This window comes from Actomonas spartinae (assembly GCF_051209155.1).
In the GTDB taxonomy this organism is placed as follows: domain Bacteria; phylum Verrucomicrobiota; class Verrucomicrobiia; order Opitutales; family Opitutaceae; genus Actomonas.
Genome location: NZ_JBPJGB010000001.1, coordinates 1,321,077 through 1,378,747, shown reverse-complemented (window position 1 = coordinate 1,378,747; position 57,671 = coordinate 1,321,077). Strand labels below are relative to the sequence as shown.

The window sequence follows — 57,671 nt, the reverse complement described above, 5'->3', positions numbered from 1 at the left end:
CTCCCGCCAGCGCCGCCAACAACGTGAACACCTCGCCGCCATGGACCCTGCCCTGAACTCCGAACCACCGGTGGACTGGAGCCGGATCCGCCCGGAGATCGATGCCGCCCTCGACGCCCTGCCCGACCGCGACCGCGACGCGGTCATTTTGCGCTACTTCGAACAGGCCGACTACGGGGCGATCGGAGAACGCCTGCAGCTCTCCGCCAACGCCGCCCGCATGCGGGTCGATCGCGCTCTCGAAAAGTTGAGCATCCAACTGGGCCGGCGCGGCATCCGCTCCACCGCCGCCGCGCTCGGCACCGCCTTGGGAACGCACGCAGTGAGCGCCGCCCCGCCCGGACTCGCCGCCACGGTGACCGGAGCCGCCCTCGCCGGCACCTCCACGCTTACGCTCACCTCCACCTCTTTGCTCGCCATGCTCAAAGCCCCGCTCGTCGCCACCGCCGTGGTCATCGCCACCGGCACCCTGCTGGTCTCCCACGAGACCGCCGTCGGCGCTGCCACGGAACTTCCTTCCAACTCGTTGCAGGCGCCGCCGCCCTCCTCCGCGGCCACCTCAATCGCCCCGACCGTCGACCGGCCCTCGGACGCCGATTACCGCGCCATGGAGCAGGAAATCACCGCCCTGCAAACTCGTCTCGCAGAACTTGATCGCGCCGCCGTGGCCCAGCTTAAACAACCTCCCCTGCGCGGACGCATTCACTCAGTGCAGGAGCTCGATGTCGTGCCAAAACCGATTCAACAAAACGCGCCCAAATACCCGGTGGCCCTCCGCAATCAGGGCACCGAAGGTAAGGCGGTGATCTCCATGGTCATCGATGCCCAGGGCGCGGTGCGCGATCTGACGACGGTCAGCTCGACCGACGAGGACTTCGCCCGGGCCGCCCTCAACGCGGTCTCATCGTGGCAATTTGAGCCGGGCCGGATCGGCGACGTGCCGGTGAACAGCCGCCTGGAGGTCCCGATCCTCTTCAACATCCGACGCGAACCCTCCCCGCCCCCTCCGCTCCATGACTGGTTTTAAGCTGCGCCTTGCCGCCTGGTGCGCGCCGCTGGTGATTTCCGGCGGGTTCGCCCTGCACCTTCAACACCTGCGCCACTCCGATCCCGGCGTGAAACCGGCGCTCGACGAAAAGCCTGCGGCCGAAGCAACGACCGTCAACCGGCCGGCAGCGCCCCACAACGATTCCACCGCCACCGTGCCGGCAGAAACGCGAGCGTTCGAGCGGCTGCGCGAGGAGCTGAGCGGGCTCCGCGCCCGGGTGGTCCAGCGCGAGCAACAACTTCGCGCGGCCGCTCAGGCCGCCCCCAACCCGACCACGCAGCCACCGCCGCCCCTGACCGACGCTTTTCTCACGCCCGAGCAGTGGCGCGATGCCGGTAACAAATCCCCGGCCGCCTTGATGGAAAGCCTGCTGTGGGCCGGCGCCGGCGGCGACCTGGCCCGCGTCGCCGAAATGTTGTTGTTCACTCCCGAAGCCCACGCCGCCGCCGAGGCCCTGTGGCAAAGCCTGCCCCCAGACCTGCGCCCCGCCGAAACCGACGCCTCCGCACTGATCACCCTGCTGGCCACCGACGCCGTGCCGCTCAAACCGGTGACCCTCGCCGGCGACTTCCCCCTCGAATCGGGCGACCACAACATGATCCTGCAGGTGGATCCCGATCCTGCCGCGCCGGGGCCCCGCAGCACGGATCGCCTGCGATTCGTGAAGCTGATGGTCCGCCAAGCCAACGACAACGAGTCTTGGCAAATCGTCGTTACCCCCGAGGCAGTGGCCAGCATGGCCGCAAAGCTGCGACCTCCGATCGAATCGCCATAGGACGCCGTAGGGTGACGGCCCGCCGGGCGCGAAAGCTGCGGGAGACTTGCACGGATAGGGGCAGAGGCTCATTTTCCCCCCACCCCAAAGGTTACCCCGTGAACTCGCCTGCCCCTCGCCTCCCCCCACTCGGCATTGCTGTGGCGCTGCTCTGCGGTGCCATCCTCCCCGCCGGCCACGCCGCGAAACCCGTGCGCACCATCCAGTCCGTCAGCTCCGCGCCCCGCGACCACCACCTTTTTGTCGGCGTCGAAGCCTACCTGACCCACGACCGGGAGATGCTCGAGGTCCGCCGGTTCGAAGGTCAGCAAACCGTGCTGCAAAACGACGCCGGCGAGCAGTTCGTCACTTCGCGCGACAACGGCTACCAGTTCAAAATGCACCCCAAGGTGAGTCCCATCGTGATCGAGATCGATGACCTCAAGGGCCAGGAGGCCTTCTCACCATGGACCGATCCCACCGGCCAGTGGATGTCGCGCCAAGTCGCCTTCTCCGGTCATTTCGACGACTCGATGACCAACGCCGCCCGCCAACTCTCCGCCGGCATGTCCGAGGCCCACAACATGGAGAACGCCGAGCGTGGATCCGGCGGCCCGTCTCCAAATACCAACTACACGAGCGCCTCCGTGATGTCCCAAGCCGTGGGCGAATTTCAACGCACGCAGTCGGCGCTCGGCAGCTTCAACGACACCCCCGAAATCGTCGACCGCATGAACCCGGTCGAAAAGGAACTCGAGGGCACCAGCTTCGACGCGATCAACCTCACCTTCAGGATTGCCGCCCCGGAACCCATCGCCAACGCGCACGCGCTGGCCCGGGTCCGCATCCGTAACAAAGCCGAGGGTTATCAGGACATCAGCTTCCAGCGCGAGCTCGGCGCCATCGGGCGCAACCCGCGCTCCGTCATGCTGACCCTCGACGGCCTCCCCAAGGGATTTGAATACGTCGAGGCCGACATCCACATCTTCAACCAAGGGGTGGAGCTCGCCACCACCCGGTCCGAACGGCACATGCCGCTGACCGCCGGGGAAGCCCGCGAATACCTGCTGCTCGACCACCTCGCCCAACACCGTGGCGAATCGACCGCCGCTCAACCCGTCTGGTCGCTCGCTCCCGGCGCGCTGCGTTCGGCCGACGATGGCGGCGCCTACAACTTCACCGCCCTCGTCGACATCGACGAACGCGGCATCGCCCAGGCCGTCAAACCGCTCGACGGCCAGATCTTGCCGGAGTCCACCCGGACCCTCTTCCGCGAAATGACTTACCTGCCCGCCTTGCAGGATGGGGAGCCAATCGCCTCGACCGTGCAGGTCAATCTGGCCGACTACTTCCGCTGAGCGCTCAGCCCCGCGCCTGTTGCACGATGGCCATCGCGGCTGCCGCCTGCGCGGTGATCGCGGCCCAGTCGCTGGCATCGATTTGCGCCGCGGTGGCAAGCCAGGAGCCCCCCACCGCCGCGACCGACTTCACGGCCAGATAGTCACCCAACTGGCCTTCCTTGATGCCACCGGTCGGCATGAACTTCACGCCGAGATGCGCGTAGGGCGCAGCCATGGCAGCGAGGTGCTTCACGCCGCCAGCGCTTTCCGCCGGGAAAAATTTCAGCATGCGGCAGCCCATCGACAGCGCCGTCTCGATGTCGGTCGGCGTCATCACGCCGGGCGCGAACGGCAGCCCCACTTCGGCCGCCGCCGCCAAGGTCGTGCGCGACGTGCCCGGCGCGACCGCAAATGCGGCGCCGGCCGCCTTCACCTCACGCACCTGCTCGGTAGTCAACACCGTGCCACCGCCCACCAGCATGTCGGGCACCTCCGTCGCAATGGCCTTGATGGCATCGAGTCCCGCGGCGGTCCGCAGCGTGAGCTCGATCACCCCGACGCCACCGGCAAGCAGCGCCTTGGCGAGCGGCACGGCCTTGGCCGGATCATGGATCACCACCACCGGCACAACACCGGCAGCGGACAAACGGGAACGGGTCTCTTCAGCGAACATGACAGGAAAAAGTTAACCACAGATGAACACAGATAAACACGGATGAGCTGGATGTATCTGTGTCCATCCGTGTTCATCCGTGGTCAAAAAAATCAGCGCACCACGCGGGCGCCGCCGCCGGAGATCTGCTTCTCGACTTCCTTGCGCGTGGCCATGGAGGTGTCGCCCGGCGTGGTCGAGGCGAGCGCGCCATGGGCGGCGCCGTATTCGACCGCCTTTTGCGCGTCGTTGAATTCGAGGAAGCCAAACTGCACGCCGGACGCGAAGGAGTCGCCGCCGCCCACGCGGTCAAGGATCTCGAGCTCGGGATATTTGCGGCTCTCGTAGAAGGCGCCGTCGTGCCAGAGGATCGCACTCCAGTCGTTCTTCGTCGCGGTGATGACGCGGCGCAGGGTCGTGGCAGCGGCTTTAAAGTTTGGATACGCCTTCACCGCGGTCTCGATCATGCGTTTGAAGGCATCGGTTTCGATCTCGCTGATGTTCTCATCGACGCCCTCGACCTCGAAGCCGAGCGAGGCGGTGAAGTCCTCCTCGTTGCCGATCATCACATCGACGTATTTGGCGATCTCCTTGTTCACCTCCTGCGCCTTGGCCTGGCCGCCGATGCTCTTCCACAGCGACGGGCGGTAGTTGAGATCGTAGGACACGATCGTGCCGTATTTTTGGGCGACCTGCACGGCCTCGAGCACCACCTCGGGCGTCGTCTCGGAGAGGGCCGCGTAGATGCCGCCAGTGTGGAACCAGCGCGCGCCGAGCTCGCCGAAGATGTGCTCCCAATCGATGTCCCCCGCCTTCAGTTGCGACGCGGCGGTGTTGCCGCGATCGGGCACACCCACCGCACCGCGAATGCCGAAACCGCGCTCGGTGAAGTTGAGCCCGTTGCGCACGCTGCGGCCGATGCCGTCATCGGCGCGCCACTGGATGAAATCGGTCGCGACGCCGCCCTGCATGATGAAGTCCTCAACCAGGTGGCCGACCTCGTTGTCGACGAAGGCGGTGACCACGGCGGTCTTGTAGCCGAAGCACTTCCGCAGGCCGCGCGAGGTGTTGTATTCGCCGCCGCCCTCCCAGGCCTTGAAGGAGCGCGCCGTGCGGATGCGGCCCTCACCCGGATCGAGGCGAAGCATCACCTCGCCGAGCGAGACTTGGTCAAACTGACATTCGGAAGCAGGACGGAGTTGGAGGGACATGATGAAAGAGGTTGGGATTTTTCTTAACCACGAATGGACACGAAGACCTCCGCTAACGCTTCGGTTTTAATCCAAAGTTCAGGCGAAACGGTCGTGGAGCCATTCGTATCCATTCGTGGTTAAAAATATGGTTGGAAGTTTTGTGGTTTAGACTTCGACGGACTTGAGGGAAGCCAGTGACCAGGCGGACGCTCCGATTTCGGCGGCGAGTTCGTTGAACGCGTTCACTTCGGCGGCACTGAAGAGCAGGCCGCCGGCGGCGGCGCAGCGCTTGGCGGCGTCGGCTTCGAGTTGGCCCGGCAGCATGCAGCTCTCGTTGCCGTGACCAAGCAGGTCGTCGAGCACAGCCTTCACGTTCTGCGCCTGGGTGCGACCCGCCGCGAAATCGCCGCCGGCCATCGCGTCGGGATGCCACACCTGAAAGAAGAAACAGCAGGTGCCTTTCTCGCCCTCGCCGACCTTTTCCCAGCGGTTGCGCAGGGTCGGCAGGGAACCGCCAATGTAGGCGCCGATGAGTTCGTTGATGAGCGCGAGCCCGTAACCCTTGTGCGCGCCGAAGGGCACGAGGGCCTTCACCTTGGCGGGATCGGTGGTGAGCTGACCGTTCTCGTCGACGGCCGCGTTCGGCGGCAGCTGCTTGCCCTCCCGGGCGAGCTGTTGCACCCGGCCCATGGCGACGACGGAGGTGGCCCAGTCGATCACGATCGGGTAACCGATTGCGTCGGTGGTGGGCAGGCCCCAGGAGTGCGGGTTGGTGCCGAGCGTCGGAAACTTGCCGCCGAAGGGCACGACCTCGGACAGCGCGGCGGTGCAGTTGGTGTAGGCAACGTAACCACGCTGGGCGGCTTCCATCACGTAACCGCCGCCCCACAGGTAGTGGAAGGCGTTGTCGACCGAAACCATGCCGACGCCGTATTCGTCGGCGAGGCGAATGGCCTCCTCCAGCGCGGCGTAACCGGTGGCCTGACCAAGCTTGCGGTTGGCGTTCCAAATCTTGGCGGCGGCGAAACGGGAAGGTTTCTCCTCGATCTCGACATCGGCCACGCAGCCCTTGGAGCCAGTGCCGAACAGGTGGTCGAGATGCAGCGCCTTCAGCGCGTTGTGGGTGCGGATGCCGTGACGCGACGCGGAGGCGCACAGCTTGGCGCCGGCGGCCGCCTCCTCGGGGTTGAACCCGCGATGGCGATAGGCCGCTTCGACGAGCGCGTTATGGTCAGCTTCAGCGACAACGTAAAAGGTCTCGGACATAAGGGATAAGTGATCGGCGTTCAGCTCTCAGCCATCAGCGCAAATGGGAAGTCGCGGAGGCTTTCGTGTATTTCGTGTGTTTCGTGGTAAAAAACCAGCGTCGGAGTGGTTCCGTGTCGTCGGTGTGTTCCGTGGGCCAGCCATCAGTCCAACTTGCCGTTGATGTAGGGCACGTCGGGGTTGACCTGGGCGAGGGGCTTTTCGCCCTTGGCCACGTTGATGAGATTCTGCACGGCCTTGGTCGCCTGACGCTGCACGCTCTCGTGGGTGCGCGAACCAATGTGCGGCGTGCAGACCACGTTGGGCAACTGCAGCAACGGGTGATCCGCGCGCGGCGGCTCTTCGTCGAGCACGTCCGTGCCGTAACCACCGACGCGACCGTCCTGCAGCGCGGCCACCAGGTCGTCGGTGTGCACGATCTCGCCGCGGGCGCAGTTGAGCAGCAGCACGCCCTTTTTCATCTTGGCGATGGACTCGGCGCAGATCATGTCGCGCGTCTCCGGCGTGAGGTTGGTGTGCAGCGAAATGTAGTCCGCGGCCGCATAGATGTCGTCCACCGAGTCGGCGCGAGAAACGTCGTGCGACGACGCAAAGGCTTCATCCCAATACACGTCGTAGGCGATGACCTTCATCCCGAAGGCGCGGGCGCGAATCGCGACTTCCTTGCCGATGCGACCGAGGCCGATGATGCCGATGGTCTTTTCCAGCAGCTCGTGACCGGTCTTGCGCTGCCAACCGCCACTGCGGGTGGAGTCGCAGTGGAAGAGCAGGTTCTTCTCCAGGGAGAGCAGCAGCAGGAAGGTGTGCTCGGCAACCGTCGTGTGATTCACGCCCGGCGTGAAGAGCAGCGGGATGCCCTTCTCGGTGCAGGCGGCGACATCGATCTTGTCGACACCGATGCCGTATTTGGAAATCACTTTAAGGCGCGGCTGGGCCTTCTCGAGCACCGCCCGGGTGATCAGGTCGTCGCCGCAGATGTAGGCGTCGATGTCGCCCACGAGCGCGAGCGTGTCGGCCTCATTGAGCGGACCGCGAGCGGTGACGATTTCCCAACCGGTCTGGGCCAACAGCTCGTGATGGGCGCCGGGGGTGTCTTGAAAGGACGTGGTGGTGATGAGAACGCGGGGCATGGCGGAAAAGTGGTTTCCCGCAGAACCATGACGATGACCAACCGGATCAGCCACGACCACCGCGGGAGGGTCAGCATAGCGCAGTAGCGTCCCAAAACGTCACGCGCTAATCCGCATGTCGGTTGTCATTTTCCGCAAGGCGGTGGCCTGTAGCCACGAGCGTAAGCGAGTCGTCAAACCCGCCACTCGCGCACGCTCGCAGCCCCACTCCACGCCTTCCACCGCCGTCCTCATTTCAGTTTCGCATGCGCCGGTCGATGGCGAGTTTCTGGTTGGCGCAAACGGCTCAGCCGGAACTGAGGCGCATGGCGGCTGCCGCGCCCGCCCCACCGCCACTTAGCGCGCGATCGGCGATGGAATCCGCCAATCGTCCACGCCGCCCAAAATCGCCCCCGCCGTCCACACCGGCTCGGCGTTGTCCAAGGTCTGCGCCCACGCCACCCGCGCGGCGTTGTTGGCGCCCGGACCGCGACTGGCGAGTTCGACGTAGCGGGACGTTTCCTCGCGCTCGGGCTGGTTCCAATTGTGCCAGCCTTCGGCGCGGACCACCGCGCTCATTTCCGTGCGCACGAAGGTCGTCGCGGCGTGCGCTCGCCACGGGCGCCCCAGGTAGGTTTCCACGCCTTCGGCGCCGGTGATCACACAATCGAGGAAGGTGAGGCCGTGCCCTTGATCCCACGGCGTGGAGGCGGCGGTGATGTAACCGTTCCCGACACAGTGAATGTGCGTCCGATCGAACACGGCATTGGCGGCGCCGAAGATGAAATCGACATGCCCCTCCACGTAACAGTCGGCGAAGTAGTGGCGGCCGCGATTGACCAGGATCGTGTCCTGCCAGCCGAGGAAACGGCAGTTGCGAAACACCACGCGGTCGGCATCGACCCGCAGCGCCAAGGCCTGCCCCACCGGACCGGCGTCGTTGGCGATGGTGAGGTTTTCCACGATGAAGCCCGGACCATCGATGTGCAGGGTCGGCGTGCGGAAGGTGCCGATCTTCCTGCCGTCGGGCCCTGTCATGTTGGCGTGGATACCTTCGACCAAAGTCGTGGTGACCGGGTTCTCGCCGATGAGTGCGATGTTGCCGCGCTCCTGCTGCACGTAGACGCGCTCGCGGTAGACGCCGGGTTTCACGAGGATGATCCAGCGCGGCGCATCACCGGGTTCGGCGCGCGCCTGGCGTGCCCCATAGATCGCAGCCTCGATCGCCGTGAAGTCTCCGCTGCCGTCGGTGGCGACCACGGCATCGGCAAACCCGGCCGCGATGGGCAGATCGAGATTTTTCATCTCCTCAATGGCCAACTTCGCCACCGCCCGCGCGCCGACGGGCGAATAGTGCGTGTCGTCGCTCACGCCGTCGGGGCGCGTGGGGAGCTCCCCCGCGGCATACCACAGGTGCAGCGCCTTGCTGCCCTCCACGCCGCGACTGCGCTCCAGTTCCGTGGTGCGTTGCTCCATTTCGAGCAACGGCACGTCGAGCTCCGCCGCCACCGCGCGCACCACCGCCGGGTAGTCCCCGTGGGTCGGCGCGAGTTCGGTGCCCGCCTCGTTCCACTTTCGCCGCGCGACCGAGGTCGCGAGAATCGGGTGCGCGCCGCGTTCGCGCACGTCGCCGACGAAGCGCATGAGGTTGTCACGATAAGCCCCATGGGGATCGGCGTAGCGTTCGGGGGATTTGATCTTCTCGTCGTTGTGGCCGAACTGGATGATCACCCAATCGTCCCGCCGCAGATCGGCGACGAGTTTGGCCCAATGGCCTTCGTCGATGAACGACTTGGTGCTGCGTCCATTCAGGGCCCGGTTGTCAACGTGCCACCCGGGCAGCAGGAACTCGCGCAAGGCCTGCCCCCACCCGCGTTCGGGGTCGGTGAGCCGTGGTTTGTCCGCCGCCGTGGAATCACCGGCGATGAAGAGGACCGGTTGCTCGGAGCGGCGAGCCAGGCGGCGACGCCACGCCGGATATTCCTTTTGGATCAGGTCCATCGCCCAATCGCCGTAGTAGGCGTAGCCCGCGCGGCGTTCCGATTCGACCTCACTCAAGTCGTAGTGGATGACCGCGTCGCGACCGGCGAAAATCGGACGATTGGTGCCGATCTCGTAGAAGCGCGCCCAGGCGTCCTTCTTCGCATCGGCAACGAGGCGTTGATCGCCGTCCGCCCGCTCGACCCGTCGACCGGGAATGGCGGTTGCCTCGAACCATTTGATGGCGGCTTCGATTGCCCGCACGGTGCGCGCCGAAGGGTTGGGCAACTGCATCAGGAAACGCACGACGCCCACGCTCTCGGCGCCCGAAAGTGAGATGGGTTCGAATTTTCGGGCCGGTGCGGGGGCCAAGGTCTCAGCATCGTGCTGGGCGCACCACACGGTGAGTTCACCATCGACGACGACTTGGGTGGCGAGGATACAGGCCACGCCCTTGTAAAGCGCTTCTTCGATGTCGTCGGCCATCTCCGCATCGACAAGTCCCGCCCACTCCGCCTGACCCGCCCGGGCGTCGCGCAGCACCTCCAAGACGCTGATCATCGCGTTGTCGTTGTAGGTGATATGCGTGTAGTAGCCCGGCCGCAGCGGATAGAACTGCGGCCAACCACCGCTGGGGTAGCGCGCTTCCAGCAAGTAGCGCAGCCCGCGACGCACCGCGGCGACGACTTCCTCGTCAACGGCCCCCTGCGCCACGCGCGCGAGGAAACGGAGCTGGGTGGTGGTGGCGCCGTTGTCGATGGTGGGACGATGTTCGGCTCTACGGGTCGCAAAATAGTCCGGCGGCGGAGGGACCGTCATGTCGGTGTTCTTCGCCCAACCGCCGGTCGCGTCCTGATAAGCCATGATCGTGCGCGCCACCTCGCGCGCTTCATCGCTGCCATACCAGGCCTCGTCCTGCTTGAGGATGTTGCGCCACTCGGGCGCGCCCTGCAGCGAGCAGGCGGCTACCAGCAGGATGGCCCAGGCCATCGGACACAGCTTGGTCATAGAGGTATGGGATCGGGGTTGAGGAAAGCGCGGCTTACATGAGCCCCAACCAACGCGGCAACGCGGTCGAAAGCGCGGGCCAATAGGTCGTGAGCAACAGCGCCAGCAACATGGCAAAGAAGAACGGAATCATCGGCGGCACCACCCGCGCGATCGACGAACGACCCACACTGCAACTGACGAACAAACACGCGCCGACCGGCGGCGTGCAGAGTCCGATGCAGAGGTTGGCGATCAGCACGATGCCGAACTGCACCGGATCCATGCCGAGCGCGGTCACCACCGGGAGGAAGATCGGCGTGAAGATGAGCACCGCCGGGGTCATGTCCATGAAGGTGCCGACGATCAGCAGCAGCACGTTAATGAGGAGCAGGATCACGATCGGGTTGTTCGACAGCCCGATCATCGCGTCGCTCACCATCTGCGGCACGCGCTCGGAGGCCAACACCCAGCTCATCGCCTGACTCGTGCCCACCAGCAACATCACCACCGCGGTGGTCTTGGCCGCCCGCAGCAGGATGTCGGGCAAACGCGAAAGCGGAATTTCGCGATACACCACCACCCCCAGCACAAAAGCGTAGGCCACCGCGATGGCCGAGGCTTCGGTGGCGGAAAACACCCCCCCAAGGATGCCGCCCATCACGATGATGACGAGCAGGAGACTGGGCAACGCCCCCCACAAAGCGCGGCCAAAGGGCGGAATCTCAACCGCTTCGCCGGAGGTCTTGAGCGCACCACTGCGCAGCGTGAGCACGAGGCTCACCGCCATGATGAACAATCCGCAGACCACCCCCGGCATCACGCCGGCGAGGAAGAGCGCGGCGACCGATACGTTGCCCGCCACCACCGCGTAAACGATCATGATGTTGCTCGGCGGAATCAGCAGACCGGTCGTGGCCGACGTCGCGGTCAGCGCGACGGCAAACTCGCGTTTGTAGCCCTTGGCCTCCATCTCGGGGATGAGGGAGCCGCCGATCGACGACACCGCCGCCGCGGCCGAACCCGACACCGCACCAAACATCATGCAGGTGAGCGTATTCACATAGGCGAGGCCGCCCGGCAGGCGTCCCACGAGGGCGAAGGCAAAGTTCGTCAAGCGCCGCGCCATGCCGCCCTCGCCCATCAAGCCGCCCGCCAGCACAAAGAATGGAATCGCCAACAAGGGAAAACTCGCGATGCCCGACGACACGCGCTGGGCCATGATGTAGCCGTTGGAGTCGCCGCCGATGCTCACGAGCGTGCCGGCCGCCGCGAGGCCGATGCACACCGCCACCGGCGTATTGAGCACGAGCAAGCCCACGAAGAGGACCAGTAGAATCAGCACCTCGACGCTCATAGGATCTCCTTTCCAACCTCATCGGCCGAAGCCGTGGTGCGACCCGTGAGCAGGTGCTCAATGGAAAAGGCGATGATGAAGAGGCCACTGAGCGGCACGACCAGATTGAGGTAACCCACCTTCCAATTCATCGCCGGCGTCACCTGGCCGGAGCGCAGCGTCTCGACCACCAGCATGGTGCCACCGTAGACCAGCACGAAGCCGGCGAAGACGATGATGGCGACCTCGGCGATGATCGCGGCGAAGCGGCGCGCCGCCGGATCGAGCTTGCCCACGAAGTAGTCGACCCCCAGGTGGCCGCGCTCGCGAAACATCAGGGCCGCGCCGAGCAGGGATACCCAGACGAGCGCGTAGATCGCGAACTCCTCCGTCCACCGGCTTTGCGTGCCGAGCACGTAGCGCGAGAGCACGCCCCACAGCACGTCGAGCGTGAGCAGCGCAAAGAGCAGAACGGTGAGCCATTGCAGGCCGTTGACCAAGGCGGCCCAGAGCCGGTTGCTCGGGGTCGGTTCATTACCAAGACGGTAGCTCATCGACGGGCCTCCGTGAGGAATGCTGTAGCCGGGGTCGTTGACCCCGGAAGAATGGCGGAGTGGCACACGAACCGGGGTCGCCGACCCCGGCTACAGCACGGACCAACCTTCAACTCCGTCTTCATTTCACCTCCCGGATGCGCGCGGCGAGCTGACCGATGGGCGTGTCCTTGAATTGTTCATACAACGGCGCGGTGGCCTCGACGAACGGGGTCTTGTCCGGCGTGTAAACGGTGACGCCGGCCGCCTTCACCTGCTCCAGGGCCTCCTGCGTTTTCTCCGCCCAGAGTTGACGCTGGAAGGTCACGGATTCGGCGGCCGCCTGCTCGATCCAAGCCTGCTGCTGCGGGCTGAGCGTTTCCCAGACCGTCTGGCTGAAGATCACCATGTCCGGGATGCGGGTGTGTTCATCGAGGGCGTAATGCTTGGCCACCTCGTAGTGGCGGCTGGAAAGAAAACTCGGTGGGTTGTTCTCCGCGCCGTCCACCATGCGTTGCTGCAAGGCGGTGTAGAGCTCGCCCCACGGAATCGGTGTCGGCGCGCCTTTGAGGGTGGAGATCAGGTCCATCGCCATGCGGCTCTGCAGGGTGCGAATCTTTTCGCCGGCCACATCACCCGGTTCGAGGATCGGACCGTCGATGGTGTAGAAGCTGCGGCTGCCGGAATCGTAATAACACAGCCCGTGAATGCCAACCGGCGCACCGGCTTCGAGCAGCTCCTTGCCGATGGGACCGTTGAGCACCTGCCAGTAGTGCTCGTCGTCGCGGAATAGATACGGCAGGCCGAATACCGCCATCTCCGGCACGAAACCCTCCATCGCCGCGGCCGAGGTTTTGACCATCGCGAGCGCGCCGCGCTGGAGTTGCTCGACCGTTTCCGGTTCCGAACCCAGTTGGCCGTTGGGGAAAATCTGTATCTCCATCTCGCCCCCGGAAATCTCCGCCAAGCGCTCGGCCATGAACTCCATGCCGGCGTGCACCGGGTGCGACTGGTCGAGCGCGTGTCCCAACTTGAGCACCGTGCGGGCGCCACCACGTTGGGACGAAGCGCGCTGCAGGAAGACAAAACAAGTGGCCGTCAACAACGCTCCGAGAACGAGGCCGACCGCGAGAAAGGAGGTTTCCTTACGCATGAATGGGTGCAGGGGTTGAGGAAGGGGCAAACGACGACACGGAGGCGGTCTCGTTTGTGCCCTGCGAACACCGGAGCGCCCGCAGGGGAAGGCAGAAAAGGGAGCACAAAAGCCTAGCGCAAGGCCGGCTCCGGCCGGCAGGCGCTAATCCGCATGGTGATTGTCAAAATACGCAAGGCGCGCTCCCGCCCATCAATGGCCGGCCTGATGCAACGAGGTCGGCGGCGGGGGCACCGAGTTGCGCCCCTTGGCGCCACTGGCAGGAATGATTTCCACGTTGTCGAAACTCACCTTGCGGGCGTGCGACAGGACCTCGGCCGAAGTCACGCCGGAGAAGGTGCTGTTCTTGATGCGGATGTTTTCAATCACCGCGCCGTCGAAGCCCTGCACGAACATGACGCGCGGGCTGCCGGTCGAGGTCACGTTATCGATCTCGACGTTGCGCACGATCGGCGTGTGGTCGCCGCGCGGCCCTTCCTCGTAGAGCAGATCGATCGTGAGCACGGCCTCGGCCACCGTGCCGATGGTGACGTTGCGCATGAAGACGTTCTCCAGGATGCCTCCGCGCACGGCGTTGTTCTTGAAGCGCAGGGCGCGGTCGAGGTTGGGGCTGTCCATGGTGCAGTTTTCGACGAACACGTTGCGGATGTGGCCGGAACACTCGCTGCCGAGCACCACCCCGCCGTGGCCGTCCTTCATGGTGCAGTTGCGCACGATGATGTTTTCCGACGCCACGTTCACGCGGCGACCGTCGTTGTTGCGACCGGACTTGATGGCGATGCAGTCGTCGCCGGTGTCGAAGAGGCAGTCCTCGATGAGGATGTCCTGCGAGGACTCGGGATCGCAGCCGTCGTTGTTCGGGCCGTGCGAACGGATCGTGAGACCGCGCACCGTGATGTTGCGGGAGAGCACCGGGTGCACCTCCCACATCGGCGAACGGATGACGGTGACGCCTTCGATGAGGATGTTCTCGCAGCGGTAAGGTTGAATAAAGTTGGGCCGCAGGTGTGTGCCCGGACCAAAAACGCGTTCGGCCACCGGCACCCCGGCCTCGGCCATGGCGAAGAGTTGGTTGCGGTCGGGCACCTGCTTGGTCGGCTGACCGGCGGCTTTGTGGTTCCAACTCCACCAGTTGTCCCAGTCGGCCTGACCATCGAGCGTGCCACCGCCGGTGATCGCGATGTTCCGCTGCTCCCACGCATAGATGAGCGGCGAGTAGTTCATGCACTCCATGCCCTCCCAGCGCGTGTATACCATCGGGTAGTCCGCCGGGTCGGTGGAGAATTTCAGCACCGCGCCATCGCTCACATGCAGGTTGACGTTGCTCTTGAGATGAATCGCGCCGGTCAGCCACTCGCCCGGCGGCACCACCACCCGACCGCCGCCGGCTTCGTGTGCCGCCGCGATGGCAGCGGCGATGGCCTCGGTGGCCTTGACCGTCGCACCTTCCCGCGCACCGAAATCGGTGATGGCGAAATCGCGATCCGGAAAAGTCGGCGCCTTGATCCGCGCGAGCACACGTTCGTAGTCCGCCCAGCCGGTCACGCGCAGCGGGGTCGCGTGCGCCGGGGTCGAGAGCAGTTGCTGGACCTGAATGCCCGCGCCGATGAACGGGCCGGTGCCCTTGGGGTCGTTGGCGATGATGGGCTCACTGACGTAATACTCAAACGAACCGTCGCGTGGCCGCCCCGCACTGTTGGTGTAGCCGAGCCCCGCCACGGCACAGCAACGTGTGAGCTCGGTGAGCCCCGCGTCGTTCACGCGCACGAATTGCTCGATGAGCCCGGCGTAGGCCTTGCGGATCACCGGCTCGTAGCGGTCACGCGGCAGGTAGCCCTTGTTCACCGCCTTGGCCAAGGCGTAGACAAACTGCGACGTGGCCGTCGCCTCGAGGTAGTTGCCCTCGCGGCCCGGTTGGTCGAGCACCTGCCACCAGACGCCTGTATCCGGATCTTGGTGACGCTCGAGCCCGGCCGCGACGCGGCGGAGGATCTCGACGATCGATTCCACGTCGTGGTGGATGCCGGGGATAAAATCGAGGCAGTCGACCAGCGCCATGGCATACCAACCCTCGGCCCGGGCCCAGTGATTGGGCGACAGGCCGGTGGCCGGATCGGCCCAGCTTTGGGCGCGGGCTTCGTCCCAGCCGTGGCGATGCAGCTCGACCGCGGGCACCCATGCATGCCGGTCCATCAGCATGAGTTGTTTGGCAACGTCGTCGAAGGCGGCGGGTTCGTCGAACATCTTGCCGTAGGCGGCGTAGAACGGGGCCGCCATGTAGAGTCCGTCCAACCACATTTGGTGCGGGTAACGCTGCTTGTGCCAGAAGCCGCCCTCGCTGGTGCGGGGGTGATCGCGGAGTTGTTGGCGCACGGTGTCGGATGCGATCTTGAAGCGCTCCTCGCCGGTGCGTTCGTAGAGCCGCAGCGTCACCTTGCCGGGCGTCACCATATCGATGTTGTAGTCCGCCATCTTGTAGGTGCGGATCGAGCCGTCGGCGGCCACGAAGCTGCCCACAATGCCTTCGGCGTAATCGCGCAGATCGTCGTCACCAATGGTCTCGGCGAGATCGATCATGAAGAGCGAAAGCAGTCCGGAGGTGTAATCCCAACGCGCCCGCGGCGCGCCTTCGAAATACAGGGTCTCCCCGTAGCGCGCGCGTTCCGACCTAGCCAGGCGGGTGGACCACTCCAGCGGCGTGGCGCCGTTGAAGGTGGGGATCTCCGCGGCCGTCAGCGGCGTGAGTGACAACAGCAAGAACGTGAGAGCGGAACGAAGACGCATCATTCGGCGGGGTCGAGGTTAAGCGTGAGGGGGTGGCGCAGGCGCTGGGCGGCGGCCTGCAGGTAGGCATGCCAGGACTTGGAGTCGGGAAAATCACCGGACAGTGACCAACCGCCGCCGGCGTAGGCGGTCACGACGGAGCCATCCTGCACCGTGCTGAGCAGGTAGTTGTTGGCCTCGTCCTCCGCCGTGCCATCAGCACGGCCCGGAGCCAGCAGCACCGCAGTGCCAAGCGCGCCGTGATCGTCGGGATAAACCGACCAGTTGCTGAGCAATCCCAAGTCGGGGTCGGCGGTCACCGCGGGTTGCAGGTCGTCGCGGCGAGTCAGCCCCACCGCGACCAGCGCCTCGGTCCCCCCGGTGAGGGAGAAACGGCTCTCGATGCGATCCAGGTTGTGGCCGGCATCGACCGTGAAACGCTTGGTCTCAGTGAGCGTGGCACCGTTGCCGAGATCGATGGGGGCGTAGTCGAGTTCGAAGACGGCGCGGATCGGGCCGTTGGCCAGCACGCGCGCGGCCTGCCAGTTGCCGGCCGAAATCGCCATGGTGCCGGTCCACATAGCGGTGCCCCCCACCCCGCTGTGCGTGCCGACCGAATACATGTCGAGCCCCTCGCCGCTGTCGACGTGGTAGGCGTCGTGACCCTTCAAATACCAGCGATCGACGATGAGGTAGCGCACGCGCTTGGCCCAGTAATCAAGGCCGGCGCTGCGCAGCTGGCTCTTGCCGGCTTCGGCGCTGTTGAGCCGCGGTCCGTAGGCGCGGTGCGCCATGCGATCGTTTTCCCACGCGAAATCATCGAGCCGCTCCGGCACATGGCGGGCAAACACGCGCGAAGGAAACGGCGGCACCACGGCCTCGGTGGTTTCGACGATGAAAGTCGCGCGGTGTTCGCCCGCCGCGAAGTCATGCTGCCAGATCAGCTCGTCATACTGCGCCGGGCGCACGTTGGGCGTGAAGTTGGTGATCTGAAACGGCACGAGCGCGCCGGTGTCGGCGCGCCGCACCTGCACATGGTCGAAGCGCACGTCGGGCAGGCGTTCACGCACCGCCGCGAAGGGCAACACGATGGTTTCGCTCGGGCGGGCGGCCGCGAGGTCGTGGGAAACGGTGACCAGAAAACGGTCGGCACGCAGCGGCAAAACGACCGCGGCGGCAAACAGACAGAATACGACGAGGGGGCGACGGAGCATGGCAAGGGAGCCACTCGCTCACGCTCGCGGCCACGGCAGCGGGTCACCGCGAGCGTGAGCGTGAGCGAGTGGACGGGGTTGGGAGGTTCAGCGGGCAAGCCAGCCGCCGTCGACGGCCAGCACGGTGCCGTGGACGTAGGCTGCTGCCGGGGAGGCAAGAAAAACGGCGGCACCGACGAGATCGGACGGATCGCCCCAGCGACCGGCGGGGATACGATCGAGAATAGCCGCGTTGCGCGAGGTGTCGGCCCGCAGCGGAGCCGTGTTGTCGGTCGCGATGTAACCGGGCGCGATGGCGTTCACGTTGATGCCCTGCGGCGCGAGTTCGTTGGCCAACGCGCGGGTCAGCCCGAGCACCGCACTCTTCGAGGCCGTGTAGGCGACCACGCGGATACCGCCCTGAAAGGACAACATCGACGCGATGTTGATGATGCGACCGCCACGATTGCCCGCGAGGCAGGCCCGGGCAAAGGCCTGGCTGAGCTCGAAGACGGCATCGAGATTGACCGCCATGACGTCGTCCCAGTCCGCCTTCGCATAATCCGGAAAATCCGCCCGACGAATGATGCCGGCATTGTTGATGAGGATCGTGGGGGCACCCAGCTCCTGTTCGACGCGGGCAAGCGCCGCGGCGCCCTGCCCCGCCTCGCTCAGGTCGACCGGCACCACCAGCGCGCGACGGCCGGCGGCGGTGACAGCGGCTGCGGCTGCGCGGCAATCGCCGCGGGCGAGCAGCGCGACATCGGCGCCGGCTTCGGCAAGGCCTTGCGCCAAGGTCGCGCCGATGCCCTGCGAAGCTCCCGTCACGACGGCGATTTGCGCCGACAGGCTGAACGCGGGCAGAACACTCATGAGTGGAGGGCGGTTCAGGCGAGGTCGCTCATCGCGACCGCATCCATATCGGAAAACTCCTGATTCTCGCCGCCCATGCCCCAAACAAAGGCATAGGCGCCGGTGCCGGCACCCGAGTGGATCGACCACGAGGGCGAAATCACCGCGTCACCGTCGCGCATCACCAGATGACGGGTGGCGCGGGGTGGTCCCATGAAGTGCATGACCACGGAGTCCGGCGCGAGGCGGCAGTAGCAATACACCTCGGAGCGACGCAGATGGGTGTGCGGCGGCATGGTGTTCCACACGCTGCCGGGGGAGATCACGGTGAGACCCATGACCAGCTGGCAAGTGGTGACCACCCCGGGCGCGAAATATTTGTAGATGGTGCGTTCGTTGGCGGTCGCGGAACTGCCGAGGGTGTTGCCGGCCAAGTCGGCGGAACGCACAACCTGCGAGGGATGCGCCGCGTGCGCCGGGTAGCTGAGCAGATAAAACTGCGCCGGGCTCGCGGCATCGACCGAAGCAAAGATCGGCGTCGCTGCCCCGCGGCCCAGGTAGAGGCCATCCTGGGGCGCCAGGTCGTGGACCGTGTCACCGACCGTGACCGTGCCGGCCGCGCCCAGATTGATGATACCCAGTTCGCGCCGTTCGCAGAAACTGCCGGCGGCCAGATTTGGCGGCGTGCGCAGCGTGATGGCGTCGGCGGTGGGCACCACGCCACCGATCACCGTTCGATCCACGTCCCAATAATGGAGGCGCTGTTCACCCGGCCGGAAAAGGCGCGGCAACAAAAAGCGCTCCCTCAACTCGGCGGAGGTCAACCGATCAAAATCGGCTGGGTGGGAGTCGTGGAAGTGTTGCATGAAACGTGAAGAAAGTGGGACTCCGCGGCCCGGCCATCAAGGGTGATGGCCGGACCGGAAGTTTGATGGTTAGATGTTCAACCGGATTGCGGGGCGACGATCAGAACTTGCCCTTGATACCGATCGCATACTGCACGCCGAATTCTTCGGCCTGGTAATCGTGGGCGTAACCGGGCAGCTCGTTGCCGTAACGCTGCAGGAGCTGCTGCTCGTTGAGGACGTTGCGGGCGTTGAGGAACGCGGTGATGCGATCGTTGATCTTGTAGTCGAAGTTCACGTCGAGGTAGAGGCGCGCATCGTAATACTCCGCGCCATTCGTGCCGAGGCCCGAGCGGAAGGAGCGGAACTGTTCGCCGCGGTAGTTCCACTTGAACTTCGCGTTGAAACGCTTGCCGCCGTAGGAGACGCCCCAGTTGCCGGTCTTCTCGATGAAGCCCGAGAAGTCGGCGGTGTTGCTACCATCGAGATCGAGGAAGGTGCCGTTGGCAAAGACCGAGAAGTTCTTCCAGAAGCTCGGCAGCATGGTGAGCTGCTGCGAATAGTTGAACTCCCAACCCGTGATCTTGGCGTCGCCGGAGTTGAGCGAGGTGACGAGGTCCCAGCCGAGGTATTGATCGTCGAGGTTGTAATCGATCAGATCCTGCTGGTCGGCGAACCGGGCGGTGCCACCGAAGAAGTCGGTGATGTCCTTGTGGAACACCCCCAGCGAGAGGACGCCCGCCGGCTCGAAGTAATACTCCAGCGAGAGGTCGAAGTTGTCGCCGCTGTAGGGCTTGAGGCCGGTGTTGCGCACCGTGATCTCACCACCGGGTTCGCCCGCGATCGGGTTGTCGTAGGGATCAATGACGGTGCCCGGCAGGATCTGCGCAAAGTCGGGGCGACCGATCGTCTTGGCGTAAGCCAGGCGCAGGACGAGGTTGTCATTGAGGTTATAGACGAGGTGGGCACTCGGGTAGAAGCCGTCGTAGTCGCGGGAAACCGAGGCGGCGCGGCGCTGGTATTGCAGACGACGCTGGGTGGCCACGTCGTTGGTGAGCGGATTGCCGTTGGCGTCGAGGTGCCCGTCCGGGTTGTAGAGGAAGCCGATGCCATCGATCTCGGTCTTCTCGTAACGCACGCCGGTGAGGAATTTCATCCGACCGTCCATGAGCGTCCAATCGCCCTCGAGGTAAGCCGCCGAAACCTTCTCCGTGAGGTTGTAGTCGTTCTGCGCGCGATTCTGCCAGTTGTTGACGTTGGCCTGGAAGTAATCGGGGTGCGCGAGGAAGTGCTGGTAGACCTTGTAGGGGTCGATGTATTGCGGCGCAGGCAGGCCCCAGTGCGGGTCCTGGTTCACGTAAATTTCGTCCATGAACGGAGCCGCCCAGTCATCGTTGGTCTCGGCCCGGCCGTCCGGGCCCACATAGTTGTAGTCGTCCTGGCGACGAATGATGTCGCGCTCCTGCTCTCGCACATTGACGCCGGCCTTGAGGTCGAACGGCACGGCGAGTTCCAGGTGCTTGGTCACATCGACATTGAAGCCGGTGAACTCATCCCAGGAGTCGAATTGCTGGGAACGCACGGACCGCAGCTTGTAGTTGTTCAGGTCCGTCCAATCGACGGTGGCCCCGCTGCCGTTCACGATGGTCATCGTCGGCGCATTGATGCCGTTCACGTTGTCATGGCGCACGGTGAGCGAGCGCACCCGGGTGTTCACGCCGGAGAAGTGACCGTTGTCGATGTCGCGATACTTGTTGGTCGCGTAGGAGTAGTAGGCCCCGGCGTTCACCTCGAGATCATCGCCATAGAACTTCCAGTTCAGGTTGGCGTGATTGGTGGTGCCGAACTTGTTGCGGAACGACATGCCGCCGGTGACTTCGCCCGCGCCGGAACGGCCCTGGGTGTAGTCGGCGCCGAAACTGCCGGTCGGGACATTGGAGCCGGCGTTGATGTTGTAGTTACGATTGCCGAAGAAGGAATCGTAGTCGTTCCACTGATACCCGAAGCTCAGCACACTGCGATCGGTGACCTTCCAGTCGAGGTTGAGGCCGATCGAGTCGCGGCGGGTTTCCTTGGGTCCATCCTGCACGGTGTAGGTGCGCATGTAGGGCGTCTCCACGCTGGCGCCGCCGCCGCTGGTTTGCCAGGTGGCGCGGGAACGGTGCTGCTCATTGAACTGATCGGAATGCAGCCCGTTGAGAATGAAGCCGAAGGAGGCGCTGAGCGGATTCGAGTAGCTGAAGTCGAAGCCCGGGCGAACCTTGTAGGTGCGCTCCACCGACGGTCCCGGCGTGCGGCTGAGGGTCAGGTCCTCGTCGCTGATGCTGGTGTAGACGCGGTATTCGAACTCCGCCTTGTCGCGCTCAAAGGCGTTCTTCGACACGAGGTTGACCGAGCCACCGAGGGAGTCGGCCGGCATGGATGGTGTCGGCACCTTCACGACCTCGAGGCGGGCCACGTTGTTCATCGACACCTGCTCGAGCTCAAAGGAACGGCTGGCGCCCGACGAAGCCGCGCTGGCCATGCGGTTGCCATCGACGTTCACCGAGGTGAAGGCCGAGCCGAAACCGCGCACCGAGACCGAACGCACGTCGGCCGCCACGTAATCGACCGAAACACCGGGCAGGTATTTCAGGAACTCACCGGGATTACCCTCGGTCACGTCGCCAAAAGCATCGGCTGAAACCACGTTCTTGAGGTTGGTGGAGAAACGCTGCTCGTTGATGGCGACGGCATCGTTCGCCTGCTCGGTCGCTTGCACAATAAACTCCGAGAGCAGGACGGTGTCGACATCCGTATCGCCGGTGAGCGCGGAGTCGATGAGGGCGACGTTTTGCGCAACGGTCTGACCCGCCGCAGCGGAGACCGTGACGGTTTTGGTGTCGAGGCCGGTGTAGAACACCTCGAGGGTCACTTCACCGGCAGGCAGGCCGGTGAGACGAAATTCGCCGTAGGAGTTGGTGAACACCGTCTTGCCCGTGCCGACCGCGGTCACCCGGGCATTGTTGAGATAACTTCCGGTGACCGCATTGCTGATGCGGCCGGTGATGGCGGCCGCGCCGTCTTGGGCCTGCAATGCAGGCAAAGTCACGAGGAGGGCAAAAAGCGCCATGAAAATGACGCGCGAATAGGCGAAACGAGCGAACAACGCGGTTCGCACTCGCGGGAACGAGTTTTCCGACATGGTAGGTTGGTGGCAGGGGTTGGGGTCTGGGGGCTACCTCGGCTGTCGTAGGACAGGGGCAACACACTTTCACATTTGAAAGTTAGGGTCACCATTGAACCCACAATCCAATCCGTCAACGCATGTTTATTCGTTTTTGAATCCCTACTTCACATTTGAACTTTTTGCGCCATCGCGCCGTCCTTTCAGTCCTCCCAAAATTCAATCATCAAATCTAGGTTCAAACTTGAACTCGATCGGCTTATCTGGCCGTCTTTGTTCAATAGTGGACGAAAAGTATATTATCCCTAATCTCAGGAATGCTTGCCGAGTTCTTAAACTTATAGGCCAAGAGAACCGGGGTTACAAAATCACCGAGCTGGCGAAACCACTGGGTATCCCCTCAACCACCGCGTTGCGGATCACGACGACGCTCGAGTCGCAGGGTTTCCTGAGAAAAGAGGCCGGACTCTACTTCCTCGGCCCGGTGCTGATCCATCTTGGGAGCCGCACCTTGGCCGACACTGAGCTGCGCGATCTGGCCCTGCCGGTCCTGGAGAAACTCAGCAAAACCACCGACGAAACCGCGCACCTCGCCCTCCCCTGCGACGATCGCTCGCTCATCGCCGCAGTCTGCGACAGCCCCCACCCGCTGCGGGCCGCCTCCAGCCCCGGCACCCTCACCGACCTCTACGCCTCCGCCACCGGGAAGGTTTTCCTCGGTTTCCTCCACCGTTCGCGCATCGGCGAGATCATGGAACGCTTTCCCCCGAAGGCTCGCACCTCCAAATCGCTTACGACCCTCGCCGAGCTCGAAGCCGCCGCCGACGAAACCCGGGAGCGCGGTTTCGGCCTTGATGACGAGGAGTTCAATCACGGCGTGCGTTGCCTGGCCGCGCCGGTGGTCAACGCCAAGGGCGATCTGGTCGCGGCCATGGGCATCACCGCGGCAACCTTGCGCTTCACCTCCGAGCGCATTCCCGAAATGGCCCAAAAAGTCATCGCCGCCGCGAACGAGCTATCCCGTCTGATCGGCCACCACTGATTCACGCCGGGCCCAGCCCACACCCGGCACCGTCAGTCATTGGGGCCCATCAAGCGCGCGAAGATCAACTTCCCGCCCGCCGAGGGCAGGATGCTGGTGATGCCGGCCGTGACGCGCGAGCCGACCATCGATCGCGCCTCCTCGACCACCACCATCGAGCCATCCTCGATGTAACCAACCCCTTGGTGCTCCTCCCGGCCGGTCTTCACCAGATCAATCTCGATTGTCTCGCCCACCAGCAACTCGCGGCGGATGGACTTGGCCAAGGCGTTGAGGTTGAGCCACGGCACGCCGTGAAACTCGGCCATTTTCGCGAGATTGTAGTCGGTGGTGAGCAGCTTGGCCTTCATCGATTGCGCCAGGAACACCAACTTGGCCTCCACCTCCTCGGCTTTCGCCTCACTTTCGTGGATGCGCAGGTCGAGTGTCTTGATGCGGCGCAAACCCGCCAGCACTTCGAGACCGCGCCGACCGCGGGCCTGTTTGCCCATCTCGGTCGAATCGGCCACCCGCTGCAGCTCTTCGAGCACAAAGCGAGGGATGATGAGCGCGCCGCTCAGAAAACCGGTTTCGCAAATGCGGGCGATGCGCCCATCCACCAGGGCGCTGGTGTCCACCACCACCACCGGAGAATCCACCTCGTGCGGCACAAAACGCACGTAGGGGATCACGAGATTGAACTCATCCTTCCCCCGCAGCGCGATCACCGTGCACACGTAGGTGACGACGAGAAACAGGGTCAGTCGCGACAGATAGATGATCTGCTCGTCGCCGCGCACGAACAGCGGCGACGTGCCCAGCAGGTAGGAAATGACCGATCCCACCGCCAGACCGAAGGTCAGCGCCGACAATCCCCGCAGCGAAAAGCCTTTCAGCATCAGGTCGACCAACACCACCAACACGCCGATCAACATGCCGACGAACATGCCGATGATGCGGTATTCGTCCCACTCCCGCACGGAATAGCACACGAGCCAACCCGCCGCCGCGCAGAGCGCGATGAAAACAATGCGGATGGGCAGGAGCGTGCGGTTCATTTTCGCCTAGGAAAGCAACTCGGAGCGGAATATCCAACAAATGCGTAAGTTTGACCTTTGTCGGGACATGCCCACCGGTGGACCGGCAAACACACTGTCCCCACTTTCTCATGACAACCCAATACTGGCTCGTTAAACAGGAACCCGAAAAGTATGCTTGGCAGGATCTGCTCAAGGACCGCACCACCGATTGGGACGGCGTAAGAAACTACCAGGCCCGCAACAACCTGCAGGCCATGCGCCAGGGCGACCAGGTCCTGTTCTACGCCAGCGTCAGCCTCAAGGAAGTGCAGGGCATCGCCACCGTGTCCAAGACCGCCTACCCCGACCCGACGACCGACGACGAGCGCTGGGTCGCCGTGCAGCTCAAGGCCGGCCAGACGCTGCCCAAACCGGTCACCCTTGAGCAGATCAAAGCCGACGCCCGCCTCGCCGACATCGCCCTCATCAAACAAAGCCGGCTCTCCGTCATGCCCCTCCGCAAGGCGGAGTTCGATCGCATCCTCAAACTGGGCGGCGTGAAATAAGCGCTCAGGGCGCCACGCCGGTCTCCACCACGACCCGAAATCCAAGATGCCGCGCCCGGTCCGAGCGCGGCATTTCCGTGACCGGCAGCGCCGCCAACACTTCGAGGTCATCCAAATAACTGCCGCCGGCCACCGGCGCCGGTTCCCGCCCCACGTCACCAGCCGGCGCATCGAGCCATTCGGCGACATTGCCGATCAGGTCGAAGAACCCCGCGCGGTTGGGCGCGCCCGCCGCCATCGCCCGACTCTCCGAAGGAGCGTCCCCCCGCAGCGTCACCGCTTCCTCCGCCGCGGCTCGCGCCTCGGCGAGTCCACCCACTGCGATGACAAACTCCGCCTGCCGCGGCAGGCGCACCGGCCGCCCCAGCATCCACCCCAACCGCTCGCAAAACTGCCGCGCCTCGAACCAACTCACCGAATCCACCGGAAACGCCCGGCCGACCCGTCGACTGGGGTTCGTCTTCATCACCTGCAGATAAAGCGATTGGGGCACCTCGGTCTGCAGCAAGCGAAACTCCCCCACCCCTGGCAGCGGTCGCAAACGCTCGAACACCGCGTCCTGCACCTCCGCCAGCCGATCGCGTTGCGACGCCAAAAAACTGAACTTCAGGCCCAGGGCCGGATCCAGTTGCTCACTCTTCGGCAGGTGCTGCTGCAGATCCTCAATCTGTGCCATCGCCGCATCGATCGCCGCCACCGCCGACTCCACCTCCCGCAGACCCAGATGCCGCCCAATCTCGCGGTCGAGTTCCCGTAAACGCCGCAGGCGCGGCAGACTCGCCGCGGTCTGCCGTTTCGCCTCCAACTCCTCGACCCGCGCCGATGACAAAAAACGACTGCGCGGAAACTCCGCGTTCACCCGCTCCTGAATCTGCCGCGCCTCGGCAAAGGCCGCCACCGCGGCTTTGTCGTCGTCGGCCGCCAAGGCCGCATCCCCTTCCGCCTCTCGTTCATCGACGGTCATCGCCACCGCCGCCGCGTCGAGCGAAGCCAGCTCCCGCTCGATCTCGCCCAGGCGCAGCGTGTTCGCGTATTTCGTTTTTGAATACTCAGCGTTGAGGGTGGTCTGCCCCGCCTTGGCCACCGCGTAGGCGGAAAGTGCCCGCGCCCAATTTTCCGCCGCCACCGCCTCCCGGCCGGCCGTCAGCGCGCTCTCCACCTCCGCCGCGAGCGGCGCCGCTTCAAGTTCCGCCAGCGCCACTTCCAACCGCGTTTCCAAAACAAAGTTCTTCGCCGCCGGTCCGGCCGCCGACCGGTTGACCTCGCGCTGCGCTTCCAACGCCGCCTGCCAGTGCCGCGCGGCCTCGCTCGTTTCGCCCTCCGCCAGCGCGCGCTCCCCCGCCGCCTGCTCCGCCCGGATCCGGTCGCGCAGCCGCCGGGCCCGTGCATCGGCCAGTTGCCGCTCGATCCCCGCCAACTGACGCGCATCAGCCCCACCATTTGCGCCCCCGGCCGCGAGAATCGATTCCTGCAAGTCACGCGCCTGCTCCAGGCGCGCAATCTCGTCCTCCGCCCCGCCGGCCCCCACTTCGGCCAGGATGGCCTCCACCTCGATTCGACGGGCGGCGATTTCTTGATCATCCGTCGCGCCCCGTCCGACCGCCCCCGCCCCCTGCGGGCCCAACGAGCTCAACCACCACCACAAGCCACCGACCACCCCCAGCCCGATCGCGATGAGCACGAACCGGCCACTGCTCTCCCACACCCGGTAGCGGGTTCGTTTTCGATTCACGTAAGGCATGGTCCGCGCGACACAAGCACCCCCCCGTGAAAAATCAACGACCCAAGGGCGGACTCGACAAAGCCCGTCCCGGTCCGTTTCACAACCTGTGGTGGTCAACAACCTCGTCATCCTTGCTCCTGGTCTGCTCGGCGGCTCCGTCGCCCAGGCTGCCCGTGCCCGCGACGCCGCCCGGCACATCACCATCTGGGCGCGCCGCCCCGAGGTGAGACTGGCCCTCGCCGAACAACCGTGGTGCGACGCCGTGGCCGATTCCCCCGAGGCCGCCGTCGCCGCCGCCGACCTGGTCGTCATCGCCGCGCCGGTCACCCGCATCAACGACCTCGTCGACCGCATCGCGCCCCACCTGCCCGCCACCGCCACCGTCACCGACGTGGGCAGCGTGAAGGCGGAGATCTGCCGCCACGGCCACACCGCCCTGGCGACCGGCGGTGCGACCTTCATCGGCTCCCACCCCATGGCCGGCAGCGCCCTCACCGGTTGGGAGCACGGCGACCCGGAACTCTTCCACGACCGCACCTGTTTCGTCACCCCGCACGGCGAGCCCGACGACGCCCGCCTGACCGCCCTGGTCAAATTCTGGCGCGACCTCGGCAGCCGTGTCGTGACCCTCGCCCCCGACCAGCACGACGAAATCGTCGCCCACATCAGCCACCTCCCTCAGGTCATTGCCACCAGCCTCGGTAACGTCCTCCACGGCAAACCGGCCAACTGGTCGCAGTTCGCCGGCAACGGCCTGCGCGACACCACCCGCATCGCCGCCTCGGACGCCACCATGTGGATCGATATCCTCCAGCAGAACCGCGACGAAATCCTCCGCGCCCTCAACGCCTGCGAAGACGAACTCCATCACTTCAAGTCCGCTCTCGCCAACCGCGATTGGACCACCCTCCGCGCCCGCCTCGAACGCGGCAAAACCTGGCGCGACTCCCTCACCTGATCGAACCCACTTGTCACTTACTAAGTGACAAACTCCATCCCCGCCTTGGCGTCCGCGGTGAGTGGCGGTTTACCCGACCCATCTTTCTCGTTCTCTTTCTTGTTCTGGTTCTCTTCCCTGTTCCGCTTGAGCACGCTGCCCGACCTGCTTCCCATCACCCCCTTCACCGCGCCGGCGCGCGGCGAGGTGATCCTGCCCGGCTCCAAGAGCCTCACCAACCGCGCCTTGTTGCTGGCCGCCCTCGGCAACACGCCCGTCACCCTTTCCGGCGCGCTGTTCAGCGAGGACACCCGCCTCATGGCCGCCGCCTTGCGCGCCCTCGGCTGCACCGTCGAGGCCGATGAAGACGCCCTCACGCTGCGCGTCTCCAATCAGGATCGTCTCTTTCAATCCGACGCCCCGGTCGAACTCTTCGTCGGTCTCGCCGGCACCGCCGCCCGTTTTCTCACCGCGCTCTGCGCCGCCGCGCCGCGCGGCGTCTACCGGATGGATGGCGTCGAACAGATGCGGAAACGACCAATGGCCGGCCTCATCGACGCCCTGCGCACGCTTGGCGCCGACGTGCGCTGCCCCGGCGAGGAAGGTTTCTTTCCGCTCGAGATCCACGCCCGCGGACTCACCGGCGGCAGCCTCGAGCTCGATGCCTCCGCCAGCAGCCAATTGCTGTCCGCGCTGCTGATGGTCGCACCGAGCGCCACCGGCCCCATCGACATCCAATTGGTCGGCCAGGTGCGTTGGACCTTTGTGGAAATGACGCGGCGGCTCATGGCCGAGTTTGGCGTCGAACTGCCCGCCGCCATCGACGGTCGCTTTCGCGTCACACCCGCCGCCTACACGCTGCCCGAACACCACGTCATCGAGCCCGACGCCACCGCCGCATCCTACTGGCAGACCCTGCCCCTGGTCGTCGGCGGTGAACTCGCCTTTCCCGGCCTGCGCCCGCCCGGGGCCGGCCTGCAGGGCGACGCGGCCTACGCCGAGGTCTTGCAACGCGTCGTCGCCCGCCCCCCCGGCGACCTGCTCGACGAGGACTTCCGCGAAATCTCCGACACCTTTCTCACCCTCGCCGCCCTCGCCCCGTTGCTCAAAGGTCCGACCCGCATCACTGGCATCGCCCACACCCGCCACCAGGAAACCGATCGCGTCGCGGGCATGGCCACCGAGCTCCGTCGTCTCGGGCAGGATGTCGTGGAGGAGGAGGACAGCCTGCTCATCACGCCACGTCCCCTCCTCGCCGGCCAAACGATCCAAACCTACGGCGACCATCGTTTCGCCATGAGCTTCGGCATTCTCGGCTGCCATGACCTGCGCGGCGACGGCACGCCCTGGCTCTCGATCGAGCAGCCCGACGTGTGCGCAAAAACCTTTCCGCACTTTTTTGGGTTGCTGGAGTCGGTCCGCGAAAAATCCTCTGCGAGGTGACCGACTCCTCGTTCATCATCGTCGCCATCGATGGCGGCGCCGCCTCCGGCAAATCCTCGACGTCCCGCGCGCTCAGCGAGCGCTTCAACCTCCTGCACGTCGACACCGGATCCTTCTACCGCACCATGACGGCGGAGCTGCTGCGCACCGGCCTGACCGCGGGTGACGAGGCGGGCATCGCCATCGCCGCCCAGGCCCTGCCGCTCGAAACCGCCGTGGACGGCCGTCGCGCCAACATGAAGATCAACGGCCGCATCGTGCCCGACGCCGAGATCCGCACGCCCGAGGTGAACGCCAACGTCTCGCACTTCGCCGCCGTGCCCCAGCTGCGGCAGGCCCTGCTCGATTACCAACGCGGTCAGGCCGACGTCGCCCGCGCCCACGGTTTTCGCGGACTCGTGATGGAAGGCCGCGACATCGGTTCGGTCATCTTCCCCGACGCCGATTTCCGCTTCTTCCTCCACGCCGATCCCGAGGAACGCGCCCGCCGTCGCGCCGCCGAAGGGCAGACCGATTCGATCGCCGAGCGCGATCGCCTCGACACCTCGCGCAAGACCGCGCCCCTCGCGTGCCCGGCCGGTGCGACCGACATCGACAGCACCCACCTCACCCTGCCCGAGGTCGTCGATCTGCTCACCGAGCACCTTTCCACCCGTCTTTCCCCGGTCACATGAGCCAGGCGTTTCCGCAGGTCGACATGACACCGGTGTATGGGGTTTCCCACTACATCTTCAAGACGCTGCACGGCATGCTGTTTCGCGGCGACGTGGTCGGCCTCGAGAACATTCCGGCGACCGGTGGCTTCCTCTTCGCCGCCAATCACGCCAGCCACCTCGATCCGCCCGCCATCGGCTGCCAGGTGCCGCGGCAGATCGCGTTTTTTGCCCGCAAGACCCTGTGGAAGGGTGGCTGGGCAAGCTGGTGGATGGACCAGGCTGGCTGCATCCCGGTCGACCGTGACGGCGGCTCCGATGTCTCGGCCATCAAGCGTGTGCTGAAAACCCTGCGAGAAGGCCGCGCGCTCATCCTCTTCCCCGAAGGCACCCGTTCTGCCGACGGTGAGCTGCAGACGCCCAAGTCCGGTGTCGGCATGATCGCCTGCAAGGCCAACGTGCCGGTCGTGCCCGTGCGCATCTTCGACTCCCACGTCGCCTGGGGTCGCGGCAGGTTTCTGCGCCCCGGGGTGCCGGTCACGATCGTCTTTGGCCAACCGGTGACCGTCGCCGAGCTCGACGATGCTTCCGCCGGCAAGGAACGCTACCAGGTCGCGAGCGAGCGTATCATGACCCGCATCGCCGCCCTGCCCCGCCCGCCGGTCACGGTGATCTAACCGGCAGCGGTGCTTCGTCCACCACTTCGGTGTCGCCGATCTCAACCTCGCCCTTGCGGCGATCGATCACTTCGCGGTGCCGCACCAGTCCGTCACTCTGGCGCCCAAAGAGCGGTGCACCTTGGCGCAGCAACGCGGGCACGGTCTCGGCGAAACGATTGCCGGGTGAACGCACGCTCATGCGGGTGACCCAGCGCAAGGTGCCCGGACCGCCGCGGCGCAGCTCCGCGTAGTCCCAGGCCATGAGCACGACGAAGTAGCGATTCTCGGCCAACTCCGCCTTCATGGTGCGTTCGTCCTCGCTGGCGAAGTAGCGCTTCTCCTCCTTTTCGAGGCTGCCCTGGTAGCCCAGCAACTCGGCGTTGGTGCGACGCGACTGGGCGGCGAGCGTGCCGGTCATGGCGTCCTGGCGTTTGAGTTCGTTGAGCCGGCCCGGGTCGGCGTTGCCCGCTTCATCGGCGTTCGCACGGTAGTCGTTCAAAGCCTGATTGTAGGCCTCAGCCATGTAGTCGGCCATCGGGTCCTCGTAGACCTCGGTTTCGCCCCAATGCACCACGATCAACAAATCGGCGTTTTCGATGCCATCGGCCGGCCAATACTCCTGCTCGGCCAGCGCCGGGGCCAGGGCTTTCAGCACCAGGTCAAACTGCGCATCGGCCGTCTGCGCATCACGGCCGGCACCGAAGTTTTGGCCCTTGGAAATGACGTAGCTCTGCGGTCGCAACGCACCGTCGGCATCCTCGCGTTCGTAACCAGGGGAGGCCGTCGCTGTCACCACGACGTAGTTGGTCGCGGCGCGGGTGGCACTGACCGCGAAACCCAAAATCAACACTCCACCGAAGAGACGCAGGGACGAAAGCATGCCCGCGACCTGCGCCCAAAATCGACGAAACGCAATGCGCGCGAAATTCGGTCGGTCAAATCAACCCGCAGGCCTTCCGGGCGCGGGTCATCACGTCGTGCGCCACCGCGCGGGCTCGCTCGGCGCCGTCACGCAGCACCGCTTCAACCTGACCGAGATCGGCCTCGAGTTCGGCGCGGCGGGCACGGGCCTCGCGGAAGAATTCCCAGTAGTGTTCGAAGAGCGCCTTCTTAAGGTCGCCGTAACCGAAGCCGCCGGCCATGAGCTGATCCATCGTTGCGCGATAGGTGTCGACCGGGGCGAAGAACTTGAGCAATTGCGAGGCGGGCAACTGTTCGCCGTCGGGCTTCGGTTCCTCGCGCGTGCGGCTGTCCATCACGATGGACATGATCTTCTTCTTGAGGACCTTCTCCTCGCCGAAGATGGGCAGCGTGTTGTTGTAGCTCTTGCTCATCTTCTGACCGTCGAGGCCGGGAATGACCGCCACCTCCTCGGCGATCGACGGCTCGGGCACCACGAAGGTTTCGCCGTAGGTCTGGTTGAACTTGATGGCGATGTCGCGGGTCATCTCGAGATGCTGCTTCTGGTCCTTGCCCACCGGCACGACGGTCGTGTCGTAGAGCAGGATGTCGGAGGCCATGAGCACCGGATAGGCGAAGAGGCCGAAGTTGGGCGCGATGCCCTTGGCGGTCTTGTCTTTGTAGCTGTGGGCGCGCTCCAGGAGGCCCATGGGCGTGAGCGAGCCGAGCAGCCAGGTGAGTTCGCAGACCTCGGGCACATCGCTCTGCTTCCAGAACACGCTCTTCACCGGATCGAGTCCGCAGGCCAGCCAATCCAGGGCAATACCGAGGGTGTTGGCGCGACGCTCGGCCGGATCGAAGACCGTCGTCATCGAGTGGTAGTCGGCGATGAAGTAATAACACTCGCCCAAATCCTGGGCGGCGATCGCCGGGCGCATGGCGCCGAAATAGTTGCCGACATGCAGGGTGCCGGAGGGAGTGATGCCAGTGAGCGTGCGGGTGGGCATGGTCGCGATTCGTTCTCGTTCTCTTGCTCGTTCTCTTTCTCGATAAAAACGAGCCCTCGAACGAGAACGAGAATGCCCATGAGAACGAGAAAGAATTTTGCCGGCCTCACCCTCGCCGCCTGCCTGAGCGCCAGCCTGGCCTTCGCCGCAGGGTCCCTGCAGCTCAGCGTCCGTGAGACCAACATCCTGCAAATCGCCACCACCCCGGAGGAAGCTCAGCTCCTCGCCGCCGGCGGCGCGGGACAACCCGAGGTCGTGCTCATCGGCCTGGCCCTGCCCGACGGCTTCGATCCCGCGTCCCCCACGCCGGTCCTCTTCACCTCGGTCACCGGCGACCCCTACCAATCCAACCTCAAGGAAATGGAGGTCTACCGCGAACGCGCCCTCGACCGCGGCTGGATCGTGCTCACCGGCCAGCCCCACCCCTGGCCCGACCGGGAGCAGGACACGGTCACGAGTCGCCGCGCCGCGTGCCTCGCCGCCTTTCGCACGCTGGCCGACCTCTTTCCCGCCAGCCGGGATTGGCCCACCGCCTTCGCCGGATTCTCCGGAGGCTCCAAGATGTCCCAACTCCTCGCCGGCAGTGCGATCGCCCAAGGCCGCCACGTCGTCGGCGCCTACATGTCGGGCTGCAACGAGAACAAGTGGGTGGACATCATCGATGCCTACGATCCCGACCGCGAGGCGCTCAAGGACATGGGCTACTTTCTGAGCTCCGGAAAATTCGATCAGGTCTCTTCCCGCCAACAGATGAAAGACGTGCGCACGACCCTGCGCAAAAAAGGCGCCCGCAACGTTCGCCTCGAATATTTCGACGGTCCGCACGCCAACTACCTGCCGCACCTCGACGAGGCCTTGGCGTGGTTTGAGGAACTGATGAAGGCGGACCGCGATTAACGCGCGGCCCGCAGCTGCGCCAACATCCACTGCGTCGCGTCGGCTTTCGCCTCGACCGCCAGCATCGCACGAAGCTTGGCCGCCAAGGCCGCCGTGCGCGTGCGCCGCGTTTCATCGGCGAGCGCCAGTTCCAGTTCCCGGCCCAAAGCCTCCGCCGTCGCCGCGCCCTGGATGTATTCGGGATACATCTCCTCCTTCAACAGGAGGTTCGCGATGCCGAGATACTCCACCTTCACCAGCATCCGACCGAGCCAGTAGGTGAGCGGATCGGTTTTGTAGGTCACGACGCCGGGAATGCCGGCCAAGGCGCAGTGCATCGACATCGTGCCGCTGGTCGTCAGCACCGCCGCAGCCCCGATCGCGTCGCCCGCTTCGTTGGTCTTCACCAAGCGCACGCTTTCGGGTGGACTCGCCGCGCGCAGCGTTTCGAGAATCCCATCGCTCGGATAAAGTGTGAGGGCCTCCCGTGTTCCGCTCAGCCGCGCAAACGCCGCCAACATCACCGGCCAAAGGCGCTTCACCACCCCGGTGCGACTGCCCGGCAAGAGCAGCACCGGCCCGGCCGGATCATAACGCACCGGCGGCGCGTAATCAGGCGCCACGAAAGGATGCCCCACAAACTCCACCGGCAGCGACGTGTCGGCATACACTTCGCGCTCAAACGGAAAAATCGACGCGAGCCCGTCAAGGTGCTCCGCCATCGCAAACCGCCGTTTGGCGCGCGAAGCCCAAATCTGCGGAGAGATGTAATACAGCGCCTTGGTGTGACCACCGGCCTTGGCCGAATAACCCGCTTCGAACAGCCCCTTGGCGATGCGCAGATTGAGTCCGGACGAATCAACAAAACACACCGCGGCCGGGCGGTGTTCGCCGACCCAACGCACGACCTCCGCAATCAAGGTGCGGTAGAACGAGAGTTTGCCGAACACCGCGAAACCCATCGTCGACTGCGCCGTGAGATCCGCGAGCAATTGCGCCCCCGCCGCCGCCAACGCGGGTCCACCCAGCGCACACACGCGCCGCTCCGGCTCCGCCGCCAACACCCCCCGCACCATCCGCCCCGCGTGTTGGTCCCCCGAATGCTCCGCCGCCACCACCAACAGGTCGACCCGTCCCTCCGCGGGACTCGGCAAACGGTATGGCAGGGCATCACTCATGAAAAAAAAGACAAAACCACGGATGAACACGGATAAACACGGATACATCCGTCCCCCGATCTGTGTTTATCCGTGTTCATCCGTGGTAAAAACCTAGTCCTGCTTGGCCGCGCGGATTTGCTCCGTGATTGCGATCGCGACCTCGAGCGCCTGGCGGCCGAGCGCGCCGCCGACCTTGGGTTGTTGAGCCCGAGCCACGGTCTCGGTGAAATGCGCCAGCTCCAGCGCGAGCGGTTCACCCTTTTCGATGGGCACCGGCTCCAGCGGCAGCGCGCTGAGGTCGGTCGGATCGACCGCACCGGTGCGCAGTTTACCGGCATAATCCAGCAGACCGGTCGTGCGCACAAGGTGGCCGCTCTGGCGCATGAAATCGAAGGAGAAGTAACCGCTCTCCTGAAACACGCGGATCTCGCGCACCTTCTTCAGGCTCATGCGGCTGGTGCTCAGGTTGGCCACACACCCGTTTTCAAATTCGATCCGGGCGTTGGCGATGTCCTCGGTCTTGGAAACCAGGCTCACGCCGACGCTCTCGATCTTCTTCACCGGCGACTGCACCAACTGCAGCACGATGCCGATGTCGTGGATCATGAGATCGAGCACCACGCCGACCTCGGTGCCGCGCGGCGTAAAGGGCGCGAGCCGCTCCGCCGTAATGAACTTCGGCGCGACGACTTCCTTTTCCAAAAACCCCATCACCGGATTGAAGTGTTCGATGTGCCCCACCTGCACGATGCGGTCGTGCTCCCGCGCCGCGGCCAGCACACGCTCCGCCTCCGCCAGCGACGCACAGATCGGTTTCTCAATCATGAGATGGCAACCCGCCGCGAGCAGCGGCAGCGCCACCTTTTCGTGCAGGTCCGTCGGCACCACGACCGACACCGCATCACAGGCCGCGCCCAGTTCCTCCAGTGTAGCAAAGCGCTGGCAGCCATGGCGTCCGCAGATCTCCGCCGCGCGTTCGTCGCTGGTTTCGAAGATGCCGACGAACTCCACGTTCGGCAGGCTTGCATAGATCCGAGCGTGGTGTTGGCCGAGGGATCCCACCCCCGCCACGCCGCAACGCACTTTGGTCTCAGTCGAAGCTTCAGACATGGCCGCCATGCCACCCGCCGGCCCCAGCCAAGGCAATCCGCGAAATCGGCCCGCCGCGCCGTCCCCGCTCAACGCGAACTGCGATAACCGACGCTACTAGCCCCAAGCAGGCGTTGACACTCCCCCGGGCAACCCTATTCGCTGGACCTTTGCGTCTCCGGAGGACGTCTCCGTTTTCTCTCAATACCTGATCCAAAACATGGCATCCAAAACCCAAGCCAAAAAGACCGCCAAAAAGGTGGTTAAAAAAGCCGCGAAGGCCGTAAAAAAGGCCGTCGCCAAAACCAAATCCGCCGCCAAGGCCCCGAAGTATGTTTACTCCTGGGGCGATGGTAAAGCCGACGGCAATTCGACGATGAAGAACCTGCTCGGCGGCAAGGGCGCCAACCTCGCCGAGATGAGCCGCATCGGACTCCCCGTCCCCGCCGGCTTCACCGTGACCACCGAGGTCTGCACCTACTTCTACGATCACGGTCGCAAATACCCGACCGAGCTCCAGGCGCAGATCGAGGAAGGTGTGCGCAAGATGGAGAAGAGCATGGGCACCAAGTTCGGTGACGCCTCCGGCTTCCCGCTCCTCGTCGCCGTCCGCTCCGGCGCCCGCGACTCCATGCCGGGCATGATGGACACCATCCTCAACCTCGGTCTCAACGACGAGACCGTCGTCGCCCTCGAGAAGGCCACCAACAACCCGCGCTTCGCTTGGGACTGCTACCGTCGCTTCATCCAGATGTATGGCGACGTCGTGCTCGGCGTGCAGAAGCGCCCGGGTGAGGACCACGAGCCCTTCGAAACCGTCATCGAACACGCCAAGGCCGAGCTCCTCGGTGACGCCGATGCCGAAGACACCGCTTTCTCCGCCGACCAGCTCAAGGAGGTCATCGCCCGCTTCAAGAAGCTGGTGAAGGACCGCACCGGCAAAGACTTCCCGGCCGATCCGTGGAAGCAGCTCGAAGGCGCCATCGGCGCCGTGTTCGGCTCCTGGATGAACGACCGCGCGATCGTTTACCGCCGCAAATACAACATCCCCGCCGAGTGGGGCACGGCCGTCAACGTGCAGGCCATGGTCTTCGGCAACACCGGCAAGGAGTCCGGCTCCGGCGTCGCCTTCACCCGCGACCCCGCCACCGGTGAGAAGGTGTTCTACGGCGAGTTCCTCATGAACGCCCAGGGCGAGGACGTCGTCGCCGGTGTCCGCACCCCGGACCCCGTCGCCAAGCTCGCCAAGAAGCAGCCCGCCTCCCTCAAGGAACTCGAACGCATCCGCGCCGTGCTCGAGAAGCACTTCAAGGACATGCAGGACTTCGAGTTCACCATTCAGGAGGGCAAGGTCTACATGCTCCAGACCCGCAATGGTAAGCGCACCGGCGTCGCCGCCGTCCGCATCGCCTGCGAAATGGTGAAGGAGAAGCTCATCGACTGGAAGACCGCCATCACCCGCGTCCCGGCCGACCAGCTCGAGCAGGTGCTCGCCCCGATCTTCGACACCAAGGCCGCCAAGGCCGCGACCAAGATCGCCACCGGCCTGCCCGCCGGCCCGGGTGCCGCCACCGGCAAGATCTACTTCAACGCCGACCGCGCCGTTGAGGCCGCCGACAAGGGCCACAAGGTCCTGCTCGTGCGCGTCGAGACCTCCCCGGAAGACCTCCGCGGCATGATCGCCGCCGAGGGTATCCTCACCGCCCGCGGTGGAGTGTCCTCCCACGCCGCCCTCGTCGCCCGCCAGATGGGCAAGGTCTGCGTGTGCGGCGCCGCCGCCCTCCAGGTCGACTACGACTCCCGCACCCTCACGGTCGGCAAGCAGGTCTGGAAGGAAGGCGACTTCCTCTCCATCGACGGCACCTCCGGTTCCGTGTTCGCCGGTGAGGTTCCCACCGCTCCGTCCGAGGTCATCCAGGGCCTCATCAAGGGCAACAAGAAGGCCCAAAAGAGCGGCACCTACCAGAACTTCGTCCAGCTCATGGGCTGGTGCAAGAAGGTCACCAAGCTGCAGGTCCGCACCAACGCCGACACCCCCGAGCAGACCGCTCAGGCCGTCGCGTTCGGCGCCGTCGGCATCGGCCTCACCCGCACCGAGCACATGTTCTTCGAGGGCAAGCGCATCGACGCGATGCGGGAAATGATCCTCGCCGACAACACCGAGGCCCGCGAGGCCGCCCTCGCCAAGCTCCTGCCCTTCCAGCGCAAGGACTTCTTCGGCATCTTCAAGGCGCTGAACGGCTTCCCCGCCACCATCCGCTTCCTCGATCCGCCTCTGCACGAGTTCCTGCCCCACACCAAGGAGCAGCAGCTCGATCTCGCCCACACCCTGGGCATTCCGGTCGAGAAGATCATGACCCGCGTGGCTGAGCTCCATGAGTTCAACCCCATGCTCGGTTTCCGCGGCTGCCGTCTCGGCATCTGCTACCCGGAGATCACCCGCATGCAGGCTCGCGCCGTCATCGAGGCCGCCGTTGAAGCCAAGAAGAAGGGCATCAAGGCCAAGCCTGAAATCATGATCCCGCTCGTCGGTTTCGCCAAGGAACTCGAGATCCAGGTCGCCACGGTGCACGCCGAGGCCGCCGCCGTCATGAAGGAGCAGAAGACCAAGGTCAGCTACTCCGTCGGCACCATGATCGAGATCCCGCGCGGTGCCCTCACCGCCGACGAAGTCGCCAAGACCGCGGAGTTCTTCTCCTTCGGCACCAACGACCTCACCCAGACCACCCTGGGCATGTCCCGCGACGACTCCGGTTCCTTCCTCAGCCCCTACGCCGAGAACGAGATCCTGCCGAAGAACCCCTTCGCCTCGATCGACCAGACCGGCGTCGGTCAGCTCATGGAAATCGCCATCGCCAAGGGCCGCACCACCCGCCCCGACATCAAGCTCGGCATCTGCGGTGAGCACGGCGGCGATCCGGACTCCGTGAAGTTCTGCCACAAGCTCGGCCTCGCCTACGTGTCCTGCTCGCCTTACCGCGTGCCGGTCGCCCGCCTCGCCGCTGCCCAGGCCGCGGTCGCGGAAGCCAAGTAAGCACTCGCGAGTTCTTCCTCCCCTTCCAGCCCCGTCCCGCTCTGCGCGGACGGGGCTTTTTTATGCCTCGATTGGCAACACGGCGGCCGGCGGCGCGTCGGGCTCGAACCAGCGCTCCCGATTGCGCTGCAGCCAGCGCCATGCGTTGGGCAGGTAGAAGGCGATCACGAGCGCCTTCACGATCACGAGCCACCAGAGTCCGACCAGGATGGCGAAGACCGCGACGCCCAGCACCGCCACCACCGCGATCCCGAAACCCACCACACTCAACGCGTAGGTCCCGGCACTGGCCCCGGCGACAAACCGGCAGCCCGGCGCATGCCGACTGAGGTGGCGCAGCAAAGCCGTCATGAAAGCCACATAGTCGGTCGAGGTTTCGCGGAACTGCGCGAGCCCTTCGTAGGATCGATTGAAAAACGTCAGCGGTGCGCCTCGCCGCATCACCAAGCGACACCGGTAGCGGTTCGGCTCCACCCGCGTGGGGGCAAATTCCAGGCGCAGCTCGGTCACCTCCGCCAGCGTGATGCGCCGCACCTCCGCCCGCTCGGCGACGATCACGAGTTCCCCGCCGCGCAATTGCAGCTCCCACGTCGGCGTGAACGCGTCGTGGCGCGTCGTGTAAGCGCAGTTCACTCCGGTCGCCGGCAACGGCGGCGGGGCAAGGGTGGCGTGGGCAGGCAGCGGTGGCGGAGTCGAATCGCTCAAGGCCCCGCCACCCTAGCGCCCGCCGCCCCAAGCCACCATACGCATCCTTGCGCAGGCAGAGACCGCTCTGCGTTCAGCTTTCGTTCCTCGGCGCCGCGCGACAACGCTGCGCCGACCGCGCAGCGCCCGCCTCACTCACCCTTCGAAAATCCAGAATCGAAAATCGAAAATCCGCTCACCCCAGCCCCGGATACTCCAGCGTCGCGAAATGATCGGCCAGGGTCTCCGCCCGGCGGATCAACTTCCACTGGTCGCCGCCCTGCCACAGCACCTCGGCCGAACGCAGCTTCGCGTTGTAATTGAAGCCCATGGAGTGACCGTGCGCGCCGGTGTCGTGGATCACCACCAGGTCGCCGATCTCCGGGTCCGGAATCTCGCGGTCGATGGCAAACTTGTCGTTGTTCTCGCACAAGGAGCCGGTGACGTCGTAGACCTTCTTCGGCGCATCCTCGCGGCCTGGCACACTCACGTGGTGATAGGAGCCATACATGCCCGGGCGCATGAGGTTGGCCATGCAGGCGTCGAGGCCGACGTAGTTCTTGTAGATCGCCTTCTTGTGCAGCACGCGGCCCACCAGGTAACCATAGGGACCGGTGATCATGCGGCCGCATTCCATGGTGATCTTGATCGGACCCAAGCCCGCCGCGACAATCGAGGCTTCGTAGGCGGCACGAATGCCGGCGCCCACACGGGCGAGATCGACCGCCGTATCCTCGGGGCGATACGGGATGCCGATGCCGCCACCGAGATTAAGAAACTCAAAGCGGATCCCCAGCTCGCGGTGCAACTCGACCACGAGGTCGAAGAGCATCTGCGCGGTCTCCACGAAGTAGTCGGGGTTGAGCTCGTTGGACGCCACCATGGTGTGCAGTCCGAAGCGCTTCACCCCCTTGGCCTGCGCCATCCGGTAACCTTCGAAAAGTTGCTCGCGGGTGAAGCCATACTTGGCCTCCTCCGGCTTGCCGATGATGGCGTTGCCGGCCTTGAGCGGTCCCGGGTTGTAGCGGAAGCAAAGCAGCTCCGGCAGCTTCCCGCCCAGGGCCTTCTCCAGGAACTCGATGTGGGAAATGTCGTCGAGGTTGATGATCGCGCCCAGCTCGGCCGCCTTTTGGTATTCGTAGGCCGGCGTGTCGTTGGAGGTGAACACGATGTCTTCGCCCGTGATGCCGACGGCCTCACACAGGACCAACTCCCCAAACGACGAGCAGTCACCACCGAGCCCCTCCTCCTTCAGCGCCTGCATCACATGCGGATTCGGCAAAGCCTTCACCGCGAAGAAATTCTTAAAACCACCCGGCACCCACGAGAACGCTTCGTAAAGCGCCCGCGCGTTCGCCCGCATCGCGGCTTCGTCGTAGATGTGGAACGGCGTCGGCACCTGGGTGGCGATCGCTTCCAACTGGTCGCGGGTAAACGGGAGGCTCTTGTCAGTCATGGTTGCGCAAAAGGGAGAACGACCCAGCGCAGTCAGTCGCCAAGCCCTGTCAATGTCGGAACGCGTTTCCCATCTCGCGGTCCGTTAATCTTTCCACCGCCTTCGCGTCCATTTAGATTCACCACCTTTATGCTCAATCGACTCCCTTCCGCCCTCCGCATTGCCCTCGCCCTGTTGCCCGCCGCCTCCGTCCCACTGGTCGCCCAGGATGAAGCCAGCCCGGCCGTCGAGGCCTCCGTCACCTCTCCCGCCATCACCGAACTCGAAGCCATCACGGCCCGCGTCCAAGCCAAGGCCAAGGACGGCGCCCGGTCCGCCGAGGACTTCGAGCCCGAGCTGGCCGAACTCGACGCCCTTGTCACCAAGACCGCGGAAGATGGCGGCGAAGATGCCGCCCGCATCGCCATGACCCGCGCCCTGCTGCGCGCTCAGCTCGGCGCCGATTTGGAGGACGTGATTGATCTCCTCCACGACGTCACCGTCCGCTTCCCCGCATCCGAGGCCGCCGTCGTCGCCAAGCAAATGATCCAGCGCGCCGAGACCATGCTGGCGGCGCAGGCAGCAAGCGACAAACTCGTCGGTCAACCGGCGCCGGAACTCGACTTCACCTGGTCCACCCAAACCGGCCTCAAGCACCTCTCCGACCTGCGGGGCAAAGTCGTCGTGCTCGACTTTTGGGCCACCTGGTGCGGCCCCTGTATCCGCTCCTTCCCCCAGATGCGCGAACTCACCGCGCACTACGCCGACAGCCCGGTCGAGGTCGTGGGCGTCACCAGCCTGCAGGGCCGCGTCATGGGCCTGCAACCGACGCCCATCGACACCCGCGACGATCCCGCTCGGGAGCATGCCTTGATGGACGACTTCATCCTCGCCAAGGATATGACCTGGACCGTCGCCTTCAGCGAACAGGAGGTCTTCAACGAGGACTACGGCGTCACCGGCATCCCGCACATGGCCATCATCGCGCCCGACGGCACCGTGCGCCAGAGCGGCCTCCACCCGGCCATGCCGCACGCCGAAAAGACCGCCATGATCGACGCGATCCTCAAGGAGTTCGACCTGCCGGTGCCGGCCGCCGAGTAAGCCACGGCTCCGTTCGCCCCCCGTCAGTCGGTCGCCGCCGGATGCAGCGCCGCGTGCAGCTTGCGCGCGAGAACGCGCAGCTCGGGCGGTTTACCGATGAATTCGGACACGCCCAGACGGCGCATGTCGTCGCGGGACAGGTTGCCCGCATAGCCGGACATGAGGCACACCGGCAGATCCGGCCGCAGTTCGCGCACGTGGCGCACCAACTCCAAGCCGTTCCACCCCGGCATGGTCAGATCCGTCAGCAGTAGGTCGAACCGGGTCGGCTCAACCCGAAAAAGTGCCCATGCCGTCTCAGCCGATTTGCAGACCTCAACCCGATAGCCGATGCACTGCAAAAGTCGGCTCATCAACTCCCCTACGCCCGGCTCATCGTCCACCACCAGCACGCGCTCGCCGGTGCCTTGCGGCATCTGCCCTTCAAACAGGCCGCGACCGATGGTCGCGGTCCGCTGCACCGGCAGGTAAACCGCGAGCGTGGTGCCCTTGCCTTCGGTGCTCTCCACCGTCACGGCGCCATGATGGTCCGTCACAATGCCCTGCACCATCGCCAAGCCCAGGCCCGTGCCCTCGCCGATCGGCTTCGTGGTGAAGAAGGGCTCGAAGATCCGGTGCCGGATTTCCGGCGACATCCCGTGCCCCTCATCCCGCACCTTGATGACGGCGTAGTCTCCGGACTCGAGCAGACCGATGGCCGCCGCTTGTTCGGGAGCGATGGTGGCAAAACACAAATCCAGCCCGAGCACCCCACCCCGTTCCCGCATGGCGTGCGCCGCATTCGTGCCAAGGTTGAGGAACACCTGATGCAACTGACTGCTGTCGCCGGACACCGGACGCACCTCGTCGGGGACATCGAGTTCAACCCGAATCGAAGGCGGCGAGGAGGATTCAAGGAGCAACTTCACTTCCAACAGGAGCCCATCAAGCATGAGGTCGGTGTGTTCCTGCGCCTGTTGCCGGCTGAAGGTCAGGATCCGCCGCACCAAATCACGCGCCCGCAGACCGGAGCGCCGGATCGATTCCAAGCGGCCCTTGACTTCCGACTGCGGCGGAACCTCCCGCAGGCTGAGTTCACAATGGCCCAGCAGACTCGTGAGGATGTTGTTGAAATCGTGCGCGATACCACCGGCCAGGGTGCCCAACGCTTCCAGCTTCTGACTTTGCCGAAAGTGCCGCTCCAATTCGATGCGCTCCTTTTCGGCCCGCAGGCGATCCGTGATGTCCTCGACCGTGTTGAGGATACATTTGCGACCGTCGACCTCGACCAGCGCGGCCCAGCTGATCGCATCGACCCACATGCCGTCCTTGCGGCGAAAACGCCCCGGCTCATCGCGGATCTCGCCTTGCGCCAGAATGCGGGCGGCCCGTTCGTCGCGCTCCGCCTTGCCTTCGATAATCCCCAGACTGAGCGCCGTGCGACCCAGCACCTCGTCGCGTTTGAAACCCGTGATCCGTTCAAACGCCTCGTTCACTTCCAGGATCTCTCCGGTTCCCTGATCGGCCAGCAGCATGGCCGCCGGACTCAAACGAAATGACGTCGCATACTTGGCGTCCGACTCCCGCCGCGCCAATTCCGCCCGCCGCTCCTGGGTCACGTCGCGCATCGAGTAGAGGAACCACGCACAGCGCCCGTCCTCGTCCAGCAAGGGGGTGATGGTGCATTCACCGTAGAACACGCCGCCGGGCGTGGTCACGACTTCCTCGTAATCCACCCGACGCCCGGTGCGCAGAACCTCGAGATACCGCTCGCGAATCTGCTCCACCATCTCCGGCGCAAAGTTGAGCCGCACCATCACTTCGCCGAACGTGCGCCCCTCCAACTCCTCCCGAATCACCTCGTAGCCCGCCGCTCGCGCCACCTGCAGGTAGCTGTCGTTCACGCTCACGACCCTGAACAACTCCTCCGGATCGACCTTGCTGAGCACCATCATGTCGCGGGCACGATCAAAAACCATGCCGAGCAATTGCTCGCGCGTTTCGGCATCTGGAGTGGGTGTCGGCATGAAACTCGGCAAATCCCCGCCCACAACGCGGGTCGAAGTGCATGAAATTTCGCTAAAATCCCCCGGCCATGGCAACGGTGAAGCACGTTGAAGCAAATTGGCGACATTTCCAGCGCTGCCCCTCCTATTTCCAAAACCCACCCTAAACCCGGTGCTAATCCGGCCGATCATAAAGTGTTCTCATGTCCACCGCTGAATCGCCGCCCCAACCCACCTCGAGCATCTCCGAGGACATCGTTCGCAACGCCATTAACCGAGCGGTCGACAACGTCTGCAACACCATGCTGGACGAGGCCGTCGTGGAGATGGGTTCCTCGACGAAACCCATTCCCGCCGCCGACGGTAACGGGGCCTACGTGATCGGCAGTGTCGGTTTCGTGGGAGATGTGAACGGCATCGTCTACCTTTGCCTCGACGAGGACTTCGCCCTGTTTGCCACCGAAAAGGCCCTCGGGATGAATCGCGCCGAGGTGATGTTGGAAGGCTTCGATCTCATCAAGGACACCATCGGCGAGCTCACCAACATGACCGTGGGCAACTTCAAGAACGTGCTCTGCGACGCGGGCCACCCTTGCATGCTCACGCTGCCCACCATCATCCGGGCCCAAAAACTTTCCACCGGCTCCGCCTCCAAGGCCAACCGTATCGTCTACCGCTACGAATGTGCCGGCCACTTCCTCGCCGCCGACCTCCAGATCGAACGCGACGCCGGCTGACCAGCGGTTACGGGCCGCCTAAACGGGTGGGAATCGGAACGCTGATTCACGCTCATTTTCGCTGATCCGGATGAGCGGAGATCAGCGCATCTCAGCGTTCCCGCCTCGCCTGCCTCACGAGGCACCCGGCCTTACAACCCGTTCAAAGGCATCCGGGTATACCCGTGGCCCAAAAGTCCCTGCCTCCGGCATCTGTGCCCGTCTGTGGAATCTGTGGCCAAGAAACCGCCCTGCCCCTCAGCGTCTACGTCAGCATCCGCGCCCATCTGCGTCATCTGCGGTTCAACCCCGTTTCCCGCTCCACCGCAGCACCGCGTCCGGAGGTCGCGGTCCACCTTCAGACTCAACGGTGGACGCCGACGCCTGTCCCGCGAACGCGGCGGTCCCCGACAGCGTCACCGCCTAAACGGGTGGGAATCGGAGCGCTGATTCACGCTCATTTTCGCTGATCCGGATGAGCGGAGATCAGCGCATCTCAGCGTTCCCGCCTCGCCTACCTCACGAAGCCCCCGGCCTTACAACCCGTTCAAAGGCATCCGGGTATATCCGGGGCCCAAAAGTCCCTGCCTCACGGCATCTGTGCCCGTCTGTGGAATCTGTGGTTAAAAAAACGCCCTGCCCCTCAGCGTCTGCCTCAGCATCCGCGCCCATCTGCGTCATCTGCGGTTCAACCCCGTTTCCCACTCCACCGCCGCACCGCGTCCGGAGGTCGCGGTCCACCTTCAGACTCAAAGGTGGACGCCGAAGTCCCCGACGGCGTCACGTTGCCCCTCGGACCCCGTTCCCCGCTGTGCAGCTCCGTGCTTTCTGTGGTTCAGAAAACCTGCCCTTCGGTCCGCCTCAGCGCTACGCCCCCAGCTCGGCCTTCAGCGTCGCCAACTCGGTCCGCAGCGTCGCCACCTCCGCTTCCAAGGCCGCCAACCGCGCCTCGGCCTCCGGCGGTAAAGTGAGCGCCACCGCCACCTTCGTCGGCACCGTTTCCCCCACCCCCACGACGTCGCCGCCCTCCACGATCAGCGCGGCCCAGCGGCCTTCCTTCTGCCCCGCCTGCCGTTCGAGCTTGCGCACCAAGGCGCCCGACGGTCGTGCCGCCAGATCCGCCAGCACCGCATCCACTTCAGCCAGCTCCGGCATCGCCGCCAATCGCTCACAGTTGCCCCGTAGGCCGGCCGTGGTCTGCGGTCCGCGCAGGAGCAGTTCGCACATCACCGCCTGCGCCACCGGCTCGACCGGCCAGGCCTCGGCAAACTTGTGCCGGTATTTCACCGCCCGGGCGCCCGCCCCGGAAAACAGGGTCACGAGGTGTTTCTCGCGCAGGAGCTCGATCGCTGCGGTCACTTCCTCCTCGCCCACCTCCATCACCGGCGAGCGATTGCTCTTCTGGTTGCAAGCATTGACCAGCGAATTGAGCGACAAGGGGTAAACATCGGGCGTCGTCGCCTCCTTTTCCATCAGGCAGCCCAACACGCGGGCCTCCAGCGGGCTCAACCGCATTTCGTCACCGTTCATCGCTGTATCCCTGTCTTCCATACACTTAGCTCAACGCATCCGTCCCCCGACCGCAATCCCGGTCAACGTGCTACCAAACCTCGAACCGTTCGATGCCGCCCATAAGTTGCGCTTGGCCCGCACCGTGCAACCTTGCGACCGTGCTCTACTCGGCCTCCACCACCTCCCCGCGCCGCCGCGGCGCCCTCAGTGCCGGCGCCCGCCGCGCGATGCCCTTCGCGCTGCTCGCCGCCGCCTTGCTGCTGGGCGCCTGCTCCAAATCCGGCCCGACCGCGGCCGCTCCGGCGACCGTCGCCCCGCCCGTCGAAGCCGTGCAGGCCCGTCGCGGTTCGCTCCCGCTCGAGGAACGCCTCTCCGGCACCGTCCGGGCCGACAACCAGGTCGTGCTTTACCCCGAGGTCACCGGCCGCATCGATGAGGTGCTGGTCGACGACGGCGACGAAGTGCAGGTCGGCGACATCCTCGTCCGCATCAACGACGATCAGGTCCGCGAGCAGGTCCGCCAGTCCGAGGCCGGCCACCGCATCGCCGCCGCCCGCCTTCGCCAGGCCCGCGCCCGCTTCGCCGAAGCCGAGGCCCAGGCCCGTCGCTCCCGCGAACTCAACGAACGCGACCTCGTTTCCGATCTCGAATACGAAACCCTCGCCGCCCAACGCGACTCCGCCGCCGCCGATGTCGAACTCGCCGAGGCCGAACTCGAGCAGGCCTCCGCCAACCTCGCCGAACGCCGCGACCTGCTCGCCCGCACCCTCGTCCGTGCCCCGGTCGCCGGGGTCGTCGGCGCCCGCCGCGCCGAGATCGGCATGCAGGTCTCGCCTTCCTCCGCTCTCTTCACCATCGGCGACCTCTCCGCACTCCACGTGCGCGTCAACCTCACCGACGCCATGATCGGCTACATCGAGGTCGGCCAGCCCGCCGAACTCCTCATCCAGGACCTCACCGGCGAGACCGAGCCACTCGCCGGCACCGTCGCCCGCATTTCCCCCTTCCTCAACGAGATCACCCGCTCGACCGAGGCCGAGATCCGCATCGAGAAACCCAACGGTCATCTGCGCCCCGGCATGTTCCTCCCGGTCGACATCCTCTACGGCCAAAGCCGCCAGGCCACGCTCGTGCCGACCAGCGCGCTCTTCACCGATCCCAACACCGGCCGCGAAGGTGTCTTCGTCCTCGGCGTCGAAACGCTCGACTCCGGCGCCATCGCCGCCCGCCCCGATTCCCTCTCCGAACCGCTCCCGGTCAACTTCCGCAACATCGAGGTCCTCGCCCGCGGTGCCAACGAAGTCGCCATCGGCAACCTCAACCCGACCGATTGGGTCGTCTCCCTCGGTCAGGATCTGCTCGCTTCCAACGGCCGCTCCGTAGCCCGCGTGCGCCCGGTCACCTGGGACCACATCCGCGAGCTGCAGAGCCTCAATCGCGAGGATCTCCTCAAGGAAGTCCTCGAAGCCACCGCCCGCCAGGACTCCTGAGCGAAGCTCAATCTTTCTCTTCCTTCTTTATCTTTATCTTTCTCCCCGCCGACCGAAACGCGACCGCGAGCGCCATTCGCCCCGTGGGGATAAAGAGAAGGAAGAAAGATAAAGAGAAAGAGCCCGAACCCATCTCCGCTCCCTTTCGTTTGCTCCGATGCCCTTAACCGACACCTCCGTCAAACGCCCCGTCGCCACCGCGATGGTCTTCCTGATCATCATCACCCTCGGCGTTTCCGGCCTCCGCCACCTCCCCATCGATCTGCTCCCGCCGATCGAGTTCCCCTCCCTCACCGTCGCCGTCGATTACCCGAACGTCGGCCCCGAGGAGATCGAGGAGATCATCACCCGTCAGGTGGAAAACGCCGTCGCCGGCGTGCCCGGCATCGAGCGGGTCCGCTCCCGCTCCTCGGAGGGCGAGTCCCGCGTCACTCTCGACTTCGTGCGCGGCACCAACCTCGACGAAGCCGCCAACGATCTGCGCGCCGCGATGGAGCCCATCCGCGACGATCTCCCGCCCGAGATCGAGCCGCCGCGAGTCTGGAAATTCGACCCCAACAACGTGCCCGTCATCATGGTCGGGGCGTCCTCGCCGACCTGGGACCTGCAGGAGCTCACCCTCATCCTCGAGCGCGAGATTTCCAAACGCTTTGAGCAGCTCCCCGGCGTCGGTCGCGTCGACGTCTGGGGCGGCGTCCACCGCCAGGTGCGCATCGACCTCAAACGCGACCGCCTCAACGCCTCGCAACTTTCCTCCTCCGATGTCCGCACCGCCCTCACTTCGGGCAACATCAACCTGCCCGGCGGCAACGTCGTCTCCGGCGTGCAGCAGCTCTACGTCCGCACCCTCGGCGAATACACCGACCTCGACCAGATTCGGAACACCGTCATCACCCGCATCGACGGCAAGGCCATCCGCGTCGGCGACGTCGCCGAGGTGAGCTTCGGTTACGAGGACCTCAACCGCCTCGTCCAGATCGACGGCCGCCCCATGCTCCGCTTCGCCATCCGCAAGCAGACCGGCGCCAACACCGTCGCCGTCTCCGAAGCCGTGCGCGCCGAGGTCGAGCGCATCAACGCCGAGCGACCCGACCTGCGCATGCTCATCGCCTCCGACCAGGCCACCTTCATCCAGAGCTCCATCTCCAACGTCGCCAACTCCGCCGGCTGGGGCGCCCTCTTCGCCGTCGCCGTGCTCTACGCCTTCCTCCGCAAGGGCTCCTCCACCTTCATCATCGCGGCCGCCATTCCCATCTCGATCATCGCCACCTTCGGCCTGCTTTACTTCAACGGCCTCACGCTCAACCAAATGAGTTTCGGCGGACTCGCCCTCGGCATCGGCATGGTCGTCGACAACGCCGTGGTCGTGCTGGAGAACATCACCCGCCAGCGCGAGGAGGGCAACGACCGCCGCCAGGCCGCGCTCATCGGCACCAAGGAGGTGGCCGGCGCCATTGTCGCCTCCACCCTCACCACCACCGTCATCTTCCTGCCGGTCGTGTTCATGCAGACCGTCTCCGGCGTTATCTTCCAACAGCTCGCCCTGGTCGTCGTCTTCGCCCTCATCTGCTCGCTGCTCGTGGCGCTCACCCTCGTGCCCATGCTCGCCAGCAAGCTCCTCGACCGCTGGCCGCGAAAAAAACCTTCAACGGCAACTTCCACCTCCAACTCGCCGGCCCAAGCCGGCGGTAAGTTCGCCGCCCTCGAAAAGCGCTACGCCAACGCCCTCGATTGGGCCCTCCATCACCAGCGCCGTGTGCTCCTCGGTTCCGTGGCCCTCGTCATCGCCGCCGCCGCCGCCTTCCCCCTCATCCCGGTCGAACTCGCCCCGCAAACCGAGGCCGACGAGATCGATGTCGATATCCGCATGGCCGACGGCACCAACATCGCCGTCCTCAACCGCTACCTCACCGACCTCGAGAAAATCGTCGCCGCGCAGGTGCCCGACGACGCCATCGAACACCTCACCACCGAGATCCGTGACGGCCGCGCCGAGGTCGAGATCGCCATGTCCCACGACAGCTCCATCTCCACCATGGAGCTCGCCGACCGGCTTCGCGCCGTCACCGACGGCCGCATCCCCGGCGCCGACATCCGCGTCAGCGCGCAGAACGGTCTCTGGATCCTCCGCATGGTCTTCGGCAACGGCGGGGGCAACGAGGACGTTTCCATCCAGCTCCGCGGCCACGACCTCGAACTCGCCCAGCAGGTCGGCCGCCAGATCCAACACGCCATCGAGGGCCTGCCCGGCATCGAGGGTGTGCGCGTTGGCCGCCGCGAGGGCCGCCCCGAACAGAACCTCATTTTCAACCGCGAGAAAATCGCCGAGCTCGGCCTCAATATCCGCGACGTCGCCTCCACCCTCCAGACCAACGTCGGCGGCAGCCGCGCCGGCGCGTATCGCATCGGTGGAGACGAGTTCCCCATCGTCGTGCGCCTCCGCCCCGAGGACCGCCAGAGCACGCAGTCGCTCGACAACATCCCGATCCGCCTGCCCTCCGGCGAAACCATCCCGCTCTCCGCCGTGGTCGACAAGGAAGCCAGCCGCGGCCCGCCCCAGATCGACCGTGTTGACGGCCAGCGCATCACCTACATCACCGCCAACCTCGCCAAAGGCACCGCCCTCGGCGACGCGGTGGAGATGATCCGCGCCCGCATGGGCGACGTCGCCATCCCGCCGGGGCTGTCCGTCTATTTTGGTGGCGCCTACGAGGAACAGGCCAAGTCCGCCGCAGACTTCCGCATGTCGCTGCTCATTGCCCTGCTGCTCATCTACATGGTCATGGCCGCGCAGTTTGAGCGCTTCCTCGATCCGCTCGTGGTGCTTTGCGCCGTGCCGCTCGCCATCATCGGCGTCGTGCCGACCCTCCTGCTCACCGGCACCACCATCAACATGCAGAGCCTCATGGGCCTCGTCATGCTCACCGGTATCGTGGTCAACAACGCTATCGTGCTCGTCGACTACATCAACCTGCTGCGCCGCGAGGAAAACCTCTCCATGGCCGAGGCGGTGAAGAAGGCCGGTTCCCGTCGCCTGCGGCCCATCCTCATGACGACGCTCACGACCGTGCTCGGCCTGCTCCCGCTCGCCATCGGCATCGGCTCTGGCGCCGAGATCCAGGCCGCCCTCGCCCGCACCGTGCTCGGCGGCCTCGTGGCCTCCACCTTGGTGACGCTCCTCTTCATCCCCGTCCTCTACACCGGCGCCCACAACCTCCTGGCGCGCATCCGCAGCCGCGAAAAATCCTCCGCCCCCAACGCCCTCCCCGCCGCCCAACGCGGGTGAGTATTATTTACAGGAGGAAACGGAGCGGAACAGAACCGTCAGCCTGACGTTTTTACAGAAGGAAACGAAGAGCACGAAGCCGAACCGACGTGGCTTGGAACGCTGATAGCCGCTAATCTTCGCTGATCAGGATGAGCGGATATCAGCGAAGATCAGCGTTCCCACCTAAGGCTGACGGCATCTGTGACAATCTGTGAAATTGCTTCGGCACATCGTCTCTCAGATGTCGCTGCGCTCGGTAGTGGTCAAAAAAACCATCAGGCTGACGGCTCCGTTCTCCTCCCTTGTCTCCGTGTAAACCCACGTTGCTCCAAGGGCTTCGTTCGCTTCGTTACCTTCTGTAAGAACAAACCCGTCCGCCTCAGTCCTGACACGGGAACGGGTTCCGCTCGGCGAAACCGTCCTGATGCCAATACGGGTAGGTCTTGGTCTTCGCGCCCGCCGCCGACAGCTTTGCCATCTGCGCGTCGCTGAGTTCCCAGTTCACCACGTCGAGGTTTTCGCGCAGCTGCTTTTCGGTCCGCGCGCCGAAGATCACCGTCGACACGCTCGGCCGCTGCACCACCCAGCGCAGCGCGATCTGGCCGATCGTTTTGCCCGTCTCCGCCGCCACCTCGTCGAGCACGTCGACGACGTCGTAAACAAAGTTATCCGGCACCGGCGGCGAAACGCGCTTGGTCCAGTCGCTGTGCAGGCGGCTCACGTCCGGCAGCGGCTGACCGCGTCGCATGGCCCCGCCCAGCCGGCCCATGGCGAGCGGACTCCACGCCACCAAGCCGACGCCCTGATCGAGCGCCAACGGCATCAACTCCCACTCATACTCACGGCCCACCAGCGAGTAGTAAGCCTGGTGCGCCACGTAACGGGACAGTCCCAGCCGGTCGCTCACCGCGAGCGACTTCATCAAGTGCCAGCCGGAGAAGTTGGAGCAACCGATGTAACGGATTTTACCGGCCTTCACCAAGTCATCGAGCGTGCCCAGCGTTTCCTCGACCGGCGTCAGCGCGTCGAAGGCATGCAGCTCGTAGAGATCGATGTAGTCGGTGCCCAAGCGCTTGAGGCTGCCCTCGACCGCCTTGGTGATCGCGGCGCGCGAGTGGCCGACATCATTGGGCCCCTCGCCAAACCGAAACGTGCCCTTGGTGGAGATGAGCAACTGATCGCGCCGCCCCTTGATCGCCTCGCCCAACACGGTCTCGGCCGTGCCCCCGCCATACACATTGGCGGAGTCGAAAAAGTTCATGCCGTGCTCGAGACAGATATCGATGAAGCGAGCCGCCTCCTTCGCATCGGTATCGCCCCACCCCAGATTGATCTCAGACGGCCCAAACGTGCACGTCCCCATGCACAACACCGGCACCTTAAACCCCGACCGACCCAATTGACGAAATTCCATAGCCATAGCGAATGAGGGTTAACCACGAATGGACACGAATAAACACGAATGCTTTGGAGCCCGTTGACCAGACTGCCACCCGATGCGTCCGACTATTTCAATGGCTTAAGTAGGATCGCAGTTCGGTGGTAGTCGAGGAAGTGCTTCTGGTCGGAGTTAAAACGTCCAACGTTGGGCATTGCATCGATATCAACCCCCATCTTCACCATCGAATCTGCATCGGCCCTTGGAGAAACAATTAAGTCACCGGAGTCTTCGAATGAGATGAAGCCGCGGTCGAACAAATGATCGATACTCGGAGTCAGCATGAGCCCATTCCCAGCACACAGACGCTCCGAATCATCAGACTCCCGCCATGGCTTAATATGGCTGGCAATCAAGTGATCCGGATTCTGCACACGCGTCACTCGACAATGGCGTTCAAACGTAAGGACAGCCTTGCGAAACTTTCCTTGTCCGCGACGCGATTGGACCAAGTCCTCTCGCATAGTCTGGGGGAGGTCACCGTCTTCAATCACCCGCTGTTGCCTGTCCTCCCAATCGACAATCACAGGAATACCCTCGTCTTCGCTAGGGCCGTCCTCGGCCACCAGTTGTCCGCTCAACGCGGGGACAATTTCGGGAGCCCCTAGTTCCAAGATGAACATCGCGAGAGGTTCCGGCACCTCTGCGAAGTAAGCACCCTGATTGCCGAAACCGTCGGCTTTGATTGGCGAGTATTTTAGCGGCAGGAGTTGCGCTAGCTTTGCCTGATAATCCGCGGTCCGAATCGGGGTTCTAAATCGGCGAAAATCCACATCTGCTCGCCATCCTCGTTCGTCCCAAGCATCGCCAACTTTGCCAAACTCATTAGGACGTGGGCACGAGTAGCAAGGCCGTCTCGCAAACCCAAAGCCTTGCACCGCAGCAAACGCATAGGAAAACACCAAGTCGCCACTTCGAACTGCCCTAAGTGTCTCGTAGAAGTGATTTACACTGCCGTTTGTCTTGAGCTTAGGGCACCAAACATACTTCCCATCGAACTCCTGACGGAACGTTTGTTTATGGTTCACCCACCAGTAGCGCATGAATAGGAAGCGCCTACCGCCTCATATAAACCTAGGCAAGCATCCTAAGGCTGACGGCTCCGTTTCCCTTCGTTTCCTTCTGTAGAACCTACTTTGCCCAGTCGGGGGCGTGGTCTTCGTAGCTCACGCGTTGACCCGTCGTTGGGTGGGTGAACTCGAGCCATTGGCAATGCAGGCACAGCGGCGGGGCGTCGACCGGCAGGGTTTGCGTGGCTCCGGTCTCAATCGCTTCGCGGCCGTAAACCGGGTCGCCGACGATGGGGTGGCCGAGGCTTTGCAGGTGCAGGCGGATCTGGTTGGTGCGACCGGTGAGCGGGCGCGCTTCGAGCAGGGTCGTGTCATCACTTTCCCGATACGCCACCACGGAAAACAAAGTGCGCGCATCGCGACCGTTTTCGCCAACCGTGCGGTTGCCGGCCGGGCCGACGTCGTCGCCAATCGGCAACTTGCACAGCTGGGTATCCCAATCCGGTTTGCCGTGCACCCGGGCGAGGTAAACTTTCTCCACTTCGCCGCGAGCGAACTGGGGTTGCAGGCGGCTCGCGTGTTGCCGCGTGCGGGCACAGACGACGAGTCCGCTGGTGTTGGCGTCGAGCCGGTGCGCCGGGCGCAGCCGATACGGCGCGTAGGCTTGCTCCAGCAGGTATTGCAGGGTGTTGCGGTTGTAGCGCCCCGCCGGGTGCATCGGCAGCGGCGCAGGTTTGCTCAGCACCACGATGGCGTCGTCCTCGTGCAACAGCCGGATCGCCGCGTTCACCGGCGGTTCGATCGTGGCCGGCTGCAATCGCGCAAAGAACTCCCCCGCCCGCACCGTGCGATCCAGCGCCACCGGACTACCCTGCCCGTCCACCAGGCGTTGCTCGGCGACGAGGGCCGCCCAATGGCTCGACGGCAGATGTGGAAACGCCGCCGCCAACGCTTCGCCGAGGGTCGACCGATCGAAGTCACCCGGCACGTTGAAGGGACGCTGATTGTCGTAGGGCACGCTGCCCGGCAGCGGATCAGCCAAGGCGCTCAACGCCGCCTGACGTTGCGCGAGACGCTCGGCCACCCGGGCCTCCGGCGGCACGTAACAATGCGGACAGCTGTGCGGCGGTTGAAAATGCGGGTGCGCCTGCTCGGCCGCCGAGAGCGGGGTCTGGCAATTGAAGCACTGCGTCGAATCCGTCTCCGCCAGCGCCGGGTCCACGCCGACGCGCTGATCGAACACGAAGCACTCGCCATCGTAGTGGTCGGCGCCGACTTCCTCGAAGTATTTCAAGATGCCGCCATCGAGTTGGTAGATGTGCTGGTAACCTTCGCGTTCCATGAACGGTCCCGCCTTCTCGCAGCGGATGCCGCCCGTGCAGAACATCACCACCGGCTGGTCCTTCAGCTCCGCGGGCAACTTGGCGACGGCCGCCGGGAAATCGCGGAAGTGATCGATGCCCGCCGGGATCGCTCCCGCAAAGGTGCCGAGCTTCACTTCGTAGTCGTTGCGCGTGTCGAGCAGTGTCACCGGTCGACCTTCGTCGAGCCAACGCTTGAGCTCCGCCGCTTTGAGCTTGGGCGACGTGCGCGCCGCCGGATCGATGCCCTCCACCCCGAACGCGATGATCTCCTTTTTGATCCGCACGAGCATGCGGTTGAAGGGTTGGTGTTCACTCTCGCTGTATTTCGGCGCCAGGTCTTCAAGGCCTGGCACAGACCGAATCTCGTCCACGAGCGCATCAACGTCCGCGCGCGGTCCCGCGATGAACAGATTGATCCCCTCCGTCGCCAACAGGATGGTGCCTTTCAAACCGCGCGCCTTCGCGAACCCGAGCAAACGCTCGCGCAGCGCCTTCAGGCCATCGAGCCGGGCAAACTTGTAGCAGGAAATGTTGGCGAACATGGAGCGGTGATCTCACACGAGAAACCGGAACCACTCCAACGCTGTTTTTTAACCACCAATGGACACGAATACACACGAATGGCGATTCACCTATCAGTTCATCGTCCCAGCACGCCTGCCATTGCGGTGCGTAGCCGGTAGGCGAAGCCGTTGGTGTCCATTCGTGGTTTAAAAACCTCCCGGCCTCTCCGCCGTCCCACCGCGCGTCCGCCTAGCGCATTTTGCCGTCGGCGCCGGAAGCGTCGCGGGTCGGCAGTTCCAGGGTGCGACCGGTGACCAAACAGGCGCCGAGGGGCACAAAGGCGGTCGCGATGAGCGGGATCGTCCAGACGAGACTGGGGTCGAGCACAAAACTGAAGAAGCCCACGCCCACGCTGCAGCCGACAAAGAATCCGGCGAAGTGACGAAAGCCGAACAGTCCCACCAAACCACCCACCAGCCCGACGCCGGCGACCGACCACGGCGCCAGTGCGGCAATCACGCCGATCAAAAAACCGATCGGCGCCAACATCACGCCGGCCTCGCGGGAGGTGTAGAGTTGCACCGCCATGCTCACCAACAACAGCCCGAACAACAGCGCGAAGTCGGGCAGCATCGCCTGGGTCCAGTATTGGTATTCCAAGCTCAGCGAGGCTTTCACCAACCAGACTCCACCGAAGGCGCGCAAGGGGTCGAGCCACAGCGCCGGCACCCACCACCAGCGACGATACCGGCGCGCGCTGTCGAGCGAATGAAAACTCTCCAAGGTGCGCAATTGCACTCGGGTCGAAAGAAGCGCGTTCGCCGGGATCAACAGCAACAACACTCCCGGTAGGAAGAAACTCCAGAGAACGGTCAAGAGGGTCAGCGTCGGCCCCCCGCCCCCACTTGTCGAAGCCCATCGCCAATTACTTTGTAAACCACCGCCCGCGTCGACGCGCTGATCTTTTAACCACTACCGAGCGAAGCGAAATCTGCGGTTTTATCCCAGTTGGACGTGTTCCGAGCTCTCCTTGAAATCTGTGGTCGAACCATCCCTCCCTCAGGGCCTTGGTTTTCTTTGCTACCTTCTGTGAATACCGGCCTTGGAGTGGCTCTGTTGACCTCTGTTTCCTCCTGTAAAACCCAGCAGGCTGACGGCTTTGTTCCCTTCGTTGCCTTCTGTAAGAACTACCCCGCTTCGCTCGCCGTTTTGATCGCTTCGAGTTCTTCCCAGCGGGCGAAGACGTCGAGCGTCTCCGCTTCGATCGCATCGAGCCGCGCCTTGATCGCCGGCACCTCCGCGGCCTTGTCCGCGTAAAACGCCGGGTCGGCCAGCTTGCCGGTCAACTCGGCCTGCTCCGCTTCCAGCGCCTCGATCTTCGCTGGCAAGGCCTCCAGCTCCGCCTTCTCCTTGCCGTTCAGCTTCCGCGGTTTGGCCACCTTGGCCTTCACCGGCTTTCCCTTGGCCGGATTCGCTGGTGCCGGGGTCGTCGACCCCGGTCCCGCATTCCGCGCGCGATCCGCCGCGTAGTCGCTGTAGCCGCCGACGTATTCGCGCCACCTGCCATCGCCCTCCGCCACCAGCGTCGAGGTCACGACGTTGTCCAGGAAGTCACGATCATGACTCACCACCAGCAGCGTGCCGCCGAAATCGACCAGCAGACTTTCGAGCAATTCCAAGGTCTCTGCATCGAGGTCATTGGTCGGCTCGTCGAGCACCAGCACGTTGGCCGGTTTGGTGAACAGCCGGGCGAGCAAGAGCCGGTTGCGCTCCCCTCCGCTCAGCACCCGCGCGGGCGTGCGGGCGCGATCGGGCTCGAACAGGAAGTCCTCCAAGTAGGAGATCACGTGCTTGCGCTTGCCGTCGACCGTCACGTGGTCGTTCCCCTCCGCCACATTCTCCATCACGGTCTTGTTGCCGTCGATCTGCGCGCGCAGCTGGTCGAGATACACCACCTCCAGGCGCGTGCCAAACTTCAGCTCCCCCGCCGTCGGTTTGAGCTCACCCAGCAACAGCTTCACCAGCGTCGTCTTCCCCGCACCGTTGGCGCCCAGGATACCGATCTTGTCGCCGCGGTTGATCAGCAGCTCCAACCCGCGCACCGGCGTCACGTCACCAGGCCCTGGATACGCAAACTCCACGCCGATGGCCTCAACCACCCGCTGACCGCTGCGGTCCGCCTCGCTCACCCGCATGGTCGCGCTGCCCTGCAGCTCGCGCCGGGCCCTGCGCTCCGAGCGCAGTTCCTTCAGCCGCGCCACGCGCCCCTGATCACGGGTGCGCCGGGCCTTGATGCCACGGCGGATCCAGGCCTCTTCCTGCGCCAGCAACTTGTCCTGCTGCGCCCACTCGCGCTCCTGCACCTCGAGCCGCGCCTCGCGCCGCTCGAGAAAGGTGTCATAGGGGCAGTCCCAGTTGGTCAGGATCCCGCGGTCCAGCTCCACAATGCGGGTGGCGAGTTTCTTCAGGAACGCGCGGTCGTGGCTCACAAAGAACAAAGCCAGTCCGCTCTCCAAGAGGAAGGACTCGAGCCACTCGATGCTGGCGATGTCGAGGTGGTTGGTCGGCTCATCGAGCAGCAGCAGGTCCGGCGCGCTCGCCAAGGCCTGCGCCAGCAGCACGCGGCGTTTGAGTCCGCCGGACAACGATTCAAAGTCGGCCGTCGGCGTGAGCGACATGCGCTCCATCACGTTTTCGATCCGCACCTCCTGCTCCCACTCCTCCTCGTGGTCGTGCAGCGGCACGAGACCCGCGGCGACCACGTCGTGCACCGTGCCCTGCACATCCGCCGGGCTGTCCTGCGGCAGCCGGGCGATGCGCGTGCCTGGCGCTCGCACGATGGAGCCCCGATCCGGCAACATGTCGCGGGCCAGCAGCTTCATGAAGGTCGATTTGCCACTGCCG

At 64.7% G+C, this 57,671-nt stretch carries 43 protein-coding genes (2 of these 43 cut by a window edge); 15 read left to right on the top strand and 28 right to left on the bottom strand.

Annotation, left to right across the window (positions count from 1 at the left end):
• The 3 genes from AC0MRV_RS05615 to AC0MRV_RS05605 all read left to right on the top strand — a co-directional run.
• Positions 1-1,027 carry the 3' portion of a TonB family protein gene (locus tag AC0MRV_RS05615; RefSeq protein WP_472763456.1) on the top strand. 260 nt of this gene lie to the left of the window's left edge, so the window shows 1,027 of its 1,287 coding nt (coding positions 261-1,287); its start codon lies off the left edge, out of view; it ends in the stop codon at positions 1,025-1,027.
• On the top strand, positions 1,014-1,823 hold the full coding sequence (locus tag AC0MRV_RS05610) for a hypothetical protein (RefSeq protein WP_472763455.1): 810 nt from the start codon (positions 1,014-1,016) through the stop codon (positions 1,821-1,823). Before AC0MRV_RS05615 ends, AC0MRV_RS05610 begins: the two co-directional genes overlap by 14 nt.
• A 98-nt stretch (positions 1,824-1,921) precedes the next feature.
• Positions 1,922-3,160, top strand: coding sequence for a hypothetical protein (locus tag AC0MRV_RS05605; RefSeq protein ID WP_472763454.1), 1,239 nt, complete (start codon positions 1,922-1,924; stop codon positions 3,158-3,160).
• A 4-nt stretch (positions 3,161-3,164) separates the two neighbouring features.
• Here the strand turns inward: AC0MRV_RS05605 and eda are convergent, their stop codons facing one another.
• The 13 genes from eda to AC0MRV_RS05540 all read right to left on the bottom strand — a co-directional run bounded on the left by eda (position 3,165) and on the right by AC0MRV_RS05540 (position 22,188).
• Complete coding sequence (eda, locus tag AC0MRV_RS05600; RefSeq protein ID WP_472763453.1) at positions 3,165-3,815, bottom strand: bifunctional 4-hydroxy-2-oxoglutarate aldolase/2-dehydro-3-deoxy-phosphogluconate aldolase; 651 nt, start codon at positions 3,813-3,815, stop codon at positions 3,165-3,167.
• 92 nt (positions 3,816-3,907) lie between these two features.
• Positions 3,908-5,005, bottom strand: a complete 1,098-nt coding sequence (locus AC0MRV_RS05595; RefSeq protein WP_472763452.1) for a PfkB family carbohydrate kinase — start codon at positions 5,003-5,005, stop codon at positions 3,908-3,910.
• 147 nt (positions 5,006-5,152) lie between these two features.
• The gene (locus tag AC0MRV_RS05590) at positions 5,153-6,253 is read right to left on the bottom strand and encodes an Ldh family oxidoreductase (RefSeq protein WP_472763451.1); all 1,101 of its coding nucleotides are present in this window, start codon (positions 6,251-6,253) and stop codon (positions 5,153-5,155) included.
• Positions 6,254-6,396: 143 nt separating this feature from the next.
• Complete coding sequence (locus AC0MRV_RS05585) at positions 6,397-7,383, bottom strand: phosphoglycerate dehydrogenase (protein WP_472763450.1); 987 nt, start codon at positions 7,381-7,383, stop codon at positions 6,397-6,399.
• Between the two features lie 336 nt (positions 7,384-7,719).
• Positions 7,720-10,350: a pectate lyase gene (gene pelA, locus AC0MRV_RS05580; protein ID WP_472763449.1), complete on the bottom strand. Its 2,631-nt coding sequence runs from the start codon at positions 10,348-10,350 to the stop codon at positions 7,720-7,722.
• 34 nt (positions 10,351-10,384) lie between these two features.
• Positions 10,385-11,674: a TRAP transporter large permease gene (locus tag AC0MRV_RS05575; protein ID WP_472763448.1), complete on the bottom strand. Its 1,290-nt coding sequence runs from the start codon at positions 11,672-11,674 to the stop codon at positions 10,385-10,387.
• Between the two features lie 8 nt (positions 11,675-11,682).
• Entirely contained in the window at positions 11,683-12,219 is a 537-nt protein-coding gene (locus AC0MRV_RS05570; RefSeq protein ID WP_472763447.1) for a TRAP transporter small permease, read from the bottom strand.
• A gap of 121 nt (positions 12,220-12,340) precedes the next feature.
• Positions 12,341-13,351, bottom strand: coding sequence for a TRAP transporter substrate-binding protein (locus AC0MRV_RS05565; protein WP_472763446.1), 1,011 nt, complete (start codon positions 13,349-13,351; stop codon positions 12,341-12,343).
• A gap of 192 nt (positions 13,352-13,543) precedes the next feature.
• Positions 13,544-16,138, bottom strand: coding sequence for a glycoside hydrolase family 88 protein (locus AC0MRV_RS05560; protein WP_472763445.1), 2,595 nt, complete (start codon positions 16,136-16,138; stop codon positions 13,544-13,546).
• Entirely contained in the window at positions 16,135-17,328 is a 1,194-nt protein-coding gene (locus tag AC0MRV_RS05555; protein WP_472763444.1) for a DUF4861 family protein, read from the bottom strand. Before AC0MRV_RS05555 ends, AC0MRV_RS05560 begins: the two co-directional genes overlap by 4 nt.
• A gap of 87 nt (positions 17,329-17,415) precedes the next feature.
• The gene (gene kduD, locus AC0MRV_RS05550) at positions 17,416-18,180 is read right to left on the bottom strand and encodes a 2-dehydro-3-deoxy-D-gluconate 5-dehydrogenase KduD (RefSeq protein ID WP_472763443.1); all 765 of its coding nucleotides are present in this window, start codon (positions 18,178-18,180) and stop codon (positions 17,416-17,418) included.
• 14 nt (positions 18,181-18,194) lie between these two features.
• Positions 18,195-19,025, bottom strand: a complete 831-nt coding sequence (gene kduI / locus AC0MRV_RS05545) for a 5-dehydro-4-deoxy-D-glucuronate isomerase (protein ID WP_472763442.1) — start codon at positions 19,023-19,025, stop codon at positions 18,195-18,197.
• A 100-nt stretch (positions 19,026-19,125) separates the two neighbouring features.
• Positions 19,126-22,188, bottom strand: coding sequence for a TonB-dependent receptor (locus AC0MRV_RS05540; protein WP_472763441.1), 3,063 nt, complete (start codon positions 22,186-22,188; stop codon positions 19,126-19,128).
• A gap of 265 nt (positions 22,189-22,453) precedes the next feature.
• Between AC0MRV_RS05540 and AC0MRV_RS05535 the strand changes: the two genes are divergently transcribed.
• Positions 22,454-23,212, top strand: coding sequence for an IclR family transcriptional regulator (locus AC0MRV_RS05535; protein WP_472763931.1), 759 nt, complete (start codon positions 22,454-22,456; stop codon positions 23,210-23,212).
• Positions 23,213-23,244: 32 nt separating this feature from the next.
• Here the strand turns inward: AC0MRV_RS05535 and AC0MRV_RS05530 are convergent, their stop codons facing one another.
• Complete coding sequence (locus AC0MRV_RS05530) at positions 23,245-24,249, bottom strand: PIN/TRAM domain-containing protein (protein WP_472763440.1); 1,005 nt, start codon at positions 24,247-24,249, stop codon at positions 23,245-23,247.
• A 110-nt stretch (positions 24,250-24,359) separates the two neighbouring features.
• On the opposite strand from AC0MRV_RS05530, the gene AC0MRV_RS05525 reads away from it, so the two are divergent.
• The gene (locus tag AC0MRV_RS05525; RefSeq protein WP_472763439.1) at positions 24,360-24,776 is read left to right on the top strand and encodes an EVE domain-containing protein; all 417 of its coding nucleotides are present in this window, start codon (positions 24,360-24,362) and stop codon (positions 24,774-24,776) included.
• 4 nt (positions 24,777-24,780) lie between these two features.
• On the opposite strand, the gene AC0MRV_RS05520 is transcribed toward AC0MRV_RS05525, so the two are convergent.
• Positions 24,781-26,508, bottom strand: a complete 1,728-nt coding sequence (locus AC0MRV_RS05520) for a formylglycine-generating enzyme family protein (protein WP_472763438.1) — start codon at positions 26,506-26,508, stop codon at positions 24,781-24,783.
• A 100-nt stretch (positions 26,509-26,608) separates the two neighbouring features.
• On the opposite strand from AC0MRV_RS05520, the gene AC0MRV_RS05515 reads away from it, so the two are divergent.
• The 4 genes from AC0MRV_RS05515 (at position 26,609) to AC0MRV_RS05500 (ending at position 30,209) form a co-directional block, all read left to right on the top strand.
• On the top strand, positions 26,609-27,457 hold the full coding sequence (locus tag AC0MRV_RS05515; protein WP_472763437.1) for a prephenate dehydrogenase: 849 nt from the start codon (positions 26,609-26,611) through the stop codon (positions 27,455-27,457).
• A 126-nt stretch (positions 27,458-27,583) separates the two neighbouring features.
• Complete coding sequence (aroA, locus tag AC0MRV_RS05510; RefSeq protein ID WP_472763436.1) at positions 27,584-28,879, top strand: 3-phosphoshikimate 1-carboxyvinyltransferase; 1,296 nt, start codon at positions 27,584-27,586, stop codon at positions 28,877-28,879.
• Positions 28,876-29,553 carry a (d)CMP kinase gene (gene cmk, locus AC0MRV_RS05505; protein WP_472763435.1) on the top strand — a complete coding sequence of 226 codons (678 nt, stop codon included), beginning with the start codon at positions 28,876-28,878 and terminating at the stop codon, positions 29,551-29,553. The genes aroA and cmk overlap by 4 nt, the downstream gene beginning before the upstream one ends.
• Positions 29,550-30,209, top strand: coding sequence for a lysophospholipid acyltransferase family protein (locus AC0MRV_RS05500; protein WP_472763434.1), 660 nt, complete (start codon positions 29,550-29,552; stop codon positions 30,207-30,209). Before cmk ends, AC0MRV_RS05500 begins: the two co-directional genes overlap by 4 nt.
• Here AC0MRV_RS05500 and AC0MRV_RS05495 read toward each other — a convergent pair.
• Both AC0MRV_RS05495 and trpS read right to left on the bottom strand, forming a co-directional pair.
• Positions 30,196-31,071 (bottom strand): hypothetical protein, encoded by an 876-nt coding sequence (locus tag AC0MRV_RS05495; protein WP_472763433.1) that lies wholly within the window; start codon positions 31,069-31,071, stop codon positions 30,196-30,198. The genes AC0MRV_RS05500 and AC0MRV_RS05495 overlap by 14 nt on opposite strands.
• A 55-nt stretch (positions 31,072-31,126) precedes the next feature.
• The gene (gene trpS, locus AC0MRV_RS05490; RefSeq protein WP_472763432.1) at positions 31,127-32,098 is read right to left on the bottom strand and encodes a tryptophan--tRNA ligase; all 972 of its coding nucleotides are present in this window, start codon (positions 32,096-32,098) and stop codon (positions 31,127-31,129) included.
• Positions 32,099-32,176: 78 nt separating this feature from the next.
• Here trpS and AC0MRV_RS05485 point away from each other — a divergent pair, with 78 nt between their 5' ends.
• Positions 32,177-32,995 carry an alpha/beta hydrolase gene (locus tag AC0MRV_RS05485; RefSeq protein WP_472763431.1) on the top strand — a complete coding sequence of 273 codons (819 nt, stop codon included), beginning with the start codon at positions 32,177-32,179 and terminating at the stop codon, positions 32,993-32,995.
• Here AC0MRV_RS05485 and AC0MRV_RS05480 read toward each other — a convergent pair.
• Both AC0MRV_RS05480 and AC0MRV_RS05475 read right to left on the bottom strand, forming a co-directional pair.
• Positions 32,992-34,152 (bottom strand): lipid-A-disaccharide synthase, encoded by a 1,161-nt coding sequence (locus tag AC0MRV_RS05480; RefSeq protein ID WP_472763430.1) that lies wholly within the window; start codon positions 34,150-34,152, stop codon positions 32,992-32,994. The genes AC0MRV_RS05485 and AC0MRV_RS05480 overlap by 4 nt on opposite strands.
• Positions 34,153-34,245: 93 nt before the next feature.
• Complete coding sequence (locus AC0MRV_RS05475) at positions 34,246-35,244, bottom strand: Gfo/Idh/MocA family oxidoreductase (protein ID WP_472763429.1); 999 nt, start codon at positions 35,242-35,244, stop codon at positions 34,246-34,248.
• Between the two features lie 199 nt (positions 35,245-35,443).
• On the opposite strand from AC0MRV_RS05475, the gene ppdK reads away from it, so the two are divergent.
• On the top strand, positions 35,444-38,257 hold the full coding sequence (gene ppdK / locus AC0MRV_RS05470; RefSeq protein WP_472763428.1) for a pyruvate, phosphate dikinase: 2,814 nt from the start codon (positions 35,444-35,446) through the stop codon (positions 38,255-38,257).
• Positions 38,258-38,317: 60 nt separating this feature from the next.
• Here the strand turns inward: ppdK and AC0MRV_RS05465 are convergent, their stop codons facing one another.
• Together AC0MRV_RS05465 and lysA are read right to left on the bottom strand one after the other, a co-directional pair.
• Positions 38,318-38,962, bottom strand: a complete 645-nt coding sequence (locus AC0MRV_RS05465; RefSeq protein WP_472763427.1) for a hypothetical protein — start codon at positions 38,960-38,962, stop codon at positions 38,318-38,320.
• A 175-nt stretch (positions 38,963-39,137) separates the two neighbouring features.
• Positions 39,138-40,397 carry a diaminopimelate decarboxylase gene (gene lysA, locus AC0MRV_RS05460; RefSeq protein ID WP_472763426.1) on the bottom strand — a complete coding sequence of 420 codons (1,260 nt, stop codon included), beginning with the start codon at positions 40,395-40,397 and terminating at the stop codon, positions 39,138-39,140.
• Positions 40,398-40,526: 129 nt separating this feature from the next.
• On the opposite strand from lysA, the gene AC0MRV_RS05455 reads away from it, so the two are divergent.
• Positions 40,527-41,480, top strand: coding sequence for a TlpA family protein disulfide reductase (locus tag AC0MRV_RS05455; RefSeq protein ID WP_472763425.1), 954 nt, complete (start codon positions 40,527-40,529; stop codon positions 41,478-41,480).
• A 23-nt stretch (positions 41,481-41,503) separates the two neighbouring features.
• On the opposite strand, the gene AC0MRV_RS05450 is transcribed toward AC0MRV_RS05455, so the two are convergent.
• Positions 41,504-43,486 carry a PAS domain-containing hybrid sensor histidine kinase/response regulator gene (locus tag AC0MRV_RS05450; protein WP_472763424.1) on the bottom strand — a complete coding sequence of 661 codons (1,983 nt, stop codon included), beginning with the start codon at positions 43,484-43,486 and terminating at the stop codon, positions 41,504-41,506.
• Between the two features lie 182 nt (positions 43,487-43,668).
• Between AC0MRV_RS05450 and AC0MRV_RS05445 the strand changes: the two genes are divergently transcribed.
• The gene (locus AC0MRV_RS05445) at positions 43,669-44,202 is read left to right on the top strand and encodes a chemotaxis protein CheX (protein ID WP_472763423.1); all 534 of its coding nucleotides are present in this window, start codon (positions 43,669-43,671) and stop codon (positions 44,200-44,202) included.
• Between the two features lie 846 nt (positions 44,203-45,048).
• Here the strand turns inward: AC0MRV_RS05445 and AC0MRV_RS05440 are convergent.
• Positions 45,049-45,711: a YceH family protein gene (locus AC0MRV_RS05440; RefSeq protein WP_472763422.1), complete on the bottom strand. Its 663-nt coding sequence runs from the start codon at positions 45,709-45,711 to the stop codon at positions 45,049-45,051.
• 140 nt (positions 45,712-45,851) lie between these two features.
• On the opposite strand from AC0MRV_RS05440, the gene AC0MRV_RS05435 reads away from it, so the two are divergent.
• Entirely contained in the window at positions 45,852-47,183 is a 1,332-nt protein-coding gene (locus AC0MRV_RS05435; protein WP_472763421.1) for an efflux RND transporter periplasmic adaptor subunit, read from the top strand.
• 157 nt (positions 47,184-47,340) lie between these two features.
• On the top strand, positions 47,341-50,469 hold the full coding sequence (locus AC0MRV_RS05430; protein ID WP_472763420.1) for an efflux RND transporter permease subunit: 3,129 nt from the start codon (positions 47,341-47,343) through the stop codon (positions 50,467-50,469).
• Positions 50,470-50,830: 361 nt separating this feature from the next.
• Here AC0MRV_RS05430 and AC0MRV_RS05425 read toward each other — a convergent pair whose 3' ends face one another.
• The 5 genes from AC0MRV_RS05425 to AC0MRV_RS05405 all read right to left on the bottom strand — a co-directional run.
• Positions 50,831-51,871: an aldo/keto reductase gene (locus AC0MRV_RS05425; protein WP_472763419.1), complete on the bottom strand. Its 1,041-nt coding sequence runs from the start codon at positions 51,869-51,871 to the stop codon at positions 50,831-50,833.
• A gap of 86 nt (positions 51,872-51,957) precedes the next feature.
• Positions 51,958-52,932, bottom strand: coding sequence for an HNH endonuclease (locus AC0MRV_RS05420; RefSeq protein WP_472763418.1), 975 nt, complete (start codon positions 52,930-52,932; stop codon positions 51,958-51,960).
• Between the two features lie 88 nt (positions 52,933-53,020).
• Positions 53,021-54,805, bottom strand: a complete 1,785-nt coding sequence (gene trhO, locus AC0MRV_RS05415) for an oxygen-dependent tRNA uridine(34) hydroxylase TrhO (RefSeq protein ID WP_472763417.1) — start codon at positions 54,803-54,805, stop codon at positions 53,021-53,023.
• A 211-nt stretch (positions 54,806-55,016) separates the two neighbouring features.
• Positions 55,017-55,565, bottom strand: coding sequence for a hypothetical protein (locus tag AC0MRV_RS05410; RefSeq protein WP_472763416.1), 549 nt, complete (start codon positions 55,563-55,565; stop codon positions 55,017-55,019).
• Between the two features lie 389 nt (positions 55,566-55,954).
• Positions 55,955-57,671: the 3' portion of an ATP-binding cassette domain-containing protein gene (locus AC0MRV_RS05405; protein ID WP_472763415.1), read on the bottom strand. 113 nt of this gene lie beyond the right edge of the window; only the last 1,717 of its 1,830 coding nucleotides appear in the window; the start codon falls outside the window, past its right edge — the gene reads right to left on this strand; its stop codon occupies positions 55,955-55,957.

Coding starts and splice junctions, on each gene's coding strand:
- AC0MRV_RS05610 (WP_472763455.1), top strand. CDS start 1,014: ATGACTGGTTTTAAGCTGCGCCTTGCCGCCTGGTGCGCGCCGCTGGTG.
- eda (WP_472763453.1), bottom strand. CDS start 3,815: ATGTTCGCTGAAGAGACCCGTTCCCGTTTGTCCGCTGCCGGTGTTGTG.
- AC0MRV_RS05595 (WP_472763452.1), bottom strand. CDS start 5,005: ATGTCCCTCCAACTCCGTCCTGCTTCCGAATGTCAGTTTGACCAAGTC.
- AC0MRV_RS05590 (WP_472763451.1), bottom strand. CDS start 6,253: ATGTCCGAGACCTTTTACGTTGTCGCTGAAGCTGACCATAACGCGCTC.
- AC0MRV_RS05585 (WP_472763450.1), bottom strand. CDS start 7,383: ATGCCCCGCGTTCTCATCACCACCACGTCCTTTCAAGACACCCCCGGC.
- pelA (WP_472763449.1), bottom strand. CDS start 10,350: ATGACCAAGCTGTGTCCGATGGCCTGGGCCATCCTGCTGGTAGCCGCC.
- AC0MRV_RS05570 (WP_472763447.1), bottom strand. CDS start 12,219: ATGAGCTACCGTCTTGGTAATGAACCGACCCCGAGCAACCGGCTCTGG.
- AC0MRV_RS05565 (WP_472763446.1), bottom strand. CDS start 13,351: ATGCGTAAGGAAACCTCCTTTCTCGCGGTCGGCCTCGTTCTCGGAGCG.
- AC0MRV_RS05560 (WP_472763445.1), bottom strand. CDS start 16,138: ATGATGCGTCTTCGTTCCGCTCTCACGTTCTTGCTGTTGTCACTCACG.
- AC0MRV_RS05555 (WP_472763444.1), bottom strand. CDS start 17,328: ATGCTCCGTCGCCCCCTCGTCGTATTCTGTCTGTTTGCCGCCGCGGTC.
- kduD (WP_472763443.1), bottom strand. CDS start 18,180: ATGAGTGTTCTGCCCGCGTTCAGCCTGTCGGCGCAAATCGCCGTCGTG.
- kduI (WP_472763442.1), bottom strand. CDS start 19,025: ATGCAACACTTCCACGACTCCCACCCAGCCGATTTTGATCGGTTGACC.
- AC0MRV_RS05540 (WP_472763441.1), bottom strand. CDS start 22,188: ATGTCGGAAAACTCGTTCCCGCGAGTGCGAACCGCGTTGTTCGCTCGT.
- AC0MRV_RS05530 (WP_472763440.1), bottom strand. CDS start 24,249: ATGAACCGCACGCTCCTGCCCATCCGCATTGTTTTCATCGCGCTCTGC.
- AC0MRV_RS05525 (WP_472763439.1), top strand. CDS start 24,360: ATGACAACCCAATACTGGCTCGTTAAACAGGAACCCGAAAAGTATGCT.
- AC0MRV_RS05500 (WP_472763434.1), top strand. CDS start 29,550: ATGAGCCAGGCGTTTCCGCAGGTCGACATGACACCGGTGTATGGGGTT.
- AC0MRV_RS05495 (WP_472763433.1), bottom strand. CDS start 31,071: ATGCTTTCGTCCCTGCGTCTCTTCGGTGGAGTGTTGATTTTGGGTTTC.
- trpS (WP_472763432.1), bottom strand. CDS start 32,098: ATGCCCACCCGCACGCTCACTGGCATCACTCCCTCCGGCACCCTGCAT.
- AC0MRV_RS05485 (WP_472763431.1), top strand. CDS start 32,177: ATGAGAACGAGAAAGAATTTTGCCGGCCTCACCCTCGCCGCCTGCCTG.
- AC0MRV_RS05480 (WP_472763430.1), bottom strand. CDS start 34,152: ATGAGTGATGCCCTGCCATACCGTTTGCCGAGTCCCGCGGAGGGACGG.
- AC0MRV_RS05475 (WP_472763429.1), bottom strand. CDS start 35,244: ATGTCTGAAGCTTCGACTGAGACCAAAGTGCGTTGCGGCGTGGCGGGG.
- ppdK (WP_472763428.1), top strand. CDS start 35,444: ATGGCATCCAAAACCCAAGCCAAAAAGACCGCCAAAAAGGTGGTTAAA.
- lysA (WP_472763426.1), bottom strand. CDS start 40,397: ATGACTGACAAGAGCCTCCCGTTTACCCGCGACCAGTTGGAAGCGATC.
- AC0MRV_RS05455 (WP_472763425.1), top strand. CDS start 40,527: ATGCTCAATCGACTCCCTTCCGCCCTCCGCATTGCCCTCGCCCTGTTG.
- AC0MRV_RS05450 (WP_472763424.1), bottom strand. CDS start 43,486: ATGCCGACACCCACTCCAGATGCCGAAACGCGCGAGCAATTGCTCGGC.
- AC0MRV_RS05445 (WP_472763423.1), top strand. CDS start 43,669: ATGTCCACCGCTGAATCGCCGCCCCAACCCACCTCGAGCATCTCCGAG.
- AC0MRV_RS05440 (WP_472763422.1), bottom strand. CDS start 45,711: ATGAACGGTGACGAAATGCGGTTGAGCCCGCTGGAGGCCCGCGTGTTG.
- AC0MRV_RS05430 (WP_472763420.1), top strand. CDS start 47,341: ATGCCCTTAACCGACACCTCCGTCAAACGCCCCGTCGCCACCGCGATG.
- AC0MRV_RS05425 (WP_472763419.1), bottom strand. CDS start 51,871: ATGGCTATGGAATTTCGTCAATTGGGTCGGTCGGGGTTTAAGGTGCCG.
- AC0MRV_RS05420 (WP_472763418.1), bottom strand. CDS start 52,932: ATGCGCTACTGGTGGGTGAACCATAAACAAACGTTCCGTCAGGAGTTC.
- trhO (WP_472763417.1), bottom strand. CDS start 54,805: ATGTTCGCCAACATTTCCTGCTACAAGTTTGCCCGGCTCGATGGCCTG.